This is a genomic window from Mucilaginibacter sp. (assembly GCF_036568825.1).
Classification (GTDB): domain Bacteria; phylum Bacteroidota; class Bacteroidia; order Sphingobacteriales; family Sphingobacteriaceae; genus Mucilaginibacter.
The window spans coordinates 1-57671 of the sequence record NZ_DATCRU010000031.1 but is presented as its reverse complement, the minus strand read 5'-3'; the positions used below and the strand labels follow the sequence as shown (position 1 = coordinate 57671).

General features: G+C 42.7%; 45 protein-coding genes, 2 tRNA genes and 1 pseudogene (1 of these 48 running past the window's edge). 23 read left to right on the top strand and 25 right to left on the bottom strand.

The window, feature by feature from the left end; all coding sequences use genetic code 11:
- Positions 1-823, bottom strand: the 5' portion of a protein-coding gene (locus tag VIM89_RS06765; RefSeq protein ID WP_488155380.1) for a LamG domain-containing protein. The gene continues 65 nt to the left of window position 1, outside the view; the window shows 823 of its 888 coding nt (coding positions 1-823); the start codon lies at positions 821-823; the stop codon falls past the left edge of the window.
- A gap of 214 nt (positions 824-1037) precedes the next feature.
- Here VIM89_RS06765 and VIM89_RS06760 point away from each other — a divergent pair, with 214 nt between their 5' ends.
- Positions 1038-2411, top strand: coding sequence for a hypothetical protein (locus VIM89_RS06760; RefSeq protein ID WP_488155379.1), 1374 nt, complete (start codon positions 1038-1040; stop codon positions 2409-2411).
- Between the two features lie 70 nt (positions 2412-2481).
- Here the strand turns inward: VIM89_RS06760 and VIM89_RS06755 are convergent.
- A tRNA-Val gene (locus tag VIM89_RS06755) sits at positions 2482-2556 on the bottom strand.
- Between the two features lie 224 nt (positions 2557-2780).
- On the opposite strand from VIM89_RS06755, the gene VIM89_RS06750 reads away from it, so the two are divergent.
- Positions 2781-2969, top strand: a complete 189-nt coding sequence (locus tag VIM89_RS06750; protein ID WP_488155378.1) for a hypothetical protein — start codon at positions 2781-2783, stop codon at positions 2967-2969.
- A 135-nt stretch (positions 2970-3104) separates the two neighbouring features.
- Positions 3105-3302 (top strand): hypothetical protein, encoded by a 198-nt coding sequence (locus VIM89_RS06745; protein WP_488155377.1) that lies wholly within the window; start codon positions 3105-3107, stop codon positions 3300-3302.
- Positions 3303-3317: 15 nt separating this feature from the next.
- Here VIM89_RS06745 and VIM89_RS06740 read toward each other — a convergent pair whose 3' ends face one another.
- The 4 genes from VIM89_RS06740 to VIM89_RS06725 all read right to left on the bottom strand — a co-directional run bounded on the left by VIM89_RS06740 (position 3318) and on the right by VIM89_RS06725 (position 13401).
- Entirely contained in the window at positions 3318-3824 is a 507-nt protein-coding gene (locus VIM89_RS06740; RefSeq protein WP_488155376.1) for an OsmC family protein, read from the bottom strand.
- A gap of 86 nt (positions 3825-3910) precedes the next feature.
- The gene (locus VIM89_RS06735; RefSeq protein ID WP_488155375.1) at positions 3911-8086 is read right to left on the bottom strand and encodes a beta-propeller fold lactonase family protein; all 4176 of its coding nucleotides are present in this window, start codon (positions 8084-8086) and stop codon (positions 3911-3913) included.
- Positions 8087-8243: 157 nt separating this feature from the next.
- Positions 8244-10616 (bottom strand): ABC transporter permease, encoded by a 2373-nt coding sequence (locus VIM89_RS06730; protein WP_488155374.1) that lies wholly within the window; start codon positions 10614-10616, stop codon positions 8244-8246.
- 103 nt (positions 10617-10719) lie between these two features.
- Positions 10720-13401 (bottom strand): ABC transporter permease, encoded by a 2682-nt coding sequence (locus VIM89_RS06725; RefSeq protein ID WP_488155373.1) that lies wholly within the window; start codon positions 13399-13401, stop codon positions 10720-10722.
- A 283-nt stretch (positions 13402-13684) separates the two neighbouring features.
- Between VIM89_RS06725 and VIM89_RS06720 the strand changes: the two genes are divergently transcribed.
- The 3 genes from VIM89_RS06720 (at position 13685) to VIM89_RS06710 (ending at position 18064) form a co-directional block, all read left to right on the top strand.
- Positions 13685-14965: a metal-dependent hydrolase family protein gene (locus VIM89_RS06720; protein ID WP_488155372.1), complete on the top strand. Its 1281-nt coding sequence runs from the start codon at positions 13685-13687 to the stop codon at positions 14963-14965.
- A gap of 14 nt (positions 14966-14979) precedes the next feature.
- Complete coding sequence (locus VIM89_RS06715) at positions 14980-17499, top strand: M1 family aminopeptidase (protein WP_488155371.1); 2520 nt, start codon at positions 14980-14982, stop codon at positions 17497-17499.
- Between the two features lie 181 nt (positions 17500-17680).
- Entirely contained in the window at positions 17681-18064 is a 384-nt protein-coding gene (locus VIM89_RS06710) for a hypothetical protein (RefSeq protein ID WP_488155370.1), read from the top strand.
- Here VIM89_RS06710 and VIM89_RS06705 read toward each other — a convergent pair.
- From VIM89_RS06705 to VIM89_RS06685, 5 genes are all read right to left on the bottom strand, one after another.
- Positions 18054-18875: a sterol desaturase family protein gene (locus VIM89_RS06705; protein WP_488155369.1), complete on the bottom strand. Its 822-nt coding sequence runs from the start codon at positions 18873-18875 to the stop codon at positions 18054-18056. The genes VIM89_RS06710 and VIM89_RS06705 overlap by 11 nt on opposite strands.
- Before the next feature lie 58 nt (positions 18876-18933).
- A complete protein-coding gene (cdaA, locus tag VIM89_RS06700) occupies positions 18934-19725 on the bottom strand; it encodes a diadenylate cyclase CdaA (RefSeq protein WP_488155368.1) in 792 nt (263 codons plus the stop codon).
- A 77-nt stretch (positions 19726-19802) separates the two neighbouring features.
- Positions 19803-20150 carry a group II truncated hemoglobin gene (locus VIM89_RS06695; protein ID WP_488155367.1) on the bottom strand — a complete coding sequence of 116 codons (348 nt, stop codon included), beginning with the start codon at positions 20148-20150 and terminating at the stop codon, positions 19803-19805.
- A gap of 169 nt (positions 20151-20319) precedes the next feature.
- Positions 20320-21369: a TerC/Alx family metal homeostasis membrane protein gene (locus tag VIM89_RS06690; protein ID WP_488155366.1), complete on the bottom strand. Its 1050-nt coding sequence runs from the start codon at positions 21367-21369 to the stop codon at positions 20320-20322.
- Complete coding sequence (locus VIM89_RS06685) at positions 21369-22340, bottom strand: polyprenyl synthetase family protein (RefSeq protein WP_488155365.1); 972 nt, start codon at positions 22338-22340, stop codon at positions 21369-21371. Before VIM89_RS06685 ends, VIM89_RS06690 begins: the two co-directional genes overlap by 1 nt.
- 272 nt (positions 22341-22612) lie before the next feature.
- On the opposite strand from VIM89_RS06685, the gene VIM89_RS06680 reads away from it, so the two are divergent.
- The 4 genes from VIM89_RS06680 (at position 22613) to VIM89_RS06665 (ending at position 25388) form a co-directional block, all read left to right on the top strand.
- Positions 22613-22936: a hypothetical protein gene (locus tag VIM89_RS06680; protein WP_488155364.1), complete on the top strand. Its 324-nt coding sequence runs from the start codon at positions 22613-22615 to the stop codon at positions 22934-22936.
- 372 nt (positions 22937-23308) lie between these two features.
- A complete protein-coding gene (locus VIM89_RS06675; RefSeq protein ID WP_488155363.1) occupies positions 23309-24169 on the top strand; it encodes an AraC family transcriptional regulator in 861 nt (286 codons plus the stop codon).
- A gap of 140 nt (positions 24170-24309) precedes the next feature.
- Positions 24310-24828 (top strand): DUF417 family protein, encoded by a 519-nt coding sequence (locus tag VIM89_RS06670; protein WP_488155362.1) that lies wholly within the window; start codon positions 24310-24312, stop codon positions 24826-24828.
- Between the two features lie 203 nt (positions 24829-25031).
- Positions 25032-25388, top strand: a complete 357-nt coding sequence (locus tag VIM89_RS06665; protein ID WP_488155361.1) for a hypothetical protein — start codon at positions 25032-25034, stop codon at positions 25386-25388.
- Between the two features lie 80 nt (positions 25389-25468).
- Here VIM89_RS06665 and VIM89_RS06660 read toward each other — a convergent pair whose 3' ends face one another.
- Positions 25469-26062 (bottom strand): dihydrofolate reductase family protein, encoded by a 594-nt coding sequence (locus VIM89_RS06660; RefSeq protein ID WP_488155360.1) that lies wholly within the window; start codon positions 26060-26062, stop codon positions 25469-25471.
- Between the two features lie 215 nt (positions 26063-26277).
- On the opposite strand from VIM89_RS06660, the gene VIM89_RS06655 reads away from it, so the two are divergent.
- Positions 26278-26580, top strand: coding sequence for a hypothetical protein (locus VIM89_RS06655; protein ID WP_488155359.1), 303 nt, complete (start codon positions 26278-26280; stop codon positions 26578-26580).
- Between the two features lie 69 nt (positions 26581-26649).
- Here the strand turns inward: VIM89_RS06655 and VIM89_RS06650 are convergent, their stop codons facing one another.
- The gene (locus VIM89_RS06650) at positions 26650-27063 is read right to left on the bottom strand and encodes a winged helix-turn-helix transcriptional regulator (protein WP_488155358.1); all 414 of its coding nucleotides are present in this window, start codon (positions 27061-27063) and stop codon (positions 26650-26652) included.
- Positions 27064-27183: 120 nt separating this feature from the next.
- On the opposite strand from VIM89_RS06650, the gene VIM89_RS06645 reads away from it, so the two are divergent.
- Complete coding sequence (locus VIM89_RS06645; protein WP_488155357.1) at positions 27184-27525, top strand: hypothetical protein; 342 nt, start codon at positions 27184-27186, stop codon at positions 27523-27525.
- Positions 27526-27653: 128 nt separating this feature from the next.
- Here VIM89_RS06645 and VIM89_RS06640 read toward each other — a convergent pair whose 3' ends face one another.
- The 3 genes and pseudogenes from VIM89_RS06640 to VIM89_RS06630 form a co-directional block, all read right to left on the bottom strand.
- On the bottom strand, positions 27654-27869 hold the full coding sequence (locus VIM89_RS06640; RefSeq protein ID WP_488155356.1) for a hypothetical protein: 216 nt from the start codon (positions 27867-27869) through the stop codon (positions 27654-27656).
- A gap of 127 nt (positions 27870-27996) precedes the next feature.
- A tRNA-Ser gene (locus VIM89_RS06635) sits at positions 27997-28084 on the bottom strand.
- A gap of 187 nt (positions 28085-28271) precedes the next feature.
- A pseudogene (locus VIM89_RS06630) lies at positions 28272-28460 on the bottom strand (DapH/DapD/GlmU-related protein); the annotation flags it as partial.
- Between the two features lie 573 nt (positions 28461-29033).
- On the opposite strand from VIM89_RS06630, the gene VIM89_RS06625 reads away from it, so the two are divergent.
- Entirely contained in the window at positions 29034-30302 is a 1269-nt protein-coding gene (locus VIM89_RS06625) for an immunoglobulin domain-containing protein (RefSeq protein ID WP_488155355.1), read from the top strand.
- On the top strand, positions 30299-30490 hold the full coding sequence (locus VIM89_RS06620) for a T9SS type B sorting domain-containing protein (RefSeq protein ID WP_488155354.1): 192 nt from the start codon (positions 30299-30301) through the stop codon (positions 30488-30490). The genes VIM89_RS06625 and VIM89_RS06620 overlap by 4 nt, the downstream gene beginning before the upstream one ends.
- A 5-nt stretch (positions 30491-30495) precedes the next feature.
- Here the strand turns inward: VIM89_RS06620 and VIM89_RS06615 are convergent, their stop codons facing one another.
- Entirely contained in the window at positions 30496-30876 is a 381-nt protein-coding gene (locus VIM89_RS06615; protein ID WP_488155353.1) for a hypothetical protein, read from the bottom strand.
- Between the two features lie 139 nt (positions 30877-31015).
- Between VIM89_RS06615 and VIM89_RS06610 the strand changes: the two genes are divergently transcribed.
- From VIM89_RS06610 to VIM89_RS06595, 4 genes are all read left to right on the top strand, one after another.
- Positions 31016-31318 (top strand): hypothetical protein, encoded by a 303-nt coding sequence (locus VIM89_RS06610; RefSeq protein WP_488155352.1) that lies wholly within the window; start codon positions 31016-31018, stop codon positions 31316-31318.
- A gap of 39 nt (positions 31319-31357) precedes the next feature.
- A complete protein-coding gene (locus VIM89_RS06605) occupies positions 31358-31723 on the top strand; it encodes a DUF6660 family protein (RefSeq protein WP_488155351.1) in 366 nt (121 codons plus the stop codon).
- Between the two features lie 53 nt (positions 31724-31776).
- Positions 31777-33951 (top strand): TonB-dependent receptor, encoded by a 2175-nt coding sequence (locus VIM89_RS06600; protein WP_488155350.1) that lies wholly within the window; start codon positions 31777-31779, stop codon positions 33949-33951.
- Positions 33952-34127: 176 nt separating this feature from the next.
- Positions 34128-34673 carry a hypothetical protein gene (locus tag VIM89_RS06595; RefSeq protein ID WP_488155349.1) on the top strand — a complete coding sequence of 182 codons (546 nt, stop codon included), beginning with the start codon at positions 34128-34130 and terminating at the stop codon, positions 34671-34673.
- Positions 34674-34737: 64 nt separating this feature from the next.
- On the opposite strand, the gene VIM89_RS06590 is transcribed toward VIM89_RS06595, so the two are convergent.
- A complete protein-coding gene (locus VIM89_RS06590) occupies positions 34738-38145 on the bottom strand; it encodes an ABC transporter permease (RefSeq protein WP_488155348.1) in 3408 nt (1135 codons plus the stop codon).
- Positions 38146-38331: 186 nt separating this feature from the next.
- Here VIM89_RS06590 and VIM89_RS06585 point away from each other — a divergent pair, with 186 nt between their 5' ends.
- Entirely contained in the window at positions 38332-38778 is a 447-nt protein-coding gene (locus VIM89_RS06585) for a DUF1569 domain-containing protein (protein WP_488155347.1), read from the top strand.
- A gap of 47 nt (positions 38779-38825) precedes the next feature.
- Here the strand turns inward: VIM89_RS06585 and VIM89_RS06580 are convergent, their stop codons facing one another.
- Entirely contained in the window at positions 38826-41339 is a 2514-nt protein-coding gene (locus VIM89_RS06580) for an alpha-L-rhamnosidase-related protein (RefSeq protein WP_488155346.1), read from the bottom strand.
- Positions 41340-41355: 16 nt separating this feature from the next.
- Positions 41356-43035 (bottom strand): DUF3863 domain-containing protein, encoded by a 1680-nt coding sequence (locus VIM89_RS06575; RefSeq protein ID WP_488155345.1) that lies wholly within the window; start codon positions 43033-43035, stop codon positions 41356-41358.
- A 233-nt stretch (positions 43036-43268) separates the two neighbouring features.
- Between VIM89_RS06575 and VIM89_RS06570 the strand changes: the two genes are divergently transcribed.
- Entirely contained in the window at positions 43269-43823 is a 555-nt protein-coding gene (locus VIM89_RS06570; RefSeq protein ID WP_488155344.1) for a cysteine hydrolase family protein, read from the top strand.
- Positions 43824-43828: 5 nt separating this feature from the next.
- Here VIM89_RS06570 and VIM89_RS06565 read toward each other — a convergent pair whose 3' ends face one another.
- From VIM89_RS06565 to VIM89_RS06545, 5 genes are all read right to left on the bottom strand, one after another.
- On the bottom strand, positions 43829-45340 hold the full coding sequence (locus tag VIM89_RS06565) for a putative Ig domain-containing protein (RefSeq protein ID WP_488155343.1): 1512 nt from the start codon (positions 45338-45340) through the stop codon (positions 43829-43831).
- 291 nt (positions 45341-45631) lie between these two features.
- Positions 45632-48190 carry a phosphocholine-specific phospholipase C gene (locus VIM89_RS06560; RefSeq protein WP_488155342.1) on the bottom strand — a complete coding sequence of 853 codons (2559 nt, stop codon included), beginning with the start codon at positions 48188-48190 and terminating at the stop codon, positions 45632-45634.
- A 96-nt stretch (positions 48191-48286) separates the two neighbouring features.
- Positions 48287-49411 carry a TIGR03364 family FAD-dependent oxidoreductase gene (locus VIM89_RS06555; protein WP_488155341.1) on the bottom strand — a complete coding sequence of 375 codons (1125 nt, stop codon included), beginning with the start codon at positions 49409-49411 and terminating at the stop codon, positions 48287-48289.
- On the bottom strand, positions 49408-50721 hold the full coding sequence (locus VIM89_RS06550; protein WP_488155340.1) for a DUF5690 family protein: 1314 nt from the start codon (positions 50719-50721) through the stop codon (positions 49408-49410). The genes VIM89_RS06555 and VIM89_RS06550 overlap by 4 nt, the downstream gene beginning before the upstream one ends.
- 249 nt (positions 50722-50970) lie before the next feature.
- Entirely contained in the window at positions 50971-51546 is a 576-nt protein-coding gene (locus tag VIM89_RS06545) for a helix-turn-helix domain-containing protein (RefSeq protein ID WP_488155339.1), read from the bottom strand.
- Positions 51547-51711: 165 nt separating this feature from the next.
- On the opposite strand from VIM89_RS06545, the gene VIM89_RS06540 reads away from it, so the two are divergent.
- The 3 genes from VIM89_RS06540 (at position 51712) to VIM89_RS06530 (ending at position 57452) form a co-directional block, all read left to right on the top strand.
- Entirely contained in the window at positions 51712-52293 is a 582-nt protein-coding gene (locus tag VIM89_RS06540) for a phosphonate degradation HD-domain oxygenase (protein ID WP_488155338.1), read from the top strand.
- A 189-nt stretch (positions 52294-52482) separates the two neighbouring features.
- Positions 52483-55782: a SusC/RagA family TonB-linked outer membrane protein gene (locus tag VIM89_RS06535; RefSeq protein WP_488155337.1), complete on the top strand. Its 3300-nt coding sequence runs from the start codon at positions 52483-52485 to the stop codon at positions 55780-55782.
- Positions 55783-55799: 17 nt separating this feature from the next.
- Entirely contained in the window at positions 55800-57452 is a 1653-nt protein-coding gene (locus VIM89_RS06530; RefSeq protein ID WP_488155336.1) for a SusD/RagB family nutrient-binding outer membrane lipoprotein, read from the top strand.
- Positions 57453-57671: the final 219 nt, after the last annotated feature.

Genomic DNA, 57671 nt, shown 5'->3' with positions numbered 1-57671 from the left:
ACCTGACATTATCGATTGTTCCTTTAAAAAATTCATCCGGAAAGGAGCCCAATGTCGTGCCGATCCTAAGATTGTCTAAGAACCCTGCTGTAGTAAAATCGGAATTCGGATTGGAATTATTAATTGCAACCTGGCGGCCATTTAAATACAGTGTGAACTGGGAGTTGCTATAGTTCAAAATCAGGTCATACCATTTGTTGGGCTGTATAATGTTGGCCGCTGTTGTTAAATTTGCGCTGCTGCCACTTGGAATAATGATAAACGACCAATTGAATGCTATGCTTTGATCCGGATTGATAACCAGTTGCGCTGAATACACGCTGGCATGACCGTCTCCACTTTGCACCAGGGTTTGAATTGCTCCGCTGGTATCTGATTTAAATCTTACATAAATACTGAATTGATTAACCGGAGCGCCAATGCCCTCATTGATTGGTGTACCTACCAATAAAGGGTTGTGAGGAAGGGTAATAAAATCTGATATCCCATTAAAATAATAGGCCGAATTTGAATATCCGAATTTATCATTAGTTAATATCGGCGGACTTAACGTATTCTCTCCCCCGGTATAAAAATCCCGCAAGGTGCCGTTATTGCCATTTCCCGATGAATCATTAGCATTCCCGATAAATGGATAGTACCCAACTAATCCATCTGCCAGGTCTTTCTGACCCTGCGGACTGTTAAAACTGTTCAGATCAGCCAGCGATAAGGTTTCACCGCCTGCGTTAACATCATTAGCCGGAGCCTGACGTTGATCTTTTGTACACGCGCTCATCAATAGCGACAGCGCAACTGCCGTTGTAAATAAAGTGTTTTTCATTTTAAAAATATTTTTTGATTAATAGATGAGTTAAAACTAATTTTTTAATTTTAGATTAAAAAGAGTAATTAAATAGTAATTTCAGACTTAACTGTAGTTTACGCGGCTTGGTAATAGTAAGTGCACGGTTATTTTAATTGCTCAATCGTTTTTACCGTAAAGCAGAAACATTAGACAATGCTCATTAGTTATTAGTTAAATAATTCTATTAACTATGAAAAAGATAATTTTACTATTACTGGCAGGGATAGGTGTGTTTGCCAGCTGTAAAAAAGACAACCCCTCAAAGATTAAATCGCCGGACAACCGGAAGATGGATACGCTGCAAGGAACCATCACAAAAGACCTTACGCTTGATCCCACTAAAAGCTATTTTCTTAAAGGACAGGTGTATGTAAAGAACAATGCTACCCTTACCATTCCGGCAGGGGTCACCGTTTATGCGCAGGTGAATGCAGAAAGGTCGGCAAAGAGTGTATTGGTGATCACTCAGAACTCCAAATTAAACATTAACGGTACTGTCGATAATCCCGTTGTATTCAGCTCGGCCGCAACATCAAAGGCGCCGGGCGATTGGGGGGCGATCGTTCTTTTAGGTAATGCGCCTGCAAATGTAGGCGTGGGGCATGTTGCAGGTCTGCCAATTACTGCCGATACACAGTATGGCGGTCAGGCAGCGAACGATAATTCAGGGTCAATTACCTATCTCAGGCTCGAGTATACGGGCGGCATTAACCCGCCGGCTGAAGATGAGTGGGCAGTAGATAAAGCAAGCGGTCTGGTTTTGGCGGGCATAGGCTCAGGTACCCACATAGATAACGTGATGGTGAAATATTCAAACGATGACAGCTTCCAGTTTGTAGGTGGTACCGTAAATGCAACTCACCTCATCAGTTATAACTGCGGCGATGACGATTTTGATTTCGATCTGGGGTATGAAGGCAAGCTGCAATTTCTGGTAGGCTACCGTACACATTCCTCGTCACAGGCATTAAGGGCCAATGGTTTTGAAAGTTATAATGACTCTGTCCCCACCAATAATACGCCCTACACACGGCCGGTTGTTTCAAATATGACCATTGTTGGCCCGGAAGGGATCGACGCGACAAAGACAAACATCAACCAGGGCGTATACATGCGTAAAGGGACACGGTTGGCTGTAAGAAATTCCATCGTAGCCGAATATTCGGAGGGCGCATTTATGGTTTGCCCGCGCACCCGCCCGCTTATCCTGAACGACGATGGTGCCGAATTTAGAAGCAACCTGGTGGAAGCTGATACTCTTGCGCGTACGTTTTGCTGGGACCAGGATGTAAAAGGTGTTTTTGCCGACCCCGTGCTCACCACATTCGAAACCAACGCTGTTAATAAAAATGTGGTTATTGCAACTTCAGCCAATATGAAACTGATGATGATGTACAACCCCCAGGGAGCACCAGACCTGCGCCCGGCAAGCGATTCGCCGGCACTAACGGGAGCCGATTTTTCCGGAGCCGATTTTTCCGACGCATTTTTTACCCCGGTAGCTTACCGCGGTGCCCTGAGCGATAACTGGGCGGCCCAAAGTAATTGGGCAGATTGGCGGTGAGCTTGGTTCGTCAACCTTTCAATTTGCGAAAAATACAAACTAAAAAAGCCACCGTATGGTGGCTTTTTTGTGGGAGTTACTGGGTTCGAACCAGTGACCCTCTGCTTGTAAGGCAGATGCTCTGAACCAGCTGAGCTAAACTCCCTTTGTTATATCCCTTTGTTTTGGGACTGCAAATATAGGATGTATGATCAATTAGACAAAAAATAATTCAAATTTTTGTAAAACTCACTGAGTATGAGTCAAATTGGTTTAAAATGGCAAGATGTTTGCTGTATTATCTACATAATTTTTACAATTCAGATGCGTTCTGAATTAAACTTTTAATAAAAAATATCGTTTAACTATTATAATTATTTTAACAATACTATGAGATCGATTAATGTGCTGCAGAAAAAGGCAACAAGACTTCAAGAAGATATAAAAGCTTTATTATTGGATAACTATCGCTATGACGAGACGCTAACTACCCGTCTGAACATTATATCAAAAGTTACAAACCTACGTGCCGAACTGGCCACCGTACAACGTGAAATAAGAGAAAGACAAGCTGCCTGAACTGACAAACTTACAGGTACTTATCACTTTTTATTTTCCCACCCATTTTAAATTAAGGTTACTTTTCTGTATACTTAATAAACTTTTCCTGCGTTTTATTGGTAATTAATTTAACCAACTTATTGCTGAAGCTGTATGAAATCACTGATAGAGCTTTACAAAGAGTCTTCCGATACCAAATTGGAGATCAATATTCTGATAGCAGAAACCAACAATCCTGCTAATGCACTTGAGTTGCGCCTTTCGATATTAAATCAAATTACGCTTCTGCACCAGAAGTTAAATCACATCCTTCACGAGATTAAAGAAAGAAGATCGGCTGTCATCGCTTAAGATCCTGTTTTGGTTTTATTGCAGATTGTAACTGGTATCAATAGGTGTGCCTCCTGTTATAGTTTGATACACCACGCAATATCTTTCAGTAAGCTTAGCAAGGCTGACCATTTGCTCTTCGTTAGCGTCGGTGTTCAAATAAAACCCCAATCGTATTTGTTTAAAACCCACTGAAGCTTCTTTTGATACACCCAGTGTGCCCCGAAAATCCAGGTCGCCCTCGGCTTTTACTGTTCCGCTTTTAATGTCGACGCCTATTGCAGTAGCTACGGCGCTTAAAGTAACTCCAGCGCATGCCACCAATGCTTCCAATAACATATCGCCCGAGCAGGCCAGCATGCCATTGCCGCCGGTTGCCGGATGAAGCCCCGCTTCAACCAATGTTTTGCCGGTTTCTATTTTGCACGATATGCCATCACCTAAATTCCCTTCGGCTTTCAGCGTGATCATTGCAGTATCAGGCTCCACTTTATATTTCTCCTTCAGCGGTGCCTGTAAATTCTTTAATTCGGTAGCGTCCATAAAATTGGATTTAATAGGTCAAATGTACCTTACGAAAATCAAAAATATAGTATATGGAAAGTAAAACTGTTGTTATTCAGGCATAATCAACGTATCAACGCCACCCAACCGGATAAAGGAGGTTGCCCGTTTTGCAGATTGATTATATAGTAATAAGTTCCGGTAGGTAACGGGTTGTTATTATAGTTTCCGTCCCAGGGTTTGGCGTAGCCCCTGGATTGATAGATCATGCTGCCATAACGTGTAAATATCGACACCATGCACGAGGGATAATCTATAAGGGATTTAATATTCCAAACGTCATTAATGCCATCGCCATTAGGCGTAAAAGCATTTGGGATAGATACTGGTCCGCCGGCAGGGCTTTCGGTGACGATGATATCACCGCTTTTATAAGTTATGGTATAATTCTTCGGATCAAATGAACCGCCTGATGCATTGGAAGGCGTTACCGACCCGGTATAAGTCCCCACTTTGGAAGATGCGTCAGCGCCCTCGCCATAAGTCATTAAAACATTCCCGATAGATTCACTATTCTGCAATCCGTTGGATGTAAATCCTGTCGGCACAAAACCATTGGTAAGCGTTTGACCGGAGCGTTTTTGAACATTGTTAGCGGTAATAGTAAGTGGGGCGGGGGTAACAACAGAAATAGGAACGGGTACATTGACACCCGTCGCACCTACGCTGCTTAATACGGTATTGCCGGAATAAGTGCCAACAGGCGTTTTTGATGTTAAACGAATATATACTTTCGTCGCATTGATGGTGCCCGATGTGCCGACTGTAACAGTTGAGTTAAAGTTAGTATTATCTGTGCTTACCTCAAAGCCTGCAGGTGGGGTAACCAGGATACCTGTATTGATATTGGTGCCTGATACGGTAAAACTGGTCGATGTTGACGCCGTGCCATAGATAGTTGAAAGCGATGATAAAGTACCGGTTGTGGTAACGCTGGCAGGCAAAAGCGGATCGACTTCGATTGTAAAAGTAATAGTTGTGCCACTGCACCCTGTTGTTAAATTGACTGGGGTAACGATAAATGTACTTATCAGCGGTGTGCTGCCTGTATTGGTTGCAATAAATGGGGCAATATCCGGGCCGGAGGAATTCGGGGTTCCGATATTATTATCGGCAGCCCAATTATAATTGGTTGCGGTGCCTGTAAAATGGATACGCGAAGTAAGGCTTCCGCTTACAACTACCTGATTAGGGACAGGGTTTACTGTAGGTAATGGATTTATTTCACCCGTTACAGCAATGTTCTGACTATTCGCGCCTTGCGAGGACAAAGTCACATTTCCTGATATATTGCCAGTAGCCGAAGCCGCCGAGCGGACATATACGGTCACATCATTTACTACTCCTGCCGATTGCGGTATAGTAACACTATTGCCGTATCCGCCTGTTGCGCTCAATGATACTTCAAACCCTGAAGGTGCTGTGACAACAATATTATTTGATAAACTATTTCCCGATACAGTAAATTGTGCAATGTTCGGATTTTCTGAAGGCGAGCCTTCACATGCGGATATAATACCAGTTACGGCCGTGGTTGTAATACTTGGTGGTGTTGGGTTGATGGTAATGGTGAAGGTAACAGGAATGCCGGAGCAGCCGGAGCCATTTGTTATAAAGTTACCCAATCCCCAAGGGCTATTACCCACGGGAACCGATGCCGTAAATGTATAATTTGAAGTATTTAAGATGGAGACGTTATTCCTGTCTAATATAGTTACATATAGCAAACTACCATCCTTGTTTAATGATAAACCATAAGGTTGACGCGTAATAGGAACTTCTGTTATCAGCGATTTTGTCGAAGTATCGAATATAGAAACCTCGTCTGAAAGATTATTTGAAACATATAGACGGCTACCATCAGGACTTAGCACTACTTCTGCGGGAGTAGGTGTGGATAATTGTGCATCGACCGTATTTGTTAAGGTATTAATAATCGAAATTTTATTCGAGTTTTCGCATGCAACATAGACCTTACTGCCATCCGGACTTACTGCCAGCCCGTTGGGTTGTAAACCAACTATGATTGTAGCAATAACTTTATTTGTAGTTGTATTAATTTCGGTGACAGCGTTTGAATTTGAGATAGGCAATGGATTTGATACGTATAATCTCGTACCGTCAGGGCTTATTGCTAACTCCCAAGGTCCATTCACGGGTATAGTGTTAATTACTAAGCCAGTTGTTGCGTTGATTACCGATACTGAATTCCCATTGGTATTAGCGACAAAAATTTTGCTCCCATCGGGACTTATCGCAATCCCCCAGGGACCTAAACCTACTGGAATTGTAGCTATTACTTTGTTGGTAATAGTATTTATTATCGAAACAGTATTGTCGCCTTGATCGGTGACATAGGCACGGCTACCGTCAGGACTAACTGAAACTCCCGTGGGGTACTTCCCTACATTCAGGGTTGCTATAACTGTATTTGTTGCCGTATTGACTATAGAAACTGTGTTATCTGCGGAATTTGCAACATATGCATAACTTACTGATTGCGGCATAACCGTAATTGTAGCGGTAATTGGTGTAGCACCATTATTAACCGCGGTAAATGCTGGTATGGTACCTGTTCCGCTTGCAGGCAAGCCTATCGCGGGATTATTATTTGTCCAGTTAAATGTATTTGCCGTTCCTGTAAAATTGATAGCAGTAGTGCTGCTCCCCGCACTAACAGTTTGATTGCCTGGATTATTTACCGTAGGTAATGGATTGATTTTACCTACTACAGCAACATTCTGTGTATTTGCGCCCTGGGAAGAAAGTGTTACGTTACCGGAAATGCTACCGGTAGCAGAAGCGGCCGATCTGACATAGACTGTAATGTTACTTGCAGTGCCACCAGATTGAGTAATGGTTACCGTATTCCCGTAGCCGCTGCTTGCTAAAAGCGATACTTCAAAACCTGCTGGCGCGGTAGCTGTAATGTTGCTTGTTAAGCCGGTTCCGGATACGGTGAATTGCTCGATATCCGGACTGGCAGAGGGCGAACCCTGGCATGCGGAAATGGTACCCGTTGCGGTGCTTGTCGTAATAACTGGCGGGACGGCTAACGGTTTTACCGTAATAGTATAGGTAAATGGCGAGCTGTTACAACCCGGCCCGTTGGCAATAAAATTACCGAGAGAAACCGGATTGTTGCCAACTGCGATTTCATGATAACTATAGTAAGGTAACACATCGACATCCAGCACACCATAATAATCGAGAGAAAAAACTGATGCGCCATCAGGCGTAACTGATATGCCATTGCTTGCCGTCGCAGCGGTTGTCATTGTTTCATCGTCGGAAAGAAAAATAGTAGTAAAATAACCGCTGCCTGAAACATACGCTTTGGTACCATCCGGGCTTAAAGCAATTGCAAATGGATTAGCAACCATTTGGATATATTTAACCTTTGAATAGTCTGTTGCGTTCAGGATCAAAATTTGGTTCAATCCCCATACAGCAACATAAATCAGGCTGCCGTCTGCATTAACGGTAATACCTTCCGGTAACCACCCGCATGGTACAGTTGTAATTACACTATTTGTTGACGTGCTTATTACCGACATGGTGCTTGCAGTAACATTGGTAACATAAACGTGGCTGCCATCAGGGCTTTCTGTAATTCCAAGGGGGCCTACGCCAACCGGTATAGTGGTTAGCACATTATTGGTTGTTGCGTCGATAACAGACACCGTATTTGAACCGTAATTGGCAACGTACGCGCGCTTGCTGTCAGGGCTGACGACCACGCCATCAGGTTTCAATCCGATCGGAATAGTTGCAGTTACTGTATTGCTTGTAGTATTAATAACGGATACACTGTTATCCGTTTGATTTGTTACATAAACTAATGTACCGCTCGTGTTAACAGAAACCCCATAAGGCCCCGCACCCACTGGGATGGTCGCTATAACATTTTTATCGACAGTATTGACAACTGAAACGTTATTTGAACCATAATTGGCAACATAGGCAAATGATGAAGCAACAGGGGTGACCGAAATGGTAGCCGTGATAGGCGTACTACCTGTATTTACAGCAGTGAACGCAGGGATATCACCTGAGCCGCTTGCAGCCAGACCTATTCCGGGTGTATTGTTGACCCACTTGTAACCGCAGCCACCAGATGGAAAATTAACGGTAGTTGTTTGATTACCGCTTACAACAGTCTGAGTACCCTGAGCCTTCGCCTGGCGCGACAAAAAGAAAACAGAAACAATTATACTTGCTACGAGTAGAAATCTCTTCATGCGTTAAGGCTCAGATTGTCTACTCAAAAAACGCAAAAAAAGTTGTATTTACTTATTCTATTTTGAAAAAACTTCCTGGTTAATTCAGTGATCGGTTAACCAGTTTATCAGTTTACCGGGTGCCGATCAACTGATAAACCGGTTAACTGATCTCCGGTCACTCACTCCGTAAACTCTTTATTGGATTAACCAATGCTGCCTTCATCGATTGTATACTCACTGTCGCCAGGGCGATCAAAATGATAATTCCACCTGCCAGGGCAAACATCCACCAATGCATCGGTTCATGATAGGCAAAGTTTTGCAGCCATTTATCCATAGCATACCATGCAACCGGCGTAGCTATTATGAGGGCAATGACAACTAATACCAAAAACTCCGATGACAGCAAAGCAAACAAAGAGCCTACGCTTGCACCCAACACCTTACGGATGCCGATTTCTTTAAGACGTTGTTCTGCAGTGAACATGGCTAAGCCCAGCAATCCAAGGCAGGAAATAAATATCGCCAGGAAGGCAAACCCATTGGATAATTTACTGACAATCTGCTCATTATTATACAGTTTGTTGTAGGCATCATCCGAAAAAGTATAAGTAAACTGGAAGTCAGGATTTAATTGTTTTGTAATAGTCTCCAGGCTGGCCAGCGCTTCTTTCGTTTTGCCGGCCGCAGTCCTTACTATCGCAAAGCCGTAATCGATATTTTCACCATAACGAATGATCAGCGGTTTGATCTGATCATGCAGTGAACTGAAATGAAAGTCCTTTACTACTCCGATGATCTTACCTTTTACACCCCACATGGTGATCGATTTCCCGATAGGATCAGCATAACCAAATCTTTTTACCGCGGCTTCGTTAACAATATACGCTGTAGAATCAGTAGGGAAATCCTTTGAGAAATCGCGTCCAGCCACCATTTTTAATTTTACTGTACTGGTAAAATCGTTGCCTACGATGTCGTCTGAAAAAGAAATACTTGTACCGGGTGTTTTACCTTCCCATTCTACACCTACGGTAGATGGGGAAATTTTAGTCGGCGGATTTTCGGCACGTGTAACTGACCGTATCCCCGGCATCCTTAAAGCTTCCTGTTTTAATACTTCATATTTCTTGACCAGGTTTCCTTCAAGCGGAATATAAATCATATTCTCCCTGTCGAAACCGAGATTTATAGATTGGATATAAGATATCTGTCGCGAAATAATGATAGTCCCGATTATTAGTACTACCGAAAGAACAAATTGAAATACCACTAAGCCCTTGCGAAATAAGATAGTGCCCGAATCAAGTTTTAAGGTTCGCTTCAATACTTTAACCGGGTTAAATGATGACAGGAACAAAGCAGGATAACTACCCGAAACTATACCGGTAATAAAGGTGATCAATAATAATTCTGCCCAGAATTTCACATCGTTAAAGGGTAACTCAATTTGCTTTTGAGTGATCTCATTGAAAAGGGGCAGAATAGCGACTACCAGAAACAATGAAACCGATACTGCTATTGTAGTAAGCAATAATGATTCACAGATAAACTGTTTGATCAGGACGCTTCTTATCGCGCCAACTGCCTTTCTAACTCCAATTTCCTTAGCGCGTTTTACCGAACGTGCTGTTGTCAGGTTCATGAAATTAATACAGGCTATCAGCAAAATAAATACTGCAACAATGCTGAAGAGGTGCACATATTCTATCCGGCCGCCGTCAATTTTTCCTTCTTTAAAATTGCTGTGCAGATAAACCTCGTCAAATTTTTGCAGGGCAAGTTCCTGGGTAAAAGTGCCCGGCTTTTCATTGTTATCCAGTTTCTCTAAAAAGTGCGTGATCTTCTGATCTACCAAACCCGGGTTAGCATCCGGGCGCAATTGGATGTAGGTAGAAGGCGTATTGTTCCCCCATTCTTTTGCCCACGGATTATCTTCCAAAAACGATGTCCAGTTTATCAAATAGTCAAACTTCAAAGAGGAATTAGCACCAACGTTTTCAAACACAGAGGAGACGATAAAGCTCTTACGATTATCGATACGAAGAGTTTTGCCCATCGCTGCCTGTGCGCTTCCAAAGAATTCCTGCGCCATCTTTTTCGAGATCGAGATATCCGACACTGTCCGTAATGAATTGCCTGCATTACCCTGAATCAGTGGATAGCTGAACATTTTAAAGAAATCGGCATCCGCTGAACCACCTGTTAGTTTAATGATCTTATCGCCGACTTTAAAATTGTGCTCATCAGAAAAGACAGCGCTCACGGCATATTGCACTTCCGGAACTACCCGCTTTAATTCTGCAGCCAAAACGCCCGGTGTATAATATTGGCCGTTTATCTTATTGTCATAATGTTGCTGCTCATAAACCTGGTATAAATACTTCCCGTTTTTATGGAAGCCATCCATGTTCACTTCATTCTGCACCCACAATAATATTAGCAGACTACAAGCCAATCCAACCGAAAGACCGGCCATATTGATAAATGTATGTGTCCTGTTTTTTACCAGGTTGCGCCAGGCAACTTTCAAATAATTCTTTATCATCGTATTAGTTCATTTGTTCAATAGTTCATTTGTTCACTGGTTTAGACTGCAACTGCTACTGCCACTCTACCAGTTACTGGTTAACTGATAACCGTTTAACTGGTCACTCACTCCGAAGGCTCTTCACAGGATTCATCATCGCCGCTTTAATGCTTTGAAAGCTCACTGTAGCTAAAGTGATTAGTATGGATACTATAGCTGTCGCAGCAAATATCCACCAGGATAATTGTGTATGATACTCGTATCCCTGCAACCAATTGTGCATAAAATAATAAGCCGACGGGATGGCTACCAGTAACGATACAACCACCAGCGCTACAAAATCCTTCGACATCAATTGCCATAGACTGAACACTGATGCTCCCAACACTTTACGTACCCCAATCTCTTTGGTGCGCTGCTCGGCAACATAAGCTGCTAATCCAAATAAGCCTAAGCAGGATATAAAAATGGCCAGCGTCGCAAAAATACCTGACAGTTTCCCAACCAATTCTTCCAACTGGAATTTTTTATTGTAATCCTCATCCGCAAAGCGATAACTATATGGGAATGAAGGTGCATATTTATTAAATATCTTAGTCAGCTTTTCCATAGCAGTATGCGTTTCTACATGCGGCGACAAGCGATAGATCAGGAAGGTCCACCAACGCGGCTCGTAATAATACAATGTTGGATTGACTGATGAAAACGCCGAACCCATCAATGAGTTTTTTACTACAGCCTTTATGCGGATAGGTTGCTTTCTGTCGTCCGTAAAGTGCTGACTTAATGGATCTTTCAGGCGCAGTCTCTTAACTGCCGCTTCGTTCAATATAACGCTGGATGTATCTGCGGCCCTGTCAAATTCCATGCCTTCACTAATTTTTATCCCAAGCGTATGGAAGTAGCTTTCAGAAATGCCGATATAAGCCACCTGAGCCGTTTCGCCGGGCTGCTTGCCGGGCCAATCGTCAAGGTTCCCGGTTCCATAATGTTCGGTGGCCGCACTATTGGAAGTAGTAACACTTTCAACAAGCCCGCTTTGCAGCAACTCGTTTTTCAGCGGCACATAATTAACGTGCAGATCGTTATTAAAGTCGGTTAACAACAGGCGATCGATATTGTACCCGGTCGGCCGGTTTTTGGCATATTGTATCTGCCGGTAAATAACCACCGTGCTGATAATAAGTGCAATAGAACAACCAAATTGCGTTACCACCAACACCCTGCGCGACCATTCCGACGATCTGCTTGTCGACATTTTACCTTTCAAAACCTCAACCGGGTTGAATGATGACAAGTAGAAGGCCGGCCTGCTGCCTGCCAGTAACGCGGTAAAAAACACGCATCCGATAACGATAAACCAGAATTTAATGCTGATAAAAGGTATGGCAATGCTATTACCGGTAAGTGTATTAAAGGGCGATAAAGCTAATTGCACAAAGCAAAGGCATAATACAAAAGCGATTGCCGTAAATAGAAACGATTCAGTTAAAAACTGCAATACCAACTGCCGTCTTTGTGAACCAATAGCTTTCCTAACACCAACTTCGCGGGCCCGTTTCTGGGAGCGGGCGGTAGAAAGATTAACAAAATTGATGCAGGCAATCACGAGTACCAACACACCGATGATACTGAATAGGCGCACATATTCAATAAAGCCGCCGACTTCTTTTCCGTTCTTATATTCTGCAAATAAATGCGCCCGTGATATGGGCTGCATCCATACCTGGGCATATTTTTTATTGGCACTTTCTTTTTGAATATCTCTGATCTTAGGTTCAACCTGCGCATAAGTTACGCCGGGATTAAGTTCAACCACCATCCAAAACTGATTGCCATAAAAGCCACCTTTTCTGCCTTCAATTATCCAGCCCTCAGTAAGGTCGGTATAGGCGAGTGGGGTCAGGAAATTAAATTTTGCTGTCGAATTTTCGGGAACATCCTTCATCACCCCGGTAACTTTTACATTATTCCGGTTATCCAGGTTGATCACTTTTCCTATCGGGTCAGCATCGCCAAATAAGGCCTTAGTAGTTGTTTGGTCTAACACGACCGAGTAAGCATCCTTAAAGATGGTATTGATGTCACCCTTTAGCAGTTGAAATTTCAACGTTTTTAAAAAGTCATTATCAACGATGGCGCCCTGCTTAAATACTTTATGGTTGCCATTTCTTAGTCCGTGGTTGTCAAAATGCGCTACACTTACACGTTTAATCTCGGGTATGCGGTCACGCAATACTTGTGCTAGTTTTAATGATGCGTCATTATCGGTCAGTATTTCAGTGCCGGTATTAAAGTTCTGCCGTACCTGGTAAAGCTGGTCATAATCCGGCAAAAAACGATCATAAGAATATTGATAATTCACCCATAAGCCAATAAGTAAAGCGACGCTCATCCCGATGGCAAGCCCTAAAATATTAATAGAGCTGTAAGTCAGGTTTTTTTGCGCATTACGCCATGCAATTTTTATAAAAGTTGCGATCATACCAAAACGGTTTGCAAAATAACTAATCACACTATTCCGCTGTTTCTTTTTGACAGGATTGTCACGCAATGGTTCGCCTTGCTCAATAGATGGACCATTATCCTTAATCCGTTCCAATATTTTTTGGAAACGGAAATAACTATTAGCTTCAATGCTTTGCTCAGTATCGCTTTGCCACCATTCCGCCATCAGCTTTATCCTGTTATGGATGTCCGGGTGCTGTTGCAGCAGCTCATCTAATTCTCTTATCTCTTCCTCCGAAGCTCCGTTTGCTAGTTTTTTGGCTACCAGTGCTAAAATGTGATCTTCAATGTTCATGTTCTCAATAGGCTAGATGTTTCATTCAGATAGCATTGTCAGGTCTTATTTCGCGATAAAATACATGCCAAAATGCAATCTGCTTATTATCAATGCTTTAAAATAAAGCCAACAAAAGGCAACTGTACGGATATGAACGGTGTGTCCGGTTTCAGGCGGACAGTTATGCCATAATCCATACTTTCACCATCAAAAAGATGATTGTCGCACATTTTGGTTGCATGCCCGGGTCATTTTTTCTGTAAAATCTTTATAATTTAGCTAACTATTAACTGATTAGCTTATGCGTAAACTCCCCTTCCTGGTATTTCTACTCCTGGCTTCTTCGGCCTTTGCTCAAAAAACCTACATACAATGTGGTAAACTGATAGACGGGATATCCGGCAAAGCTCAAGCTGAAATGACGATAGTGGTTGATGGGAAAATGATCAGTGATATTCAGAAAGGATATACAAGCGGTAGTTCGGGCGATAAAGTGATCGACCTGAAAAACAAAACCGTAATGCCGGGGCTGATCGATTGCCACGTTCATTTAGAAGAACAGCACAGCAAAACGGGTATGCTTGATGCCTTTACGATGACGGATGCGGATGTAGCTTATCATGCGCAGATCTATGCTAAGCGAACGTTGATGGCCGGTTTTACTACCGTTCGCGATTTGGGTGGCTCAGGAGTGAATATCAGTTTAAGCAAAGCAGTGGCGCAAGGGTTGGTTGATGGTCCAAGGATTATTACAGCAGGTCGTGCAATCTCAGCAAGCGGTGGTCACATGGATAATTCAGTTGGCTTTAGGGATGATGTGTTCGATCATAAAATGGGTCCGGATGATGGTGTTGCCGATGGGAGGGATGAGTTGGTAAAAGCTGTCCGTTTACAGATAAAAAGAGGTTCGGCGGTAATCAAGATTGCCTCTACCGGTGGTGTGCTCGATCTGAGCGAAAACTCATCAGGTGCTGAATTCACTATAGATGAGATCAAAGCTGTTGTTGAGACCGCGAAGGATTATGGTCTGAGGGTGGCTTGTCATGCTCATGGCGCCGAAGGAATCAAGCGGGCAATACTGGCCGGTGTTACCTCTATCGAGCACGGCACTTTTATGAACGATGAGGACAGGGAATTGGCAAAAAAATACGGTACTTACCTGGTGCCGACTATCATTGCAGGTAAATCAGTATCTGACTCGGCAAAAATTCCGGGATATTTTCCGCCGGTGATTGCACGTAAGGCGGTCGAAGTGGGTACACAGATACAGAACAATTTCGCCCAATCCTACAAAGCGGGTGTCAAAATAGCTTTTGGTACCGATGCCGGCGTTTATCCGCACGGCAAAAATTATATGGAATTTCAATACATGGTTGAGGCAGGCATGCCGCCGATGGAGGTTATAAAAGCAGCCACGGTGAACGCCGCCGACCTTTTAGGAATAAACAATCAAACTGGTAGCATTGTTAAAGGAAAACTTGCCGATATTGTGGCAGTTGATGGTGATCCGCTGGTAGACATAAAAACAATGAAGAATATGGCCTTTGTGATGAAGGAAGGCAAAATTTATACAAATCAATAATTTAATAACTGAACATGATTAATCTGAAGACGCTTTCTGCGATAGCTCTTTCGGGAGCTCTTGCGGTAAGCCTGAACAATTCCTATGCGCAGCAAGCCGCTGCAAAAACCGTAGACCCGGCAATGAATATCTACCGGGAAACCCCGCCTAAAATTAACGACCTGGTACATACCAAACTGGATGTTAGGTTCGATTACAAAAAACAATTTATGTACGGCAAAGAGTGGGTAACGCTGCGCCCGCATTTTTATCCTACCGATAGCTTAAGGTTGGATGCCAAAGGCATGGATATTAAAAATATTTCAGTAGTGAAAGATGGTAAAAACATCCCGCTGAAATATAAATATGAGGATAGCCTGAGCCTGGCCATCAATTTGGATAAGACATATCATAATAACGAATCGTATACCATCTACATTGATTATACATCAAAACCAAATCAGCTGAAAGCCAAAGGCAGTGCTGCAATAAACGACGCCAAAGGTTTATATTTTATTAACCCTGACGGCACTGAAAAAGATAAGCCAACCCAGATATGGACTCAGGGCGAAACAGAAAGCTCATCCGCATGGTTCCCAACTATCGACAAGCCAGAGCAAAAAACTACTGACGAGATCAGCATGACTGTTCCGGCTAAGTATGTTACGTTGTCAAACGGCCGCCTGGCTTCACAGAAAAGCAATGCTGACGGCACCCGCACCGATACCTGGAAGATGGAACTGCCACACTCGCCATACCTGTTTATGATGGCGGTAGGCGATTTTAAGATCTACCATGATAAATGGCGCAATAAAGAAGTAAACTATTACCTGGAGCCAAAATACGCGCCGTATGCCAAAGAGATTTTCGGGATGACTCCTGAACTGATCGAGTTCTACTCAAAAACTTTGGGTGTTGATTTTCCATGGAACAAATATTCACAGATCGTAGTGCGTGACTATGTGAGCGGTGCGATGGAAAATACTACGGCTACGCTACATGGTGCATATGTTCAGGGTACGCACCGCGAGCTGATCGACCGCTACTATGATGACGGTCGAAGCACTATTGCGCACGAGTTGTTCCACCAATGGTTTGGCGATTATGTAACCTGCGAAAGCTGGAGCAACCTGACCGTAAATGAGTCTTTTGCCGACTTTAGCGAAATGCTTTGGGCTGAGCATAAATACGGTAAGGATGAGGCTGATGCCCATAGTTACGAAGCCATGGAAAGCTACCTTGAAAATCCTGAGGCCTCTCAAAAGGACCTGGTTCGCTTCCATTACAATGACAAGGAAGACATGTTTGACGTAGTGACCTATAAAAAAGGTGGCCGTATTTTAAACATGCTGCGTAATTACCTGGGCGATGCAGCTTTCTTTAAAGGACTGAACATCTACCTGAAAACAAACGCTTTCAAAAATGGCGAGGCACAACAACTACGTCTTGCCCTAGAAGAAGCAAGCGGCCGCGATCTGAACTGGTATTTTAACCAGTGGTATTATGGTGCCGGTCACCCGGTATTAGATATCAACTACAAGTGGGATGACGCTTCAAAAACCGAAACCGTTTACCTGGCTCAGAAACAGGATGGACAAACTTTTAAATTACCTTTTGCGGTAGATATTTATGCAGGGGGTAAAAAAGTACGTCACAAAGTTTGGATGGACGACAAGATGGATACCCTGACATTCCATTCAGATGTAAAACCCGATCTGGTGAATGTGGATGGTGATAAAGTTTTATTAACCCTTAAAACCGACAATAAAACCCTGGGCGAATATGCTTTCCAGTACGCCAATGCACCTTTATATCTTGATCGTTATGAGGCCATTGAAGCTGTTCAAAACAAACAGACAGAAAAAGATGCGCAAAAGGTCATTATTGCTGCTTTGAAGGATAAATATTATGGTCTGCGTATAAAAGCCATCCGCGCTTTGAATATGAAGAACGATGATATTCATAACGCTGCTTTGCCGGTGTTGACTTCGTTGGCACAGAACGACGAGAACACTTTGGTTCGTGCAGCAGCTATGAATTTATTGGCTAGACTGAAATTACAGGACAACATGGCCATGTTTAAACAAGGTTTAAAAAGCGAATCATATGCTGTGCAGGGTGCTGCCCTGAATGGTATCGATCAGCTTGATCCTGCACAGGCCCTGGAAGTAGCTAAAGGTTTCGAAAAAGACAACAGTGGTGCTTTAACTACTGCTATGGTTGGCGTATTTGCCGAAAGCGGTAAGTCGGCTCAATGGCCTTTTGTTTACCAGCATTTCAACGACGGTGATATCAATACCAAGTTTATGCTGATCAGGAAATTTGCGCAGATGACCGGTAATATAGATAGCTCGGCTGATGCACAACAAGGTATTGAGGCGCTTAAAGAGGCCGGTATGAAATACAAGATATACAATGGTGTTGCTCCGTTTGTAGCCGGCTTGTTGAATAACATCAAAGATCAGCGTACCAAGCTGAAGGATGATGCTTCAGCAAAAGCCGCTGACGACGCTGCAAAAGCGCTTAATGAAGCAAAGGATAAAGAGGCGAAATAATAATATGCCTCTGTGTGCTTTGTGATTCTCTCAGTGTCCTTTGTGTTTAATTTTATCACGGAGGACACTGAGATTTACACTGAGAGCACAAAGAGTCCTCTTTCCATTTAACACTTCATCCTCAAAAAATAACACTATTTAACAATCGCATTGTTTATATTAGCGATAACATAAACCGGCTATGAAAAAATTATTGTTATTACTGATCTTCATTGCAGGCGCTTCCCAATTGAAAGCGCAGCAATCTACCCTAAAACCTTTCGATCAGAATTTGTTCAAGACCCCAAAGGATCAAAACTTATTTCAGTTTAAACCGGGTGATAGCACACTGTTTAAAAATTTTTCAGTTAAACCAAACGAGCAGTTACTGGCTTTAGCGCCAAATAAGTTGACTGATAATAATCAGTTCTTGTTAAGCCCGTCTGCTAATATTGACCATATGCCAATAGCAAAGGCAAGCGGCAACATTGATCATATGCCTGTTACCAAACCTAGTGGCAATATGGAAAAGATGCCTGTGGTGAAAGTAGTGCCATTGGGATTACCGAAGCCGGTTACCCACTGATTTTTTCTAATTTATCTTGAGGTAACAACTTGCCTTGTTCACGCTTTTCTATCACATTATCAAACGACTTTTGATATTCGGGATGATTGGTTTTCATCAGCCTGTCCCATATGTTGAAGTAAAGTCCGTAGTTGCATTTGGTCAACCGGTGATGCATGTTATGGTGGGTAGATGTATTATGCCATTTAAACAGCCGGTGACTGGCAAATCCTTTTGGAAATATCTCAAACCCGAGATGCCCCACTACATTCAGTAAAAGAGAATATATCGTAAATATCACCAGCGCAACAGGGTGATAAGGCATGACAAATGCAATAAGGGGAATAATACCCACTTCGATAACTGCCTCTATGGGGTGAAAAGCATAAGCCGCAAAAGGAGTGGGGTTGATGGAAAGGTGATGCGTTTTATGTGCAATCCTAAATAAAGGCTTCCAGTGCATTATCCGGTGTGTCCAGTAGAAATAGGTATCGTGCAGGAAGATCATCAGGATGATGCTGAAAAAGAAATAGAAGTAACCATACTGATGAACATTGTTGTAAACTCTTGTATAGCCTTTTTGGCCTGCAACGATGGTTAGAATGATGATCACCCCAAAGATCAATACACTCAGCATAGAATAACTGATCTCTCTCAGAACATGCTTATTTTCAGGATACCGCTGCTGAATTTTGGCGTACCAGAATCTGTGGTTCTTCCAGACATAAAATATGAAGTAAAATACACCGGCCAACAAAAAATAACGTCCTACTATACTGAACAGCACACGTGCTACTTCACCTGCTTTGGCCAATGTTATTTCAGCGATCATATTGATATGACGATCAAGCCCTTAAAAGATTTTAAGATATTGATAATTAATTTACTGATCAGAAATCTTTGTTCAACAACTTCTCCAGCTCAGCAAAACTGATGTTCATTTTAACCCGGCCCTGCTTGGCATAAGATATTTCGCCGGTCTCTTCGGATACGATAATGGCTGTCGCCTCGTTTGTTTCGGTTACGCCGATGCCTGCACGGTGGCGCAAGCCGAATTGCAATGGTAAGTCTGTTTTGTCGGTCAATGGCAGAATACAACTTGCGGCTTTGATCTTATTTTCCGATATCACCACCGCACCATCATGCAGCGGACTGCTTTTTTGAAAAATACTTTCCAGTAAACGTTTGGATATTTTTGAGTCGAGCACCTCGCAACTGTTCTGGTAAAACTGTTCGTCATAAAATTTGGCGAATACGATAAGTGCACCGGTGCGGCTTTGCTTCATGCTTTTGCAGGCATCAATGATGGGCTTTATACGGGCGTAGTTGTTCTTTTCGTCCTCGCGTTTGCCAAAAAAATAGGCCCACCAGGCTTTGTTTCGCTGCAGGGAGGCATTTTTGCCCACCAGCAGCAAAAATCGTCGTATCTCCTGCTGAAAGACGACGATGACGGCGATGATACCCACATTGACAAAGTTTTGCAGAATTGCCGTAAGCAAACTCATGTGCAATGCCCGCACCACGAAGAACAGCACATAGATGAGTGCGAGACCAATAAAGATATTGGCCGCTATTGTACCCCTGATAAGGCTGTACAGTTGGTAAATGATAAAAGCCACCAGCAAGATATCCAGTATATCAAAGAAGGTCACCTTCAGATGGCTCAGATCAAATAAATGCATACGGCTAAGTTAGTATTTTCCCTTATTAGATGTAGCTCAGGAGACTTACGAAGTTTTAGAAACTTCGTAAGTCTGAATCATCCCTGGTACGGCCCTCCGGGAACACCCCAGCCCCAAACAGGCATAGGCACATCGGGACTTTCAGTTACTTCGTCGGTATTGGAGTTGATCACAGCTATGCGGGTGCCCCACTCCAGGTAAGCCATAAATGCGGAACGGAATTCTGGATCGTCGGGCAGCTGTAGTTCATCGGCAGTTTGCAATAGCAGGTCTATCCAGCGTTTGCGTTGTTCGTGTGTAAGATGTTTCGACAAATGCTTTTGGATCATCTTAAAATGGCTTCCTTCTGATTCACTGTAAAGCTTTGGGCCGCCAAATACTTCGGCTACAAAATGGGCCACATGCATCCGGTGCTCAGGCGACATATGCTTGAAAACCGGCAGCAAAATATCATCGGTAAAACTTTGTCGTAAAATTTTTGAAAAAGGGTCTCGAATGCGGTCATGCCGCCTGCCCATTCATATAGAGAAGGCACTGATTTGTTGTTTTCCATAAGATGATCGTAGTAAGATAAATACGATCAGGACCGGTCAATTAGTGTGCCGCTTCTTTTTTAGGGAAAATTAATGAAGCAACGATACTTATTGTCAGTATGCCCAGGATAATGAGCAGCGAATTACCTGTGGTGAGCCCGATCTTATCTGCATAATTGGCAGCCAGCATCTTTAGTCCGATGAAAGACAACAATACCGACAATCCAACTTTGAGGTAATGGAATTTCTCGATAATATTCACCAACAGGAAGAACATCGACCTTAAACCCATGATGGCAAAAATATTCGAGAAGAATACGATGTATGGATCTTTGGTGATCGAAAATATAGCTGGTATGGAGTCAACCGCAAAGATCAGGTCGGTTACCTCGATGATCATCAGTACGAGGAACAGAGGGGTGATCAGCTTTTTGCCGTCGATCTTTATAAAAAACTTTCCGCCTTCAAACTTGGGATGAACAGGAAAATATTTTGATGCAAATTTTACTACCCAGTGGTTCTCCGGGTCGATTTCATCTTCCTGGTTACGGTTGATAAACATCATCACCCCAGTATACACCAGGAAAGCGCCAAACAGGTATAATATCCAATGGAATTGGCTGATAAGGGTTGCGCCCACAAAAATGAACAGGAACCGCATTACGATAGCGCCTATAATTCCCCACAATAATACTTTATGATAATATTTCGGGTTGACTGAGAATGCCGTGAAAATGAGCACCATGACGAAGATGTTATCTACCGATAATGCATATTCCACAACATAACCGGTAATAAACTCCAGAGACAGGTTCTGTCGATATAAACTTAAACTTCCCTGGAAATCATTTGGGTTGAGCTTTAGCCGATGGAAGTGTTTGATATTAATCTCCTGCAGCGCAGCAAAATTATCGATATGATGTAACAGGTGACCGTATTGCAAAATGAGCCAATAAAATATCAGCGCCAATGATACCCATACGCCGCTCATGATCCCGGCTTGTTTCAGGCTTACGGGTTTGTCGCTTTTCCCAAACAGGCCCAGGTCGATGGACATCATCAGGAAAATGAAGACGATGAAGCCGCCTATAAATATCAGTTCGCTCGGCATTATTTATTTCTTTCGGTGGTAAACCGCACTAATTGTTCCAAACTCTCCCGCGATTCGCTCTTCGGGAATGTATTTAATATTTCAAATGCCTCTTCCTGGTATTTTTTCATTTGTGTTTCGGCGTATTGCAATCCCCCTGTTTCTTTTACAAAACGGATGATCTGTTCGATCTTCTTTGGGTCGTCATTATGGTTTTTTACCAGGTTGATGATCCGTTTCCTTTCGGATGAGGTAGTATTATTTAGAGAATAGATCAGCGGTAATGTTACTTTTTTCTCTTTAATATCGATACCAAGTGGCTTGCCTACATCATCGGTTCCAAAATCAAACATATCGTCTTTTATCTGGAACGCAATGCCGATCTTCTCGCCAAACGAGCGCATTTTTTCAATCGTCGCCTCATCAGCCCCTGCTGAGGCTGCCCCACAGGCACAGCAGGACGCGATCAACGAAGCTGTTTTCTGGCGGATCACCTCGTAATAGATTGGTTCATCAACATCCATGCGGCGCACTTTCTCTACCTGTAAAAGCTCGCCCTCGCTCATTTGTTTTACCGCTTCGGATACGATCTGCAATAATTTAAAATCATTATTCTCAATCGAAAGGAGCAAACCTTTGGATAGCAAGAAATCACCTACTAAAACGGCAATCTTGTTTTTCCAGAGTGCATTGATAGAGAAGAATCCCCGGCGCTGATAGGAATTATCCACCACATCGTCGTGAACTAAGGTAGCGGTATGCAGCAATTCAACCAAAGCGGCGCCACGGTGAGTGGCATCAGTAATACCCCCGCAAATGCTGGCCGAAAAGAATACAAACATCGGCCTGATCTGCTTTCCTTTTCGTTTTACAATATAGTGGGTGATACGATCAAGCAGGGGAACGGAGCTTTGCATCGAGGACTTAAACCTTTCCTCAAAAGCATCTATATCGGCGGCAATAGGTTTTTTAATCTCGTCGATGCTCAGCATGGGCCTTACACAAGCTTTTTTATTTCGTTATTGCGATTTGGCAATGTGCAGCAAACATAAGGTTTTTTAGTTGATAGTTGTATTGTTGTTGTAAAGGTTGAAATGGTTGTAATAGTTGAAAAGGTTATAGAAGCTTAAAGTAAAAAGATCAACCTCTACAACCTTTACAACTTCTCCAACCTCTACAACAATTTCACCACCCCATTAAACCAATTCACGGAAATATAATCTATTATTAAAACAACGAAATAATAAATATTAAACAGAACATAATGGAAATTAAAATATTAGGAGGTGTATTAGTTGGTATTTTAGCTATTACCTCCATCGCAAATGCACAAACAAAAACCCCTGTTATTAACCACAGGGAGCACAGGCAGGAACGCCGTATTAACCAGGGCGTGCGCAGCGGCGAACTGACCAAATCAGAAGCCCACCACCTGCGTACCCGCGAAAATAAGATCAGGAATGATAAGCGTATGGCAAAAGCCGACGGCTATGTAACCCGTGGCGAACGCAAACATTTGCGCAGAGAGGAAAATCGTACCAGTCGTGCGATTTACCGCAAGAAACATAATGACCGTGTTAGAGGATAAATTTGATAAGTGTAGTAGTGATTGATTGTGGGCGTCCCGAGTGTGACCGGGGCGCTTTTTTGTGTTTTAGTCCCGGCAGGGTATCTCTCCCCGTCTTAGCAGGGTCTCCCAACGGGGACCCTGCGTTTTAGAACCATAAACCACTTATATTTACGGAATGGCTACCCGAACCGAACACCAAATCACAGATAACACATGGTTTGTCACTTTCACCAATCACGACTGGATTCCGCTATTCCTGTCCCAACAGGGTCTTCCAACGGGGCCGTGTATTAAAGAACCATGGATTATTTATGTTTCACTGGAATGGTTATTACGAATGACTCGCAGCTGAAAATATTTTCACTAATTTCACAGCTTCAGAATTCTTAAATGATACAGCAATTCTACCATGGGCAAAGTAAGGCTCTGTTCCGTTTAGTGCATGATGAGTCAGTGTTTGATCGCATTTTTTATGGAAAGGACAGAAGAGAGCGCCTGCTGACCATGGCCTGGAACCGGGGGGCAGCGCAGCAGGTCAACATTGACGGTATCAACTATGAATTTCCAACCAACACGGTTCTTTGCCTGATGGTTAACGAGTCATTTCATTTTGAACATCCCGCTACCATTGTGGCCTGGCAATTCAACAGGGAGTTTTACTGCATTGTCAATCATGATAAAGAAGTAAGTTGTGTAGGATTTCTTTTTTATGGATCAGCTCAACGCATGTTTATAAGTCTTAATGACGATGACCAAAAGAAAATAGTTTCATTAATACAGGTATTCAGCGATGAACTGGAAGTTAAAGACCATATACAATGGGAAATGTTACAGGTGATGCTGAAGCGCCTGATTATTATCATCACCAGGCTTGCTAGGGAACAATATGTAAATGAGGAAGCACTAACCGGGGACAAGCTCGATATAATAAGGCATTATAATTTCCTTGTTGAGCAGAATTATCGCAAGCAACACCAGGTGAAATTCTACGCCGGGGAGCTTAACAGGTCTCCAAAAACATTATCCAATGTATTCGCGCTGTATAATCAAAAGAGCCCGTTACAGGTGATACAGGAAAGAATAATACAAGAAGCGAAGCGCTTACTTCTTTATACCGATAAAACGGCTAAAGAAGTGGCCTATTTTCTCGGATTTGAGGATGCCGGTCATTTTAGTAAATTCTTTAAAAAACATACAGGGCAATCATTCTCTGATTTTAAAAAGGCGTCTGCTGATACTGTGCCCTTTTAAAACTTTGTCAATACAAACTACTTCGATATAAGCTACTTTGATATTTCCCGGGAAATAATATCCTGTCATCGGGAAATCTAACCATTTTTTCACCCTCCTTTCCAGCCTAACTTTGAGTATCAAATTTAAACTTAAAAAAAATGGAAAAATCAACCATCAGTGCTTCTCACAAAGCTTCTGCTGTATCCAGTGAAAACATGCTGACCAAAATCGCTGCGTGGGTAAGTGCTAAAAATATTCCGTTCATTATTATTGCTATTGGTATGATCGTGATGCTCTTTTGGGCAGGAGCCTTTAAAATGACGTCGCCGGGTGCAGAAGGGATTACCCCGCTTGTTAGCAACAGCCCATTGATCAGTTGGGATTACAAAATATTTGGCCCTTATGTTGGGTCTGATTTGATAGGTGCCACTGAATGGATAGCCGGCACTCTCATACTGATAGGTATCTTCAAACCTAAGGCCGGAATCGTGGGAGGCATTATTGCCGTAGTTATATTTTTCACGACCAGTACCATGCTCCTGACTACCCCCGGAGCGTTCATCCATGTTAACGGAATGGGATATATGAACAACCTGGGTCTGTTTCTATACAAGGATATCATTAATCTGGGAGCGTCTTTTTATCTGATCAGTTATTTTGGCAAAAAAGCAAACTGATCATGGATTGCAAAACTTAACAGGTGTGGTGATTGATTGAAGCGTCCCGGGTGTGACCGGGACGCTTTTTTTATGTTTTCGTCTTAGCAGGGTTTCCCAACATGGTTCTCCCGTTTTAAAATAAGTAGTGCATACAACGTAAGGTACTCTGCGAAAGATCTGCTAGAACGGAAACTAAGTGCTATCTTTAAAACCAAGAATATATGGACATAGACGAAAACATAGAACTTACATCAAAGCAAATCCTGATTTTATTTTTTATTGAAACAGAGTTTGCCAATAACCAATACAAGCTGATAAAACACCTTGATAGGTCAGAATTTTTCCCAGCTGACCTTTATACAAATTTACAGCCGCTATTTGAGCACCGTTTTATCGAAGTATCAGGCCATTTGAATAACGGCACTCCTTTTCAATATGCGATTACGGAACGAGGAACAAAATACCTTGATGCAAATTTGAGAAGTAACGACCTAATGCAGTTTGCCAATGGCTATTCTAATAAAGATTTCATGGTGCAGATAATTTCTGTTTTACTTGAAAGGCGATCTCAGAAGTGAAGTCCTGATGCCCAAAAAAATGTATAAGGGGACGAAACAACCTTTCTGTCCCAACGGGGACCCTGCGTCTTAGAACTCCTTTATGCCCCCATCGTTCCAGTCTTCACTTCTCCGGCCCGCTTATAATTGGCAAAGATAACACCACTTGGTGTAACAGCGCTATCCGTCAAAGTAAATGTTCCCGGAATCGTCGCATCACTGTATATTGTTTTCCCTTTACCAAGAAGCACGGGGTAAATTTTGAGCCAGAGCTCGTCCACCAGATCGTGCTTCAATAGTAACTGAACAAGCTCACCGCTGCCCCAAACTTTAATGTCGGAACCTTCTGAATTTTTGAGCTTTTCGATATCTGCCACGCTTGTAAGAAAAACTGAGTTGTTCCAGTCTGACTTTGTCATGGTATTGGACAAAACATATTTCTTCACATCGTTAATACCTGGCCAATGGTCGGCGTGTTGAGGCCAGAAAGATTCAAAAATTTCAAACGTTTTTCTGCCCACCAGGATGTCCGTTGGTTCCATCTGTTTTTGCATCAGCTTACCCGAAGCTTCGTCAGAAAAAGGAGCGGACCAGCCGCCGTATTTGAAACCGCCTGATGGATCTTCTGTTGGGCCGCCGGGAGCCTGCATTACGCCATCTAAAGATATAAACGTCAAAACAATTATTTTTCTCATGATAATTTCCTCCTTAATTGGTTTTGTTATAATACAAATCTCGTGAACAATAGGATACTCCTGGTATTGTGAATACGGCAAAACGACGGGCTGAATGCGACAACACAAAACTTTAAGTAACGTGGAAAATACTCACTTGTTTGTATTAATACGCGAAAAAACAATCCTCCAAACAACCACTATCAAGCCCCCGTTCTCAAAGAAAAACAATACTTATGAAAACACAAGATTTTGACACGCTCAACATTGGGCCGGATGATGACGACATAAACGACCCTGCAAACCAGGAAAATTATCCTGAGACTGATATCGATGGTGGAGACGAGCTTGACACCGAAGATACAGAAGATGAAGATGATGACCTGGCTGATACCGAAGACACAAACGACAACCTGGGAGATGACGACGACATCAATGAAAACGAAGAAGATGATCTTAGCGACCGCTCAGCCAATGACGTTGATGGCAACGGCGGCTACCCGGACGATAAGGGTACTATTAATCCCGGCGTTATTTAGTTGGAGGGCAGCTCTGCAAAAGAATTTGAAATTGCCTCCGCCAGGGTCTCGAAAGGGACCCTTTGTTGATTAAATACCATGCATCTGTTTTAATCTTTTAGCTAACAGCTCCTGATCTTCGCTGCTCGAATTGCCCAGATCAACAGCTGGTTTATGCTTAACCTTGTCCACCGGTTCATATTTCAAGCTCCACCTGATGGCCTCTATCATCAACGGCATCAGATCAAGACTTTTTTGTGTTAAACTATAAATCACTTTTTGTTTGTGATCCGGGTCTGGCTGTTTTGTTAGTAGCCCTTCTCGCTCCATTGTATTCAGCCTGTCGGTTAAAATGTTTGACGCGATTTTTTCTTCTGACTGAAGCAATTGTCTGAAATGTCGTTTGTTTTCAAACATAATGTCTCTCAATATTAAAAGGCTCCACTTATCTCCAATTGCCTCAACAATAAGATTGAGCGGACAAAATGAACGATGCTTTTCCATTTATTTCTGATTTTATTTTAAAACTAGTTGCATTTTGCAATTATTGATCTATATTTGCAACTGCTTGTTATTTGCAACTGGTTGCAAATATAGTTAAACACTTTTTAATCTTACAAAATCATGAGTAACGAACAAAACAACAAAACGGCAAAGCCAGGCTTGCTGACAACCAAAATACTGGCTGTTGGCCATTTAATAGAAAAAGCAATGAACGAAGCCGAACGCGGACCGGTTATGGTTGATGAAGTACCGGCTACAGTGCGCCTGTACCTCGACGGTAAAATTGAACAATGGTGGATCAAACCGGATAGAAGCGGGGTAGTATTTATTCTGAACCTTACCGACACTAAAGAAGCAAGCGAAACTTTGGGAACACTTCCTTTATGCGTTGCAGGAATGATGAAGTTCGATCTAATTCCCCTCGGGCCGCTTGCACCATTGCGTATGCTTCTGAACGATTAATTTAGAGATTGCACTAGTCCGGGGAAATAAAATGCCGCTAATGATGTAAGCGGCATTTTTAATTTTAGCAAAATGTGCGTGCTTATATGAACATCTTGACGAGAGTTTGTCAACCGCCATGCATTTATTCAGGATTCAAAAAAACCAAGAGGGAAGAAATTGGCGTTAAAAAGATCACTGCCATTTTCGATTTTATAGAAACGACTGCCACTTATTGTTGTGGGTACTAATGTATGCTCGTGTGCTGCATTATTTGTACCGCTTTCGGGGTTTGTATCAAGTACATAAACTTCTGGTTTGCCCCACTGTTTTTTAACTGGCGATATTGGGCTATCACTTTTCATGATAATTCGTTTAGATTAGATTATAAAAATGGCTCTTATCAGGCAAAAAGTGAAAATTGATAAAGAATGGCTTCGGCAACGCAATATATAAAAAAGCCCGGCTTTCGCCAGGCACTAAATTGATCTGCGGAGAGAGAGGGATTCGAACCCTCGATACCCTTTAGGGGTATACACACTTTCCAGGCGTGCTCTTTCGACCACTCAGACATCTCTCCGGGAAATGGGATTGCAAATGTATAACAATTGCGCAGAATATTGAACAGGAATATTAACAGTAGAAGTCCCTCAGAGAGATATATTGCAGGAATAGATTAGCGGTTAATAAAACCGGAATTATTACCGTACAGGCAGGCTTTGGTATATCTCATGCAATATTGAATCCGTTTCTGTCTGTTTGCTTTCCGATAATTCTTCGCCCCTGAAACGGATGAGCTTTGCAGGGTTTCCGGCAACAATGGCGTAAGGAGGAACATCTTTCACAACAATACTGCCCGAGCCTATTATTGCTCCATCTCCAATCTCAACCCCGTTTATTACCGCATTAGCGCCTATCAGCACATCATTGCCGATTTTAGAAGGTTTTGCCTGTTCAGGTTGCTGCGTCAGTAAAGTGTCCTTGTTGAAAGATACGCGTTTGGAAGATAATATCCTTACTCCGGGCCCTACCATAACATCATTACCTATAACAACTCCACCTTCGCCATATACCGTTATGAACGAACCCATATAGACATTGTTCCCTATATCTATACGGCCATGAAAAGCATTCAGGATAGTAAATTGCTCAACCTCAGCATATCCGTGGAAGATAATTTTACCTGATGGAGTAATCAATCTCGCTCTCAAAGAAATATTACTATGACCATTAAAGTGGATATGTTTGTTCATATATTTTAGCCTGGTGATTTGATGTTTCACCCACAAAACAACTTCGCGTTTACCCATATTTAATAAGTTTTTATCAAAGGGGGTATCGGGTAGTATTACGATAATGCTGAATGGTTGGTTATGGTTAAATAATTTTTTTTTGCTCTCAGCACGAGGCTCACAATTGGCCTCTGCATTTGCTGCAGCAGTTAAACTTCTTGTTTCAGAAGGGTTTTTCAATCAGTTCCCTGCATTATAAGAATTTTATATATTTAAGAAAACTTAAACATTATAAAATTGGTGATTGGTAAATTGGGAGAAACTATTAAGAGGGTACAGGTACTACTTGTACTGGCAATAGTTTTATTATCGGGTTTTAAAGCCGCGCAAACTTTTCCAGATCCATTAGTAGTTACTATAAGCAACCCCGATGCCCATCCTTGCCCCGGGCAACCGGTTAATTTTACTGCATCGGTGACCAATGGCAGTTCAAATTTGTTTTATCAATGGCAGGTTAACGGAGTCAATGTCGGTCCAAACAGTCCATCATTTACGATTTTAAATGATATTTCAAATCCTATTAAAAAGACTGATGTTATACAATGTCTGGTGACCGATAAGAGCAATGGCGCCACGGCAACATCCAACAAATTAAGTGGCATTGAGGTACTGGTTACAGAAGATCTATTTTTTGGGATTTTTATACAAAATGATCTTCCCGTGTGCCCCGGAACGACTATACTGATGGGTTCAACTAGTAATAACCTGGCGCGAAATGGCGTATTGAACCTTGTTGGTGTATGGAGTGTTAATGGGGTTCCGGTGCATCAGGGACTAACCTTTATTTATGACACGCCTAAGGACGGTGATGTAATTACTTGTGAAGCCACTTATACAGCTAAATGTATAACCAAAGTTGTGGAGTCTAACAGTGTAACCGTCCGGGTATTAACACAGCCGCCTACAACGGTCACCATTAGTCCTGCTGATTATAACGGATGCGCTGGCGCACCGGTCACCTTTAATGCCACGGTTACTAATGGCGGCAACACCCATTACCAGTGGATGGTTAACGGTAAAAGTTTAGGGAGCGATAACCCCCAATTGACTACTTCCGATTTAAAAACGGGCGACCAGGTTAGCTGTAACGTATCAACAAACAGACCATGTCTTATCGAAACCGTTCAGTCAAACATAGTCCCGGTAACGGTTTTGCCACAAACCACTAATTCGGTATCCATCACATGCGATGCAGTAAATAACTTTATTGTCGCAAATCAGCTGGTGACTTTTACGGCCCAACCTGCCTATACCGGTCCGGTTAGTTATCAATGGCAGGTTAATGGTAAATCAGTTGGTACGGACAATCCCGTTTTTAAGGATGACAACTTGACTATAGGAGATGTAGTAACCTGTATCACTACAACATCAGGCGCATGCGTATTGCCTCAATCAGCAACCTCAAATGCTATTACCATATTAATGCATGTGCCTTTAAGCATACCTAATGCCTTTACGCCGAATGGTGACGGTATTAATGATACCTGGAACATTAAAGCGTTATGATCTACCCCACCTGCAATGTAAGAATTTTCGACCGGTATGGCAGCTCGGTTTACCAATCGGTTGGATATTCAAAGTCCTGGGATGGTACCTTTAACAACAGGCAATTACCAACGGGGGTATATTATTATTTGATCAACCTCAACGATGGCACTCCGCCATATTCAGGCTATGTAACTATTTTAAGATAGGGAGCTTATTTCTTTTTTATAAGTGTCAAGTCCCCATCATCATAATTGGCGGTCACCACCCGGTTAGCAAAAAGCAGGCGGCCAGGCTCAGCTTTAGCTAATTGTTTAAGCGTATCAATCACCAGTGCCTGCACATTCGCCCGTTTTAATCCTGTGGTCGCCTCAGCGGGTAGCGTAAAATACTTGTTTGCCCTTATTGGTTGATAATCTATTTCACCTGCCCAATCGTCATCGTCCGCATCATAAACTTCGGCGCCGGTTATATAAACCATATATTTTTTGTCCGACTGCATCATGCCGAAATTAATGGCGATAATATCCTCTCCGGGAGGGTTTTCTGTCTCAACCTTTTTAATCCAATCTGAAAAAAGTCCTGTAAGGTTCATGGCTCTGCATGCTGTGTGAAAGATCAGCCTTATAAATATACAAAATGGGAATGGCATATTATATCAGTAAATCATATGAAAAAATAAATCTGTCAGAACTAAAAAATATCCGCGGTGTTCTATTTATAAAATATACCATATGAAAAATCCATTTGAAAGAAACGATCATAGAGTGCTGATAGGCGGCGTTATAGCTGGTTCAGTAATAGCAGGCGCAGCCGCTTATTTATTTTTGACAGAAACTGGCAGCACAATCCGCCGGGATGTAGCTGACCGGTTAGATCGGCTAAAGCAAAAATTTTTTGGCAATGGGACGCAGCCTGTTGTTGAAGGAGTGCCGGAATATATGCAAAAGCCACACAAAGCACCAAAAACTGACCGGGAAGAGCTCAAAAAGAATGAAATTCTGCATGAGCAAAACCCGGAAGAAGGAACGCCGTAAAGCTGATTCTAAATCTCAGAACCATAACTGAATAAAGCCGTGTTATCAGAATTGCTGAATACACACGATATTTTTTACCTTTGCGGTGTGAAACTTGTCAGTCTGATATTGGCGCTGTATGTAGCTTTCCTGTCTGTAAAGCCTTGCTGTACGGATAGTGATTGCCAGGCAAAAAACCCCGCCGATTACGCTATGAACGGCAAGCTGCCAGTAAAACAGGGTGACTGTGCAGGTTGTTCGCCATTTTTTACTTGTGGTTCCTGCACCGGCTTTATTCTCAATCAGCCTGTATTATTTGAATTGCCGATCATTGCCGACAACCCTGTTAAGCATACTGCTTTTTATAAGCAACCGGGCATTCAACAAATTACCTTATCCATTTGGCAGCCGCCTAAATTGAGTTAATACTATCATCGGCATTACGCCTCAACTTTTGTATTAACTTCAATCCATTATTCATGAAAAAACTGATCGTGCTTTTTACAGCACTTCTTTATAATGCTATTTCTTTTGCGCAAAATAATTTGCGTGCCATAATAAAAGACGCCAAAACCAATGAAATATTAATTGGTGCAACCGCCACTTTAAACAGTAAAGGCGCCGCTTCCGATACATCGGGACTGATCGTCCTGAAAAATATACCCAACGGCACACAGGTTATAAAGTTCAGCTATGTGGGCTATGAAACCCGGCTGGACACCCTTAGTTTTCCTTTGATCCAAACAACGCCATTGCTTATTTTGCTTGACCCCAATGGTAACGAACTCGAAAGCGTAGTGATTGGCGCTACACGCAGCAGTCGTACGATTGCTAATACGCCTACCCGCGTAGAAGTTATTTCCGGTGATGAGCTGGATGAAAAGGGTAATATGAAACCCGGCGACATCCGCATGTTGCTGGCCGAAAGTACGGGTATCCAAACCCAGCAGACTTCGGCCACCAGCGGTAATTCGAGCATTCGCATACAGGGGCTCGATGGACGTTACACACAGATCATCCGCGACGGGTTCCCCCTTTACTCTGGTTTTTCTGGTGGCCTCGGCCTTTTACAAATCGCACCGCTCGATCTTAAGCAGGTGGAAGTGATCAAAGGATCTTCCTCAACTTTGTATGGTGGAGGGGCTATTGCCGGCTTGGTGAACCTCGTTTCTAAAACACCAACCAAAGACCAGAAGCTGGATTTCTTGTTCAACGGCACCTCTGCAAAAGGTCTTGACGCGAGTATGTTTTACGGACAAAAATTTACTACCACGGGCGTGACCATCTACACAGCATATAATCATGGCACGCCTTATGACCCCGCTGGCATTGGCTTATCGGCTATCCCCCGGTTTAATCGGTATACACTTAATCCGAAGCTGTTTTTTTACCTTGATAAGCGTACGACATTCATCGCCGGCATTAATGCTACGGTTGAAGACCGTATTGGCGGCGATATGCAATATCTCAGTGGTAATGGCGATACTCAACATTCATATTTTGAACAGAATAAAACCGGTCGTTATAGTTCACAACTCGAATTAGATCACAATATTAATGAAAGGGAAAAATGGATCATCAAAAACAGTGTCAGCTATTTTGGACGGAGTGTCACTTTGCCGGATTATCGTTTTTCGGGTTTGCAGATTTCATCTTATAGCGAAGCAAATTATGCATATAGCAGTGCAAAAATGGATTGGGTAGCAGGACTAAATTATCTTACTGACAATTTTAATGAAGATCGTAACAGTACTTTTCCCCTGCGCAGCTATCATTATCAAACGGTTGGTGCATTTGCTCAGAATACCTGGAACGCAACTGAAAAGCTGACTGTTGAATCCGGTTTGCGTGGTGATTACCATAATGCTTATGGTTTTTTTCTCCTACCCAGGTTGTCGTTTTTATATAAATTCAATGAACATTTTTCAAGCAGGTTAGGTGGCGGGTTAGGGTATAAAGCGCCAACCGTGTTTACAGAAGATGCAGAGCGCATAGACTTTCGTAATGTGCTGCCCGTGGATGTCGCTAATACCCATGCCGAACGATCGTACGGTGCTAATTATGATCTGAACTACCGGACTGGTTTGTTTGACAACCAGGTAAGCTTCAGTATCAATCAATTGTTCTTTTATACACGTATCGAAAACCCGATTCTTTTTGTACCACTGACTAATGGAGATTATCAATACCAACAACCGGGCGGCGACTTGAATACTAAAGGGATCGAAACCAATGTGAAGCTTACTTACAATAATTTTAAACTCTTCCTGGGGTATACATTTGCCGATGTTTCACAGCACATCGGCCAAACCTTTAGCGCTTACCCGCTTGTTTCAAAACACAGATTGAACAATGTATTGGTTTACGAAGTAGAGGATAAATTCAAGATCGGCGCTGAAGCGTATTACTTTAGTCCGCAAAAGCTGAATGATGGCGCTACCGGGCGAGGTTACTGGACAGCCGGTCTAATGGCAGAGAAATTTTTTGGACAATTTTCCCTATTCATCAATTTTGAAAACCTCACAGATACCCGGCAAACCAAATTCGGGCCTATCTATAGTGGCAGTATTACTGATCCGGTGTTCAAAGATATCTATGCGCCATTGGATGGATTTGTAATAAATGGAGGAATAAAACTAAGATTAGGTAATTGAAATTGTATTCAAAGCAGGGCCTTACAAACAAGGCCTTGCTTTGAAAAGTATTAGTTTCTCAAAACAAAAAATACCGCCAATCGTGTTATCTTAGTACATTGTTTTCCTGCTAACGGTCTCTTGTACAAGTCCTTTCTAATTGTCTATTTTATTTATTGCTATTAATTTTTTTATTTATGAGAACAACTATTACCGCTTGTTATATAATTGCTGTTATATTCCTCGCATCCTGTCAAAAGTCGGCCGTTAGTCCGGCATCAGAAAAATCGACACCCTCATTCGCATCAAAGAATTTATCATCTGTTAATGCGGCAATGCCTTATAACGACAAACAGGACTTTGATATGACCACGTTGGGTATACAGGCAGCCGGTTGTAACGGCGAACAACTTCAGGTGGTGAGCGGAATCTATCATCTCGACTTGCATGGCGTGATCAACGGCAATAATTTTACAGCAGTAGAACATGTGAATGCCCAACATTTTAAGCTAGTTGGTATGGCGACAGGCACAGCTTATACAGGGTCGGTCTCATATAACCAATCCTTTAACTCATCATTTATCAACGGAAAGTTTATAACAAAGACTACCCAATCCATCCTGTTAACCACATCGGGCGGCAAAAACAATGTAATGGTGAAGATGGATGTTCATGAAACCCTCAACGCCAACGGCACGCTTACGGCCAGTATCGACAATTTCCGGACTGATAATTGCAAGTGAATGATATAAGGCGGGTTTCCCCACGGCAGACCCGCCTTACAAAGCTCTCCTCGAGAGCCATAGCTCATTCCGAGCGAAGGCTCTTCACCGGGTTAGCAAACGCAGCTCTTATAGATTGAAAACTGATGGTGATCAAAGTAATTACAATTGCCGCTATTGCTGACAGTAAAAACACCCACGGCCCGATGCTTATCCGGTAATCATATTGTTGTAACCAGCCCGTCATAAAATAAAGTGCTAGAGGCGCAGCAATTACACAACCGATTAATACCAGCACCATAAAGTCTTTGGATAATAATAGCCAAACACTGCTAACCGAAGCTCCTAAAACCTTGCGGATGCCGATTTCCTTGGTTCGTTGCTCCGCCATATAGGCTGCCAGGCCGAACAGGCCCAGGCACGAGATCAGGATGGTTAAGCCCGCGAAAACGGCAGCCAGCTTGCCCACCAGTTGCGCCTGTTTGAAATTATTATCATAAGCCGCGTCAGCAAAAAAATAATCGTAAGGATAAGCGGGATTGTATTTATTAAAGATGGGTGCTAGTTTGTCAATCGCATCGTGCGCATTCACACCAGGCTTAAGGCGGTAGATCATGGTGCCGGATATATCCGGCTTATAAATAAACAAGGCGGGTATTACTGCTGAAAATGGCGAGCCGATGATCGCGTTTTTAATCACGCCGATGATCCGCACGGGTTCTTTAGATAATTCAGTGGTCAGCACCTGGCCCACAGGGTTTTTTAGCCGCAGTTGCGCCACCGCAGCTTCGTTAAGAATAACATGGAGTGTATCATCAGGCGTTCCCGCAAATTCCCGCCCTTCTTGGATTTTAATACCTGAGGTTTTAAAAAAGTCTTCTGACACTGCAGCATAATTAATACCGAGGGTTTCCCCGGAGTTTTTACCGGGCCAGTTTAACAGGTTGCAGCCAGCCTGGAAATCAATTACAGGGACTGGGCTGGATGCCCTGGTAACATTCGTTACAAGCCCGCTTTGCAGCAAGTCATTTTTAATGGCGATATAATTGAGGTTCAGATCAGCGCTCATCGTTGTCATTACCAGGCGGTCTGCATTATAGCCGGTCGGCCGGTTTTTAACATGGTTGATCTGCTGATAAATGATGATGGTTCCGATGATCAGCGCAATGGAACAGGTAAATTGAATGACGACCAGGATCTTGCGGGGCAATGCCGCAGATTTACCAACCCGTAGTGTGCCGCGCAGCACTTTTACCGGGTTAAATGAAGAAAGGTAAAAAGCCGGCCTGCTGCCGGCCATGACACCGGTAAATAAAATGAATGACAGCAGTAATAACCAGAAAAGAGGCGCCGTGTAAGGTATGGCCAGCGAATTGCCGGTTAGTGCATTAAAAGTTGGTAACGACAACTGAACAATCAAAATAGCAAAAAGGGCGGCTATAAAGGTAACCATAATGGACTCGGTCAGGAACTGCAAAATCAGGCTGGCCCGGTTAGAACCGATAGCTTTTCTCACACCAACCTCTCTTGCCTTTTTCTCCGACCGCGCTGTAAACAAATTGACAAAATTAATACAGGCGATAAGCAAAACCAGTGCGCCGATAATGCAGAACATGCGCACATAAACGATCAGGCCGCCCGATGCTTTACCATTTTTGAAATCAGAATACAGGTGCCAGCTTTTTACCGGGTATAAAACGATTTCGATTTTATGAATAGGATCATGCCCTTGCAGCAGGTTTTTGATCTTTGGCGCAAATTGTTCTTCAGTTACTCCAGGCTGCAATTCAACGTACTGAATAAACGGGTAATAGGTCCAGTTCGTTTTGGCAGGTTTTACCCAGGGCTCGGTTGCTTCCCAATAACTAAACGGCAACAGGAAGCTGAACTGAAAGGTGGAATTTTCAGGCAAATTATCCATCAAACCGGCCACTTTTACATTATGCATATTATCCATCCGGATAATTTTACCAATCGGATCATCGCTCCCAAATAAAGCTTTAGCGGTAGCCTGTGTAAGAACGATGGAATAAGGTTCATTGAGCACTGTAGCGGGATTGCCGGAAAGTAAATGAAACCGGAACATCTTTAAAAAGTCGCTCCCCACGATCATGCCTTGCTGGTACAGCTTTTTGTCGCCCACTATCAGGCTGTGGTTGAATGTCCAACCTGATTCGGCAACATATTTAACTTCCGGAAAATTGCTGCGCAGGGCATTGGCAACCGGCATGCAGCCGCCGCTTTGCGTTTGGATATTTCCATTTTGATTGAAGTTCAGTTTAATCTGGTAAAGCTGGGTGTAATTAGGCAGAAAACGGTCGTAGGAATATTCGTGCCATGCCCATAATGCGATCAGTAACGTTACCGCGATCCCCGCCGCGAGTCCGGTAATATTGAGGGCGCTGTAAACCTTATTCCCAAGAATGTTGCGCCAGGCGATCTTTAAATAATTTCGTATCATGATATTGCGTGTTAATTTTCCGGGAGCCCAGGTTGGTGGGCTTTCCGAACGCAATATTACCGGCCGTATGTGTGGCATGGGTGCCAACTTATCAATTGGCAGAGTTTTTCTAACACCATTTTTATATTCCAAAGGGGTTTTGCCCGTCATTTCCTTGAAAACGCGATGGAAAGTTCTTTCAGAGTTGAACCCTGATTCATAACCGATCCCGGGCAAAGTGAGCTTATCGTAGGCAGGGTCCTGCATTTTTCGCGCCACTTCACGCACGCGAAACTCATTGATAAAATCACTGAAATTCTTTTCCAACCCCACATTGATGATCCGGGACAGATCATGCGGATGAATTGATAGTTTCACAGCCAATGTGGTCAACGTCAACTCGGCATCCTCATAGAGACGGTTGGCCGCCACAGCTTCCTTTAATCTTCGGCCTTTCTCCCTTGCGTCTGACCGATCCGTTATTGGCATAGTCAGTGGTACGTCGCTATCAGGCCCTAACTCCACCACTGCCGCCATTCCAATCAGTACAAAAGCAACAGCAAAAGAGAACATATCATTGAACAGCCATAACAAGCAGAATAAGCCAAGCAGAAACAGCGTCCTTTCCAATCGGCGAAAAGCAAACCGAGGTCTGTCCATCAGAACCGGGTGCAACCTGCAATAGAAATCCTGTATCAATCGGTGTGATAAGTATAAATAGATAAGGATCAAACTTATAACTACCCAGGCAGGCATCCAATGTCCCACAAGCAAAGGACAAAAGTGCAGCATATCTTTCCTGATAAACTTTCGATCTGGGTTTGTTAGCCGCTGTACATAAAAATATAGGAGCGGCCCAAGCGCAGGTAAAAGAAATGATGTAAGTCCGCCAGCCTTTAATACGATAACGGTTAAGGCCGAACCTAAAAACAAGTTACCTGTCCGGCTTCCCTTTTTTGCGAACGCTAAAAGCAGCGCAAGCGTCAGCCCAGAGAAAAGCGTCGCATGGGAGGCCAGGTCATAGAGATCGATATGGGAAAAATAGGGTCTCAACTATAATTAGCTTCGTCAATCATTGTTCCAATACGTCAATAAATTGATTGTTAGCAAATTAAGTATTTATTAAAAACGATTATGTAATAAAAGCGAACAACAGACTGTTCGTTTTTGACAGGGGATTCATAACAATGTATTTACACCATAAATTTATATTTGTGATAACCGAACATAACCACGGATATGAAAACTACACTTGATAAAGCAACCAGGGACGAACTGATCAGCAGAATAAGCACTCTGAACGAAAACAGCCAGGCCCAATGGGGTAAAATGAATGTTTCTCAAATGGTAAGACATTGCACGGCGTGGGAGGAGCTGATATCCGGCAGGCAAAAATTCAAAACAGCTTTTGTAGGACGTTTATTCGGTAAAATGGCATTGCGCAGCATGCTAAAAGATGAAGCACCATTGAGGCGTAATACGCCAACCTCACCTGAATTTAGGATCACCACAGGCGGTGGCGATGTAAATGCCGAAAAGCAAAAATGGATAAGCCTGCTCCAGGATCACGGCCAATTTTCGCACGAGGGAATTGAACACCCATTCTTTGGTAAAATGACTTTAGAGCAGGTAGGATATATGGCGTATAAGCATACCGATCATCATTTGCGGCAATTTGGTTGTTAGCCAAAGCGTCTCAGCAGGTCTTCCAAAGGGGACCCTGCGTTGAAGAATTAGTTTTGCCGTTCTAACGTAATCGTGCTCGTATGCGAAACCGACTGATTACTCAACAAAATATCACCATTCTTATCACTCTTGATCTTCTTTCCAGCAGCATCATTCATGCTAACGGAATAATAAGTATCCGGTTTTAACTGACGCACCAGATAAGATACCGGTTGCGTAGAAGCCTTCTTTGCAACTACAGAGAACTCAATCTTGTGATGCTCCCAGTTTTTAATTTCGACTGTCAGTGGCTGTGCGGAAGTGACTTGCAATGACGCCTTCGTGCTGTTTCTGTCGAAATAAGACAATTGCCCTTTGGCTGCATAAAATCCAAAATTGTACGGTGCTATTACTTTAAACATTTTACTGGATACGGCATATTTATTGTTGTCAAGCAAAATATTCAACCGTTGGTCCCTGAAATTATAGTTTAATTCCGTTCCATATAATTCAGGTGAAAGATGCGGCTCAAGATAAAGCCGGTTATACATTGGATTGATACCATAAATCGCCTGGTATAATCCCACTATAGCGAGACTATTGCCCGATAAAATATCATCGCCCAAACCGTCCTGTTTTAAGCGTCCGTAGCGCTGAAAGGCAAGTCCATCTTTGCTGTATTGATGCAGCACATTCTTTACATATTTTAATGCCAGTGCCGGATCGTAGCTTGCATAAGCCCGAACGCCAATGGAACCCCATGACAAAAACAGATCGCCATTTTCATAGTTCGGGAAAGGCCACTGCCAGTCATTCCCTTCACCCTTCTCGTAAGACGTCATGGCTATTGGCCAGAAGAAGAGTTTTTCCTGCTCCATTTGTTTTTCAATGGCATCAAGGATAGTTTTTTTGCGATCAGCATTATTACATATTCCGTAAGCGATAGCCATAAAATTTACCGGGGTAACCATATTGCGGCCATGTATGGTGCCATCTTTATCGCGCCAGTGGATGTAGCATTTCTTTTCCTCGTCCCAGAAACCGCCTTCGGTAACCGGCTTATTAAAGCTGGCTTTAAGCTTCGCGGCAAAGTCTTCATAGTATTTCGCTTTAACAGTATTGCCTAATTGATGCTCGATTGCGGCCCATTTCAGCAGTGCATGATAGAGTTTGGCGTTAACAAAAGCATTTTCATAGGATGCCCAAATGATATCGATCCAATCACTGCTTTTCTTCTCGGATTGATTGTTCGTTATCATTTCGACAAGGCCATTGTTATTGCCGTCTCTTTTCAGGATCCAATCCAACGCCTTTTCGCATGAAAGCTGATGTGTTTTTATCCAATGCAGGTCGCCATTCATATCGTATAGCTCTGCTACGTTGGTCACAAAATCCGGGTTCGAGTCCATCAGGATGCCCCATTGGGCTTCATAAAACCCATATTTGTTAAATTTGCCGGGCATAGCATCTTCGTTGGTATAAGCCCAACGGGGATACACACGACCATCGGGTTTTATGGCATGGTCGCGGTAAAAATCAAGACAGCTTTGATAGCCTCTTAGATATTGAGGATCATTAATGCCCAAACCCAATTGAGCGATATATTGTTCATGCAGGCAAATAGGCCCGTAAGGCGTATGCCAGCTGTTACCACCAAAATGCAAAGAGTCGATCACCCCGATACGGGCAATCGTATTCAGCACAGCACTTACTTGCGAGCCATCGACACCTTTTAAATTTCCCCGCCCATATCTTTCATTAAAATCAAAATAGCTGAGCGTTAAAGTTTGCGTGCTTTTACCAGCAGCTATGATTTGTGCCGACCATACATCGGTATGCGCCCTGATAAACCGTCTGCGGTTAGTCCCGGTATCAGATTTTGGGATAAACTCCTTGTCGCCTACGCTAACAGTATAAGCGAGCTTGTCATCGTTGGTGCGGGTATATTTCATGGCTACCTGTTTGCCGGGTGCAGCAATCGTGATGTTTAAGCCATTGCCTGTTTTACTGTTCCAGAAGCTTGATGATCGGCTATGAACACCATAGGTGCACAGTTTTTCATTAAAAAGATAAAACCAGGCCAGGCCGCCATAGCCCTGGTAAGCGCCTTCCCATGTATTGATATTATCAAAATTAAAAACCGGTAATGCCACTTCATCTGCTTTTACAGGTTTTGAGAGACTGCGTTCAATTGTCCATTTAACAGATGGTCCGCTGGTATCAAATATCCAATTTTCAGAGATAGTCAAATTAGCATCGCCATATTTAATATTGTTGATCCTGATATTGTTTTTGCTCTTTACCAATACCGGGTTGGACTTCAAGTGAAGTGAGGAATAAGTATTATCGCCCACTTTTATTGAAGTAAAAATACCATCATCGGTGCTAATCACTTTTTGTCCGTTTACTATCAGCGAACTGATGCATGCTCTTTTTGCATAATCAAGCGTCATGCTAAGCTTATGATTGTTAATGATAACTGATTGTTCCTTTTCGGCAACAATCACATTTGCAGCTTTCGACTCTGTGGATGCAATCAGTATAGCCGCTGAAATTAAAGCGATGGCGATTATTCTTTTCAAAAACATAGGTGTTCAATTAAAGATCAAGTAATATCTGGTTTTGCGATGGAACAATACGAAAATGATGGTTATTCCCCGGATCGGCAAAGGTTCCTTGTAGAGCGGCTATGGCATATTTCATTCCTTCAAACTCTGCCGATACTTTATTTGAGGTTATTCCCGTAAATGGTAGCTCTGCTTTGTCTGCAGTTTCTAACTGCAGCAGCCATTTAGCTTGCTGGTTGCTGTGCAGGTTTATTTTAATCTGCTTTTCGGTAAAGACAATTTTCAGCGATCCTTTAATGTTTTTTAGCGGCCAGTTGATCAATAGCTTCCCTGGCATGTATTCAGTCACTACTGGCTCACCACCTTCTAACAATTGTTCTTTACCATTCAATATCGTTTCAAACTTCAGGCCGGCAAATTTATCGGGTGTGCTCCATAAATAACCATCTGCCGCAGGCAGAGTAAAAAATGTACACTCATTGGAGGTGGCTACTTCTGTCTCATATTTCGAGCGAAATCGCTCATCAAATAAATGGATGTCCCTGAACCTTAAAGTGCCGTTTTCCCAAAGCAGGTTTGCCCGGTAAAAACGGCTGTCGAACCAAACGGCTCTGGCATTACCTCCAGGTATATCTTCAGTAGCAGTTACCGCCGTTGATGGCGTTACTTTATAATGATCCTTAAACCATTTTCCCGACTCAGCCAGCGTTTCTACTTTTATCTTTTTCTCGTCACTCAGTTTTTTTATTAATGGGAATTGCAGCTCCAGACCTTTAGCCATAGCAGGCCATGTGAAAGAATTTTCCTGTCCGGCTTGGGTATAAGCGAATCCCAACGATGCGCCGTTTACAAATTCTTTGAAAAACCAGTTTACCCAGGTCGAATCTCCGCCGGCGCGAGGATATACAGGTTCCAGTGTAACTACTCCCTGCCGCTGATGACCCAGGCCTTCATCATACTGACGGATCGGGTCGCTGCCCAGCATCCTGAAAATTGGCACAGGTATCTGGTTCGCTTCGTTTTGTGCCGGCATGTACGCATTTACTTTGCTGGGATAGTAGGCCTGGTTCCAATAGCCGCCCCAGAGTGTGTAACCATCAGTGCCATACTGGTCTTTGCAATTGGCTGATGCAACAATATGATATTTTTGATAGAGATAGTTCAGGGTATGGGCATCGATGAACCATGATGCCACCGATTTGGGATAATAGCCAAATATTTTTTTAAAATCCCGCATATACACATCAGCAAGCTGCTCACGTTCCCGAGGAGTATAACCAGTAGCGAAACCTATATTAGCGCGCCAGTCCCATGGATAGCGCCCGCGCCATTTCAATCCGGCTTTCTCTACCAGAGGCTGCGGAATTTCCCACCATGCGCCAATCTCGAAAGAATTGCGCGGAAGACTTTTCAAAAGCTTTTGGTACCTGGAGTCAAGCAGGGCATCATACTGTAAAAGGAAGGTGCCCCGTAAATGATACTTCTTCATTAAGTCTACCTGCTTCGCTACAGTTTGATAAAGCACATCTTCTGTAATGGCAGAATCCCGTGGCTCCAATAACCGAATAAAATTGACAATATTGACAATCCGCGGGCCTTTATCCTTCGGATTGACAGCCGGACGGGAAAGCTGGAAACTACTCAGCATAATAAGCCCGGTAAGCGCCAATAATACAATCGCCAAAAGTCTAAAGTGAAATTTATTTTGCATAGGTTTTAAGATGGTTGATACAGCATAGGGGAGCATGCTATCAGCGTATTGCCGATTCAATTTCAAATATGAATTAATTCATGTTTATTATGACAGATTATTTTTCATTTTTAATACGGCTCATATCCCGGTTCACTTGTTGCTCCAGTGTAACTTTATCGTTATTTTCCTGACTAAATTTGATTTTTGGTCAAAAAGTTTTGAAACTTCGCGAAACTAAAATTACCCCAAAAATGGAAAACAAAACTGCTCTATTAGTGATGGATATGCAGGCCGGAATCGTGCCGCGCTTACCGGATGCAACTACCGTGTTAAGCAATGTAGGTAAAGCAATTGCCTCGGCCCGCACAAAAAAGATACCCGTAATTTATGTTGTAGTAGGTTTCAGACAGGGCGCACCCGAGATCAGTCCGAACAACAAAACTTTTTCCCAAAGTAAAGCCATGTTTGAAGGCATTAACATGCAGGAATTTATGGCTGTTCACCCGGACATTGCGCCACGGGAAGATGAGTTGATCGTTACAAAACGCCGCGTAAGCGCTTTTGCAGGCAGCGACCTGGAACTGGTGCTGCGTTCATTCGGTATTAGCCATATGGTATTAACGGGCATAGCAACCAGCGGAGTTGTACTGTCGACAGTACGCGAGGCCAGTGATAAAGATTACCAGTTAACTGTTTTGGCCGATGCCTGCGGCGACGGAGACGAAGAAGTACACCGCGTGTTGACTACCAAAGTTTTCCCGCGCCAGGCTGATGTGCTGGCTACAGACGAATGGGTTAAGCAATAATTGCGCTATTTTTTTAGCGTAATCAGCAATATACCATGCGATGGGATCTTACAGGGCAGGCTTTTCAATTGCCTGCCCAAATTCTTTTTCAGCCACACATTGCGCACATCATAAGCTGAACTACTCCTGATTGATGAAAATTGAAAATCAAAACTTTGTTCTGTGTCTGTTGGGTTGAGTAGTCCAACAGCGATTCGGCCATCATATAATTCTTTTGTCCATACTTCTACCTTGTTGTCTAAAGTAAGTTTAAGATTGGCTGCCTTGCCCAGGGCATCCTGGTCTATAGCGATGATCTCATTGTTAGTCAGCAGCGATAAAGTAAATGGATCAATATGCTCCACATTAGCTCCGATGAATAGAGGTGCGCTGAGCAGGCACCACATGCTCATTACTGTTCGTTGTTCCTCTTTACTTAAGTGGTTACTGTTCCCTTCCCGGCTTTCGGCGCCAACTGCTCCGACTTGCAAAATATCCGGGTCGTTCCATCTGCCCGGCTGCACATATTCCGATTTATCAGCCAGTTTTTTGAATGCAGCATATACCGATGTCCAGTTATCCCGCACATCATCGCCGGTTCGCCATAACTGACCGCCGGTTTTATATCCCCACTTCCATACATCACCCATGCCGTACTGGCAAAGTGAAAAAATAATGTCTCTGGGTTGCTCTTTTAATGCATTGCCCATCAGCGTGTAAGGCTTCATCAGTTCTTCTTCCGAATTGTTTTTGGCAAACACACCGTAACTGCACCAATCATATTTCAGGTAATCAAAACCTACTTTGGCAAAATATTGTGCGTCCTGTAATTCGTGACCGTAACTCCCCGCAACACCGCCACAAGTAAGCGGCCCGGGTGAACTATAGATACCCACTTTAAAACCTAAATCATGAACCTGTTTTACCGTCTGCTCAATGTTTTTGTAATGCTGATTGGGCAATAACTCCCCCTTAGCATCGCGCAAAGTTCCTTTCCTGTCGGGTAGGTTATTCGGTCCTTCGTGATACTGGTAAACATCTTTATTTACCTTATGATTCAATTGCTCCCAAATGGGGTCTTTATCATCAGGCTGATTGGTCCAGGGATCATCAATTTCCAATATGCTCCAGCCGTATTGATCAAGACCATATTTCTTCATTAACTGAGCTGTCTTTAAAATATCTGATTCTTTTGCTTTTCTGCCGTAGCTGTACCAGCTGCTCCAACCCATAGGCGGTGTCAGTGCTAGTTGATCACCTGCTGCGATAGTAAAGTATTTCTTAGCCGATCCGCTTTTATTTGAAGCGCTTATTTCGATTTTGTATTTACCCTTTTCAGCAATACTGCCCGAAATGATCCCTTTTTTTTTGTCGTAGCTTACACCCTTAGGTAAATTTTTGGCATCTATCGCCATTGGTCTTGAACCGCTCACCGGGATAGTATAAAAGAAATATTTACCTGGCCTCACACCAAAAAACTCAGGACTGTTGATCTGCAGTTTTTGTTGGGCGCTGGCGAGAATATGTATAAAAATCATACATAGCATGAACATAAAAGATTTTACCGGGCTAAATGTTAACATACAAGGATTAAGAAAAGTTTATAATCCAAATCTACTAACGAGAAGGTAAAATAGTTCTCTGTGAGCCCTGTGATTTCTCTTTGTGCTCTCTGTGGTAAAATTACCACAGAGGACACGGAGAGTTTACACAAAGAGGCACAGAGAACTGTAAAACTATTTAGTTAAGAGCATGTAGTCGGGTTGGCAGAACTACTAAACCACAGAATGGAGAGCATTCACTAATTCACTAACTCGCTAATTCACTAATTAAGCAACCATTCCACCCATCAACGGATCGGTATGGCTGCTTTGCCCGGTTTCAACGTGGCCGGCATAACGTTTCTCAAATGACTGATGATCGTTTGTTTTTATACTGAAATCATACCAATGATGGCTTTTCTCCAGGTTTAAAACTATGGAAGCTTTACCTGATGCAGGCACTATTTTTTGGTGATCGTTCGCTTTGTATGCGTTATCCGTGATCTCAATAGTTTGCGGCTTATTAGTTTGATTATGAACTTCAACAACCACATTGCCGGTTAATTTTTTGTTGTCGGTCAGTGCATGCTGGTAATTAAAATTGATATGGACGGACGGATCTTCGGCGTTACCTTTAAATTCGCGGTAGAAACCATTAGGGCCGTATACTCTTAAGTGATAATTCTTGTCTTCAAAATCTTCGATCGGCCAGCTGTCGGCTAAAGTATCGCCTGCGGTTAAGCCATAGGCCCAGGTACGCAGGTTCTCAAATTTACCGTTGGTTTGCTTGTAACTCCCAGGAGCATAAACATTAAATGGTGCACCTACTGCTTTATTACCCCAAATTTTGTTGCCTGCTGTAAATTCTATATCGAAGGATTTTTTATCAGCACTTAGTTTGCCATCAACATATAATTCATATGGTATAGCACATGATGGACGTGTTCCTTTTTCCTGCTTTGGTAAGTAAGGTGAATTGTGTGGTTTATGATTAGCCTGAGCGATTTCCTCTTTAGTCAAAAGCTTATAGTCGTTCGGCAGTTTTCTGAACTGCGCTTTGTGTATACCTTCAACAAACTCATTTCTTTTCAAAAACTCAGGATTTTTGATCTCATCAGCGTGATAAGGCCTGAAAACAGAAGTCAGGTTTCCGCAAACGGTTCTGCGCCAATCGCTTATATTAGTTTCCACGATTTTTTTTCCTGTCTTTTTAGTTAAGAAATGCTCCAGGAATTGAAGGGTAGAAGTATGGTCGAATACTTCAGAATTCACATATCCGCCTTTGCTCCATGGCGAAGCAATCACCAGCGGCACACGGAAGCCAAGACCGATAGAGCATTCCCGGTCAAATGGCTCAGGGAAGCCTTTCCGCTCTTTCTCCTGGTCAAGCGTTACATAATCAACACGGGTATCCATACCCTTTGAAACTTTGCCGGTTTCCAGTCTTCCGGAATGCGGAGCTGTAAACGGCGGTACATGATCGAAGTATCCATCGTTCTCATCATAAGCTAATATGAAGATGGTCTTTTTCCATACCTCGGGATTTTGCGTCAGGATATCCAGAACTTCCGATACGTACCATGCGCCATACCATGCTGAGCTTGGGTGGTCGCTGAAATGCTCAGGTGCGCTGATCCATGACACTGTTGGCAACTTGCCATTCTTCACATCATCTCTAAATTGGTACAATACATCTCCCTTTGGTACCTGCATCTCCCGCTCGGTACCGTTGTCGTTATATTTTAAAGTGATCAGCTCACGATGGTCAGGGTCATTGGCATTAGTATCAAAAGCCTTGCGGTGCAGGCTTTTTTCATGATCTGACAAAGCATCAAACTGCCCCGCTTTATACAATTCTTTTTCCTTGTTTACATTGGCAAGGTAATCCTGCAGGTCTTTCAGCTCATGCTTCAGGTGGTCGGTATGTGCATCGCCTGTAGGCAGGGAAGCAATCTTCTTCTGCAGCTCATCTATTTTTTGAGGTAACTGGGTCGATCTTTTTTCCAACGCCTCGATATGCTTTGGATGCAAATGAATATTGTATTGCCCGAAAAACTCAAGCGGGTTATCCTGGAAGTTTGATAGCCATGGATCTTCATCGCCCTCAAAGCCTGTATCGATGGCTACTTCGTTTTGGTAACATTTCCACGAGATGCCATTTTCTTCCAGGCGCTCGGGAAAAGTTTTCCATTTTAAAGTACCATAATCCATATCATCGTTCCACACATGGGCCCTTGAGTTCTCGTGTTGTTCAGGGCGTACGGTACCCGTCCAGAAGTAAAGTCTGTTGGGATTGGTTCCGGTTAATGATGAGCAGAAATTCTGATCGCAAACGGTAAAAGCATCAGCCAGCGCATAATAGAATGGGATATCCTCGCGGTTGTGGAAGCCCATTGTTAAAGGCATATGACTATATTCCTCGATGCTGTTCTTTTTGACGTTCAGCCACTGGTCGTATCTGCCATCATTGCGGGCATTTACCTGGTTGGCCCATGAGTGCGGCAGCGAGCTCATCCAGGTAGCTTTTGTATTTTTTATATCCAGGTGGAATGGTGCATAAGTTTCACCTTCAGCGTTCGACTGCAGCCATACTTTACTTTTATTAGGCAGATCGATAGCGCGCGGATCATTATAACCACGAACACCCTGTAAAGTACCATAAGTATGATCGAAAGAGCGGTTTTCCTGCATCAATAGCACGATATGCTCGGCATCCATATAGGTACTACCTTCAGGCGCATTAATGGCCATTGCCTTTTGAATAGAAGCTGGAATGATATTAGCGAGTCCGGTAGCCCCGGCCAGCAAAGCTGCTTTTTTTAGAAAATCTCTTCTTGAGTTGCTCATTTTTTGGTTATAAGTAATACGTTTTACGTTTAATGGATACTCTAATATAGTGGGAGGACAAGTTACGTAAAACGTATAACGTCCAACGTAGAACCCCTACCGGGAGGCAAAAAACTGCTCGCAAAGCCCAAATGATAAGGTCATTCCATTTCCACCCAGGCCATTGATCACCGTTACATTTGGTTCTGCCTCCACGATTAGTTCAGTTTGACCATTCATCATTTTCGGATAAATGCCATGCCACGATTGCATCAGTTGCCAGTCCTTAAAGTTGGCGAACGTATGCAAGTATTCGGTTATCATTTTGTTAATAAATGTTTTATCGAAAGGATCGTGAACAAGCCCATATTCGTGCGAATCACCGATGGTTAATTCGCCGCCGCCGTTCTGCGAAACCATTACGTGAATGCCCCAGTGTAGTTGTTCTGCATATTGCTCCTCGTATCTTTTACGCAATGCAGGCAGTGAAGGCGCGATCTGGAAGCCGGGATAGTGGATCATAGACAGGCCGCCGCATAATGAAGGGCCTATTCGCCAGCCATCGGGCTGAGCTACCAAGCGCATCATTTGCAGTTTGCATTTGGTGATCTTTGTTTCCAGGAACAGGGCAGGGTACAGGGTTTCGAAATCAGCGCCGCTGCAAACAAAAATTTCATCAGCCTGCCAGTTACGGTCACCTGAAAATACTGATGAATACTCTATTTTATTTATGGCCGTATTCCAGTGGAAATCGACACTATATTTTTCTGCAAGATAAGCTGCTATTTGTCCAACGGCAACCCTTGATTCGATGATCATTTCCTCACCACTCCATAAAGCGCCTTTTAGTCCATTTGAGTTTGCAGCTGGCGATTTTTCCAAAGTCTGAGCAGGGGTAAGTAAGGCACAATCGCGATATGGTTTATTAGCCTCAACATATTCAGCCATTACCTGTAGCTCATCGTCGTGATAAGCCAGGTGTAACGAACCTACTTCATTGTGCCAAATTTTTGCCTCAGTACATATTTCTTTGTAAATACTTCGCGACAGCATGGCCCTTTCAAACAAGGGACCGGTTTGTTGACCGATGGGCCACACCATTCCAAAGTTGCGAATGGATGCGCCAACGGCACGTTCGTTACGTTCAAAAACAGTTACGCGATAGCCCCTTATGGCCAATGCGCGTGCTGTGGCGAGGCCCACAATCCCGGCGCCAATAACTATGGCTGAAGAGTTCTTCATACAGGTAAAATATTCAGTTGTTCTTGCTGATCCATTTTGTCTTTACGGGCACTGCGCATAAAGTATAGCAATGATAAGGTGGCACATATTCCGCCTATAACGGCTACTGCCAGCACACTATTTTTAAAAAACATGCCCCAGCTGATGGTAGGCTGTCCTAATTCTTTTACTAAAAGCACACTCACACTGCCCAAATATCCCATGGAATCGGCTACATAAATTAAGAAGCCCACATTGCCTTTATAATGGAAGGAAGCTAGCAATCGCTCAAAGAAGACGGCATTATAAGGCACATAACCCAAATAGAGGCCAAGACCAGCCATAGTCATCCAAACCATTGGGCTGATCAGGTTAAAAGTAAATAAAACGGTTCCGATGCCTATCAGTACGCAACCTGAAATGATCATGATATGGATAAGGCCGAATGCTTTCAGATTTTTTTTGACAAGTATCAACAGACTCATCGCAATCAGTACAATTACAGATATGATGGAATCTATTTTGGTATAGATGGTGTTATCTTTTACGCCCATGCTGCTCCATATCTCCACTTCAAAACTGTCGCGTACATCACGCATGATGGTAAGCAGTACATATATAATAAGCGTGAGAATAATGCCAGGCAAAAATCTTTGTAAAAAACTTTTACGCTCAGCAGCATCCATTGGCAAACGTTTAGTACGTAAACGTATATCTTCGGGTGTTGGCGGAGGCATCAGTTCCAGCATGAAAACAAACAATAGCAATGGTAAAACGAACAACGCCCCTGTGATAAAAGGCATAGTATACTCGCTGATATGGAACGAGCCCATCAGCATACGTGCGACAGTCTTTACAAAGCCTGAAGCAAATATCAAACTTATAGACAAAACAGCTGCCATAAACTCGGTTGATTTACGCCCTTCCAGGTAGCCGAAAACCAATCCCCATATCAATCCGAGAGGGAAACCATTAATAAATAGACAAATTATATTATATGGTGCCGGGATTATAGAAAAAAGTAATAAGGATGCCCAGGCAATACCAATCAGCATCAGGATATATTTTGATCTTTGGCCTGGCTTTAATTCGGAAATAAATTTAACGCCGTAAAATTTACTCAGTGTATAGCCAATAACCTGGGCGATCACCAGCCACACTTTATAATCAACATGGAAATATTGAAGACCGCTGAAAGTGCCGGCTGCGAATGCTTTGCGGAACGCATACATACAAGTATACGCGCCAAAAGACGAGATAGCGGCCACAACCGATAACAGTCCGTAAGGCCATTTAGCTACTTTTTGTCTGCACTGATCGATCAGTTTCATACTTATTGTTTGATGATATCCAGTACCCCGGCAATATTATCGGAAACAACTAATTTAATAATTATTAGCGTAGGAAATAAAGTTGAGCAATGCTAAACTAAGTTTATTAATATCGAACTAAGTTTGTGTTAAGGTTTGATTAATTTGTTTTTTGGTGATCAGTTAACTAGTTAATCAGTTAACCGGTAATTGTCAATAATAATCCAAAATACCTGATAACTGGTTAACCGATCACTGATTAACTCTCAATCACTTTTCCTCAAAAAAATACACCACCAGCATGCTGGCGGTATCTTTCCCCATGTTGACAGGGGTATGGGGAATACGCCCGTCGAACAATAAAGAATCACCAGGGCCTAAAAGTATTTTGTCTCCGTTTATCTGGTATTCTATCTGTCCGGATATAATGTATTTATATTCAAAGGCGTCGGTTTCAACCAATGGCCTCGTCGAATTTGGTTCCAGTTCAAGGATAACAATGTCTACTGTAGAATGATCGATGAACCGGGTAAATATTCTTTTATAATGAAAGCCGCTGGCAAGTTCTTTTTCAAAATGCTCATACTCTTCTTTCCGCTTTATCAATACAGGCGATATATTGCTTTTGGTACGTATATCTTTGAAGAACTCGTTCAGGTCGATATTGAGCGCCCTGATAATGTCGATCAATACCATTAATGATGGTATGGTACGGCTGTTTTCTATTTGCGATATCAGTCCCTTGCTCACGTTGGCCTGGTTGGCCAATTCCTGTACAGTAATATTTTGCTCGCGCCTGCGCTCTTTTATCCGGTTACTGATCTGGATCAGTATATCATCTTCCATAGAATAAGGTAAACGTGGTATATTTATAATTGGTATAGCAAAACAGAACTTTTAAAAATCCTTTTTGCAATAAAAGGCAATTTAATTGGTTTGGATAAATCAATATAAAAATTTAATGATTTAATAATATCTGATACCTTTATTTGTATCACAACTGTTACATCTATGAGCCGGGCCGCTACTGCACCAGAAGATATTGTCGAAGAAGTTTTCGCTTTGTATGAAAAACATGGCGACGAAGATTATATTGGTGAGCCGGTTTCGCAATTAGAACACATGTCACAGGCCGCCACATTAGCCGAAGATGAAGGTTATGATGACGAAGTAATTTTAGCAGCATTTTTTCATGACATCGGCCACCTTTGCGCCGAAGACGCCGAGGCTGAAAGCATGGACGGTTTTGGTAACGTTGATCATGAGAAGCTTGGTGCCGATTATCTGCGCGAACGTGGATTCTCCGAAAGGCTTGCTACACTAGTAGAAAGCCATGTTATTGCAAAAAGATATCTTACTTATAAATACCCGGAATATTATAATAAACTTTCTGAGGCCAGTAAAGCTACCCTTGAATTCCAGGGTGGGCGTATGAGTGAGCAGGAAGCTATTGAATTTGACAAGCATCCTGATGCTGAGTTGTTTATCAAACTGCGTCATTGGGATGACCAGGCGAAAGAAATGAACATTCCGGTGCAGAATCTTGACCACCTGAAATCTTTGGCTATTAATCACTTGTACAATAATAACTGATATAAGCCCTCTGTCTGAATATTAAATAATTGTAATTCGATTGTAACTCCCTTATTACAAAAAGTACCCTTCTTAACGTGCTTGGCACGTAATGTTAAGCTTTCCTTAATACTAAGTTAGTTTACAAATAATAAACTAAGTTTAGTATTGCTGCATGAAAAATAATCTACACACCTAATTAATCAGCAGATGAAGCAGTTTTACATTCACCTCAGGACAATGATAACGATGACGTTATTATTCCTTGCCCCGATTCTCTCATTCGGGCAGATCAAAATCGGTGGTACTGTCACCGATGAAAACAAGCAGCCTTTACCCGGAGTAACCGTTTTACTTAAGGGAACTACCAAAGGTACAGTTACAGACGTTAACGGCCGTTTCTTATTTACTGTTACTAAAGGCGATGTCCTTACCATCAAATTTTTAGGTTACGTATCACAAGATGTAACCGTAGACAACCAAACCAATTTGAACATTGCCCTGGTTTCTGACAACAAATCCCTTAACGAAGTGGTGGTAACCGCTTTGGGCGTTAAAAAAGAAACCCGCCGCATTGGTTACGCAACACAGGAAGTTAAGGGCGATCAGTTGACCACCGCACGTGACCCAAACCCGGTAAACGGTTTGATCGGTAAAGTAGCCGGTTTACAGGTTGCTGCCACTTCCGAAATTCTTGGAGTACCAAACGTGACTATACGCGGTAGTACGGTTTCACTGTACGTTGTGGATGGTCTTCCTATTAACTCTGACACATTTGACCTGAGCCCGGATGACATCGAAACTTACACTGTACTGAAAGGCCCTGCTGCAGCGGCTTTATATGGTAACCGTGCAGCAAATGGCGCGATTTTGATCACTACTAAAAAAGGCAATAATGCAAAGAAAGGTCTTACTGTAGATATCAACAGCAGTACTGTGATGAATAAAGGGTTTGTGGCCTTCCCCCGTGTACAGCACTCATTCGGACCTGGTGAAAATACCTTTTATGAATTTGTTGACGGAAAAGGTGGCGCACCTGGTGGTGTAGATAGTGACTATGATGTTTGGGGACCATATTTCAATGGTCAGCTAATTCCTCAGTATGATAGCCCTATTGTAAATGGTGTACGTCAGGGAACCCCATGGGTAGCACGTGGCGCCAACAACCTGGCTAATTTTTTGCAAACAGGTTATCAGTTTAATAACGATGTGGCTTTGACAGCAAACGGAGACACTTATACTACTCGTTTTTCGTTTTCGCAACAGCATCAAACCAGCTATATTCCGTCGCAATACCTGGATATAGCAAATGCCAACTTCTACGCTTCGTTTAACCCAACCCCACGTCTGAAGTTTGAGGCAAGTGTTGACTTTAACCGTCAAAGTACAGACGATTTCCCGGATGTGCAATATGGCCCAAACAGTATTATTTACAACATGGCGATATGGACCGGCGCAGATTGGAATGTAAATGCACCGGATATTAAAGCGATATGGCAGCCCGGTAAAGTAAACGTTCAATCAAATTTTGCTGAATACACCCGTTACCATAACCCCTGGTTCCTGACAGAAATATGGACCCGTGGTCATTATAAAAATGATACCTATGGCTATATATCGGGTAACTTTAAGATCGATAACCACTTAAACGTAAACTTAAAATCACAGATAGATACTTATAATCTGTTACGTACCGAAGATATGCCATTTTCTGCGCACCCTTACGGTCGTGAACAGAACTTAGGTGATTACAGGGAAGATCGTCGCGATTTGTTTGAAAATAATACGGAGTTAAAATTGAACTTCGATTACACAGTAAAGAAATTCCTGAACATTGATGGTTTGATTGGTGGTAACTTACGCAGCTTTAAGTATAACTCAAGCTGGACATCAACAGATTATCTGAGTATACCTGATGTTTATGCATTCAGTAACTCATTAAACCCAATACAATCAACCAGCTTTAATTCAGCTTTACGTACACTGAGCGGTTACTACTCAGTCGATTTAAGCTTTGGTAAATACGCTACATTGTCAAGCACTGGTCGTATTGATAAATCTTCAGCGTTTCAGAATGTAACTACTTATTACTACCCAAGTATTTCAGCAGCTACCGTGATCTCTGATTACATTAAACTGCCTGATTTCATTACCTTCTTAAAGGCACGCGCGTCATATTCTAACGTTCGTTCAGATGCGACAAGCCCAACCATAGGCCCGGCTCCATTTAGTACCATTACTGCATTTGGTGGCAGCACTGGTAACTCTCTTTTTGATAACCCGCTGGGTTACGGCACCACCTACAACTCGCCATATAACGGACCTGATTACTCTCTTGTACCAGGATACGGTTTAGGTAAGCCTTACAATAATCAACCTGCAGCTTACGGGCCTAAAGCATTATATATAAACAATATCATAACATCTACCCGTGTAAACTACGAAGAAGGTCTTGATTTTAAATTCATAAAAAATCGTTTAGGATTAAGTCTGACAGCATTTCAATATATAGACGGGCCACAGATATTGGATAATTCCATAGCGACAGGGTCGGGCTATACAGATGAATTCCTGAATGCTTTGAAAACCAAGAAAACAGGTTACGAAGTAAGTTTAAGCGGTACGCCTATCAAAAACCTGGGTGGCTTCACCTGGGACGTTTTGGTAAACTGGTCAACTTACAAAGAAGTGTATGAAGAATTGCCTCCGGGACAATCTGTTTATAATACTTATTTTCATGATGGAGATCGCGTAGATAAATTCTACGGTACCAAATTTGTGCGGAATCCTGCCGGGCAAATCATTTACGGATCAAATGGTGAACCTTTAGTTAACCCGGTTCCGCAATATTTGGGACACCTTGACCCGGACTATACCTGGAGTATCTATAACAATGTGAGATATAAAAACCTAAGCCTGGGCTTCCAGTTTGACGGCTCGGTAGGTGGTGTAACCCGCGACTATGTATTTAACAAAACTATGCGTGGTGGTAGCAATGCCTTAACTGCCGAAGGTGCATTAGGCGCTGCCCGCTACCAGGACTGGTTACATTATCCTGCAAACAACCAGAAGCCTGATGCTACCTACAAAGGAAGTTATGTAGGCCAGGGTGTTCAGATATCAAATGGTGTTGCTCCAAACTTTGATTCAAACACCGGTGCAGTATTAAACTATGGAGCTATGCAGTATGCGCCAAATAATACCCCCGCTTTGGTACAGGAGTATGCCAGCGAATATTATAACGTTGACGAAGCTTACCTGATGAGCAAAACTTATGCAAAACTGCGCGAAGTAACTATCGGGTATGATTTCCCTAAAGAATGGCTGCGTAAGAGCTTCATCACTAAGGCTTCGGTATCTATCTATGGACGTAACTTATTGTACTTCTATAAAGATCCGAAATTTAAAGACGTTGATCTGGATCAATACACCAACACCCGTACGTCGCTTACAGGCCTGCAGTCGCCATCAGTTAGAAGCTATGGCCTTAACATAAAATTATCATTCTAATCATTAGAAAAATGACAATGAAAAAAATAGCAATTTTTTTATTACCGGTATTGACTTTGCTGGTAGTAAGCAGTTGTAAGAAGAGTTTTGAAGATCTTACAAAAAACCCTAACGTTGCAAGCAACGCACCGGCATCACTGCTTCTGAACGGAGTTTTGAATGACTTTCCTGACCTGCCGGATGGTGCTTATGCCAGCAACAATCAAAGCGCTTATGTATATAAGAACACATCAAATAAAGATGAAATATGGTGCCAGTATTATATTTATAACTATAACTACTACGGTAATAACACCTATGATTTTGACAGTGGCGCTGACTACTATACTACGTTGCAGAACGTGGTGCTTATGGAGAACCAGGCGACGGCCACAGGTGGCGCTGCCGTAAACCCTTATGAAGCTTTGGGTAAATTTTTCAGGGCTTACTTTTTCAGTAAAATGAGCCTGGAGAGAGGTGATATACCGATGACGGAAACATTAAAAGGGCTCTCTAACCTGACGCCAAAATACGATACGCAAAAAGCAGTGATGGTACAATGCCTTGCCTGGTTAGAAAGTGCTAATAGTGATTTGGGACAGATAATCGCTAACCCGTCTATTGCCGGTACAGGTTTAGGTGCAACATTGAGTTCAGATCAATACTTTAAAGGAAGTTTGACACAATGGCAAAAAGTTGTGAATGCATTTCACCTGCGGTTATTACTGGAATTGAGCAAAAAGGCAGTATCTGATCCTGATATGAACATACCGTCGCAGTTTGCCGCTATTGTTGGTGACCCAGTAAAGTATCCTTTGTTAACCAGCTCAGGCGATGATCTGCAATATGTGTTTGTAAGTCCGACTAATTATTATCCGCAAACGCCTGCCAACTTTGGACAGAACGGTTCAAGACAAAACACCTCGCAAACTTATATTAAGTTGCTTACTACACTTAATGACCCAAGGGTGTTTGTAACAGCAGAACCATCCCGTTATAGTGTAGATAGCTTGCATCAAAGCCCTACCGCTTTTTCATCTTTTATAGGAGCAGATCCGGGTCTTGACCTTGGTACAATGTATGCTAACGCAGGTCTTCAGCAGTACTCATTCCTTAACAGGAAACGCTATTATTCAACCTACACAGGCGAACCGAGCATTCAGATTGGCTTTGCTGAACAGGAATTCAATATTGCAGAAGGGATCAATCGTGGATGGGCAACAGGGAATGCGGAAACTCATTATGTTGCGGCCATACAAACATCATGGACCTATTATAGTATTCCTGCAACAGGAACTTTTGAGGCATATTTTTATCACCCTACCCCAACATCAGGTCCGTCTGATGATATAAGTTATCAGAAATATCCGATTACAACCGATTGGGCTACTTATTATGCGCAAGCTGGTGTAAAATATGCTGGCGGCGCTACCGGGTTGACACAAATCTTACAGCAAAAATACCTCGCATTGTTCCGTCATGCCGGTCTGGAATCTTATTTCACTTACCGCAGAACAGGTGTGCCTGCATTTACTACAGGCCCGGGTACTGATAATGGTCAGCGTATTGCGCAACGCTTCCAATATCCTACAAGCGAGCGTACTGCCAATACAACAAACTACAACGCTGCATTACAAAGCCAGTATGGTGGTAATGATGACATCAACGGCGTTATGTGGATACTAAAATAAACCGTGGGTAATAATTATTAACAATTGATAAATTACCAACAACTATTAAATTAAATTTCAGTAAAGGTGGGCTTAATATCCAGTGATGGTCGGAAGAATAAATCTTCCGACTTTTTCATTTTATGGGTGTTAATATGTTGATATAAATATCTGATTATCAAATATTTAACTTGTTTTTCTCATGGATTTTAAGTATATTAAATGCTGTAAATCAATGAG

Bases quoted from the DNA above. Each gene is read 5' to 3' on its own strand.
- VIM89_RS06545 (WP_488155339.1), bottom strand. From the start codon at position 51,546: ATGGAAGATGATATACTGATCCAGATCAGTAACCGGATAAAAGAGCGC.
- VIM89_RS06760 (WP_488155379.1), top strand. From the start codon at position 1,038: ATGAAAAAGATAATTTTACTATTACTGGCAGGGATAGGTGTGTTTGCC.
- VIM89_RS06725 (WP_488155373.1), bottom strand. From the start codon at position 13,401: ATGAACATTGAAGATCACATTTTAGCACTGGTAGCCAAAAAACTAGCA.
- VIM89_RS06585 (WP_488155347.1), top strand. From the start codon at position 38,332: ATGAAAACTACACTTGATAAAGCAACCAGGGACGAACTGATCAGCAGA.
- VIM89_RS06600 (WP_488155350.1), top strand. From the start codon at position 31,777: ATGAAAAAACTGATCGTGCTTTTTACAGCACTTCTTTATAATGCTATT.
- VIM89_RS06675 (WP_488155363.1), top strand. From the start codon at position 23,309: ATGATACAGCAATTCTACCATGGGCAAAGTAAGGCTCTGTTCCGTTTA.
- VIM89_RS06685 (WP_488155365.1), bottom strand. From the start codon at position 22,340: ATGCTGAGCATCGACGAGATTAAAAAACCTATTGCCGCCGATATAGAT.
- VIM89_RS06750 (WP_488155378.1), top strand. From the start codon at position 2,781: ATGAGATCGATTAATGTGCTGCAGAAAAAGGCAACAAGACTTCAAGAA.
- VIM89_RS06655 (WP_488155359.1), top strand. From the start codon at position 26,278: ATGAAAACACAAGATTTTGACACGCTCAACATTGGGCCGGATGATGAC.
- VIM89_RS06660 (WP_488155360.1), bottom strand. From the start codon at position 26,062: ATGAGAAAAATAATTGTTTTGACGTTTATATCTTTAGATGGCGTAATG.
- VIM89_RS06740 (WP_488155376.1), bottom strand. From the start codon at position 3,824: ATGGACGCTACCGAATTAAAGAATTTACAGGCACCGCTGAAGGAGAAA.
- VIM89_RS06620 (WP_488155354.1), top strand. From the start codon at position 30,299: ATGATCTACCCCACCTGCAATGTAAGAATTTTCGACCGGTATGGCAGC.
- VIM89_RS06745 (WP_488155377.1), top strand. From the start codon at position 3,105: ATGAAATCACTGATAGAGCTTTACAAAGAGTCTTCCGATACCAAATTG.
- VIM89_RS06595 (WP_488155349.1), top strand. From the start codon at position 34,128: ATGAGAACAACTATTACCGCTTGTTATATAATTGCTGTTATATTCCTC.
- VIM89_RS06570 (WP_488155344.1), top strand. From the start codon at position 43,269: ATGGAAAACAAAACTGCTCTATTAGTGATGGATATGCAGGCCGGAATC.
- VIM89_RS06695 (WP_488155367.1), bottom strand. From the start codon at position 20,150: ATGTCGCCTGAGCACCGGATGCATGTGGCCCATTTTGTAGCCGAAGTA.
- VIM89_RS06645 (WP_488155357.1), top strand. From the start codon at position 27,184: ATGAGTAACGAACAAAACAACAAAACGGCAAAGCCAGGCTTGCTGACA.
- VIM89_RS06610 (WP_488155352.1), top strand. From the start codon at position 31,016: ATGAAAAATCCATTTGAAAGAAACGATCATAGAGTGCTGATAGGCGGC.
- VIM89_RS06680 (WP_488155364.1), top strand. From the start codon at position 22,613: ATGGAAATTAAAATATTAGGAGGTGTATTAGTTGGTATTTTAGCTATT.
- VIM89_RS06555 (WP_488155341.1), bottom strand. From the start codon at position 49,411: ATGAAGAACTCTTCAGCCATAGTTATTGGCGCCGGGATTGTGGGCCTC.
- VIM89_RS06650 (WP_488155358.1), bottom strand. From the start codon at position 27,063: ATGGAAAAGCATCGTTCATTTTGTCCGCTCAATCTTATTGTTGAGGCA.
- VIM89_RS06710 (WP_488155370.1), top strand. From the start codon at position 17,681: ATGAAAAAATTATTGTTATTACTGATCTTCATTGCAGGCGCTTCCCAA.
- VIM89_RS06670 (WP_488155362.1), top strand. From the start codon at position 24,310: ATGGAAAAATCAACCATCAGTGCTTCTCACAAAGCTTCTGCTGTATCC.
- VIM89_RS06640 (WP_488155356.1), bottom strand. From the start codon at position 27,869: ATGAAAAGTGATAGCCCAATATCGCCAGTTAAAAAACAGTGGGGCAAA.
- VIM89_RS06705 (WP_488155369.1), bottom strand. From the start codon at position 18,875: ATGATCGCTGAAATAACATTGGCCAAAGCAGGTGAAGTAGCACGTGTG.
- VIM89_RS06730 (WP_488155374.1), bottom strand. From the start codon at position 10,616: ATGATAAAGAATTATTTGAAAGTTGCCTGGCGCAACCTGGTAAAAAAC.
- VIM89_RS06575 (WP_488155345.1), bottom strand. From the start codon at position 43,035: ATGCAAAATAAATTTCACTTTAGACTTTTGGCGATTGTATTATTGGCG.
- VIM89_RS06535 (WP_488155337.1), top strand. From the start codon at position 52,483: ATGAAGCAGTTTTACATTCACCTCAGGACAATGATAACGATGACGTTA.
- VIM89_RS06560 (WP_488155342.1), bottom strand. From the start codon at position 48,190: ATGAGCAACTCAAGAAGAGATTTTCTAAAAAAAGCAGCTTTGCTGGCC.
- VIM89_RS06720 (WP_488155372.1), top strand. From the start codon at position 13,685: ATGCGTAAACTCCCCTTCCTGGTATTTCTACTCCTGGCTTCTTCGGCC.
- VIM89_RS06565 (WP_488155343.1), bottom strand. From the start codon at position 45,340: ATGATTTTTATACATATTCTCGCCAGCGCCCAACAAAAACTGCAGATC.
- VIM89_RS06715 (WP_488155371.1), top strand. From the start codon at position 14,980: ATGATTAATCTGAAGACGCTTTCTGCGATAGCTCTTTCGGGAGCTCTT.
- VIM89_RS06550 (WP_488155340.1), bottom strand. From the start codon at position 50,721: ATGAAACTGATCGATCAGTGCAGACAAAAAGTAGCTAAATGGCCTTAC.
- VIM89_RS06665 (WP_488155361.1), top strand. From the start codon at position 25,032: ATGGACATAGACGAAAACATAGAACTTACATCAAAGCAAATCCTGATT.
- cdaA (WP_488155368.1), bottom strand. From the start codon at position 19,725: ATGCATTTATTTGATCTGAGCCATCTGAAGGTGACCTTCTTTGATATA.
- VIM89_RS06735 (WP_488155375.1), bottom strand. From the start codon at position 8,086: ATGAAGAGATTTCTACTCGTAGCAAGTATAATTGTTTCTGTTTTCTTT.
- VIM89_RS06530 (WP_488155336.1), top strand. From the start codon at position 55,800: ATGAAAAAAATAGCAATTTTTTTATTACCGGTATTGACTTTGCTGGTA.
- VIM89_RS06690 (WP_488155366.1), bottom strand. From the start codon at position 21,369: ATGCCGAGCGAACTGATATTTATAGGCGGCTTCATCGTCTTCATTTTC.
- VIM89_RS06615 (WP_488155353.1), bottom strand. From the start codon at position 30,876: ATGAACCTTACAGGACTTTTTTCAGATTGGATTAAAAAGGTTGAGACA.
- VIM89_RS06540 (WP_488155338.1), top strand. From the start codon at position 51,712: ATGAGCCGGGCCGCTACTGCACCAGAAGATATTGTCGAAGAAGTTTTC.